This window comes from Geosporobacter ferrireducens, from assembly GCF_001750685.1.
Taxonomy (GTDB): Bacteria; Bacillota; Clostridia; order Peptostreptococcales; family Thermotaleaceae; genus Geosporobacter; species Geosporobacter ferrireducens.
The window spans coordinates 4,727,704-4,785,374 of sequence record NZ_CP017269.1 but is presented as its reverse complement, the minus strand read 5'-3'; the positions used below and the strand labels follow the sequence as shown (position 1 = coordinate 4,785,374).

At 40.5% G+C, this 57,671-nt stretch carries 51 protein-coding genes (3 of these 51 cut by a window edge); 9 read left to right on the top strand and 42 right to left on the bottom strand.

All coding sequences use genetic code 11. The features are described 5' to 3' along the window. The 22 genes from Gferi_RS22315 to ppsA form a co-directional block, all read right to left on the bottom strand. Positions 1–665, bottom strand: partial view of an RraA family protein gene (locus tag Gferi_RS22315; protein ID WP_069980342.1) — the 5' portion only. 1 nt of this gene lie to the left of the window's left edge; the window shows 665 of its 666 coding nt (coding positions 1–665); the start codon lies at positions 663–665; its stop codon straddles the left edge of the window (only 2 of its three bases are visible, at positions 1–2). A gap of 312 nt (positions 666–977) precedes the next feature. Continuing rightward, positions 978–1,478 (bottom strand): type 2 periplasmic-binding domain-containing protein, encoded by a 501-nt coding sequence (locus Gferi_RS22310; RefSeq protein ID WP_069980341.1) that lies wholly within the window; start codon positions 1,476–1,478, stop codon positions 978–980. Positions 1,479–1,492: 14 nt separating this feature from the next. Continuing rightward, entirely contained in the window at positions 1,493–3,790 is a 2,298-nt protein-coding gene (locus Gferi_RS22305) for a helix-turn-helix domain-containing protein (protein ID WP_069980340.1), read from the bottom strand. A gap of 460 nt (positions 3,791–4,250) precedes the next feature. Then, on the bottom strand, positions 4,251–4,940 hold the full coding sequence (locus Gferi_RS22300; RefSeq protein WP_069980339.1) for a hypothetical protein: 690 nt from the start codon (positions 4,938–4,940) through the stop codon (positions 4,251–4,253). A gap of 115 nt (positions 4,941–5,055) precedes the next feature. After that, the gene (rpsD, locus tag Gferi_RS22295) at positions 5,056–5,655 is read right to left on the bottom strand and encodes a 30S ribosomal protein S4 (RefSeq protein WP_069980338.1); all 600 of its coding nucleotides are present in this window, start codon (positions 5,653–5,655) and stop codon (positions 5,056–5,058) included. A gap of 190 nt (positions 5,656–5,845) precedes the next feature. Further along, entirely contained in the window at positions 5,846–6,403 is a 558-nt protein-coding gene (locus Gferi_RS22290) for a class I SAM-dependent methyltransferase (protein ID WP_069980337.1), read from the bottom strand. 267 nt (positions 6,404–6,670) lie between these two features. Further along, complete coding sequence (locus Gferi_RS29615; protein ID WP_330389475.1) at positions 6,671–7,501, bottom strand: ABC transporter ATP-binding protein; 831 nt, start codon at positions 7,499–7,501, stop codon at positions 6,671–6,673. After that, complete coding sequence (locus tag Gferi_RS29610; protein ID WP_330389474.1) at positions 7,473–8,219, bottom strand: ABC transporter transmembrane domain-containing protein; 747 nt, start codon at positions 8,217–8,219, stop codon at positions 7,473–7,475. The genes Gferi_RS29615 and Gferi_RS29610 overlap by 29 nt, the downstream gene beginning before the upstream one ends. Further along, positions 8,212–10,029 (bottom strand): ABC transporter ATP-binding protein, encoded by a 1,818-nt coding sequence (locus Gferi_RS22280; protein WP_069980336.1) that lies wholly within the window; start codon positions 10,027–10,029, stop codon positions 8,212–8,214. The genes Gferi_RS29610 and Gferi_RS22280 overlap by 8 nt, the downstream gene beginning before the upstream one ends. A gap of 139 nt (positions 10,030–10,168) precedes the next feature. Beyond that, the gene (locus tag Gferi_RS22275; RefSeq protein ID WP_069980335.1) at positions 10,169–11,671 is read right to left on the bottom strand and encodes an ABC transporter ATP-binding protein; all 1,503 of its coding nucleotides are present in this window, start codon (positions 11,669–11,671) and stop codon (positions 10,169–10,171) included. A 19-nt stretch (positions 11,672–11,690) separates the two neighbouring features. Beyond that, on the bottom strand, positions 11,691–12,416 hold the full coding sequence (locus Gferi_RS22270) for an energy-coupling factor transporter transmembrane component T (RefSeq protein ID WP_236932647.1): 726 nt from the start codon (positions 12,414–12,416) through the stop codon (positions 11,691–11,693). Then, on the bottom strand, positions 12,413–12,994 hold the full coding sequence (locus Gferi_RS22265; RefSeq protein ID WP_069980334.1) for an MptD family putative ECF transporter S component: 582 nt from the start codon (positions 12,992–12,994) through the stop codon (positions 12,413–12,415). The genes Gferi_RS22270 and Gferi_RS22265 overlap by 4 nt, the downstream gene beginning before the upstream one ends. A 155-nt stretch (positions 12,995–13,149) precedes the next feature. Next, on the bottom strand, positions 13,150–14,109 hold the full coding sequence (locus Gferi_RS22260; RefSeq protein ID WP_069980333.1) for a helix-turn-helix domain-containing protein: 960 nt from the start codon (positions 14,107–14,109) through the stop codon (positions 13,150–13,152). A 39-nt stretch (positions 14,110–14,148) separates the two neighbouring features. After that, positions 14,149–15,537 carry an MATE family efflux transporter gene (locus Gferi_RS22255; protein WP_207645773.1) on the bottom strand — a complete coding sequence of 463 codons (1,389 nt, stop codon included), beginning with the start codon at positions 15,535–15,537 and terminating at the stop codon, positions 14,149–14,151. A gap of 186 nt (positions 15,538–15,723) precedes the next feature. Beyond that, the gene (locus Gferi_RS22250) at positions 15,724–17,466 is read right to left on the bottom strand and encodes an ABC transporter ATP-binding protein (RefSeq protein ID WP_069980332.1); all 1,743 of its coding nucleotides are present in this window, start codon (positions 17,464–17,466) and stop codon (positions 15,724–15,726) included. Next, positions 17,463–19,301: an ABC transporter ATP-binding protein gene (locus Gferi_RS22245; RefSeq protein ID WP_236932646.1), complete on the bottom strand. Its 1,839-nt coding sequence runs from the start codon at positions 19,299–19,301 to the stop codon at positions 17,463–17,465. Before Gferi_RS22245 ends, Gferi_RS22250 begins: the two co-directional genes overlap by 4 nt. 164 nt (positions 19,302–19,465) lie before the next feature. Next, a complete protein-coding gene (locus tag Gferi_RS22240; RefSeq protein ID WP_069981565.1) occupies positions 19,466–20,458 on the bottom strand; it encodes a helix-turn-helix domain-containing protein in 993 nt (330 codons plus the stop codon). A gap of 246 nt (positions 20,459–20,704) precedes the next feature. Beyond that, positions 20,705–21,472, bottom strand: a complete 768-nt coding sequence (locus Gferi_RS22235; protein WP_069980330.1) for a YfjL-like protein — start codon at positions 21,470–21,472, stop codon at positions 20,705–20,707. A gap of 4 nt (positions 21,473–21,476) precedes the next feature. Beyond that, complete coding sequence (locus tag Gferi_RS22230) at positions 21,477–22,001, bottom strand: zf-HC2 domain-containing protein (protein ID WP_069980329.1); 525 nt, start codon at positions 21,999–22,001, stop codon at positions 21,477–21,479. Continuing rightward, positions 21,998–22,486: an RNA polymerase sigma factor gene (locus tag Gferi_RS22225; RefSeq protein ID WP_083273715.1), complete on the bottom strand. Its 489-nt coding sequence runs from the start codon at positions 22,484–22,486 to the stop codon at positions 21,998–22,000. The genes Gferi_RS22230 and Gferi_RS22225 overlap by 4 nt, the downstream gene beginning before the upstream one ends. 88 nt (positions 22,487–22,574) lie before the next feature. Beyond that, positions 22,575–23,894 carry an MFS transporter gene (locus tag Gferi_RS22220; RefSeq protein WP_083273714.1) on the bottom strand — a complete coding sequence of 440 codons (1,320 nt, stop codon included), beginning with the start codon at positions 23,892–23,894 and terminating at the stop codon, positions 22,575–22,577. An 85-nt stretch (positions 23,895–23,979) separates the two neighbouring features. Next, positions 23,980–26,601: a phosphoenolpyruvate synthase gene (gene ppsA / locus Gferi_RS22215; protein WP_069980328.1), complete on the bottom strand. Its 2,622-nt coding sequence runs from the start codon at positions 26,599–26,601 to the stop codon at positions 23,980–23,982. A gap of 148 nt (positions 26,602–26,749) precedes the next feature. Between ppsA and Gferi_RS22210 the strand changes: the two genes are divergently transcribed. The 5 genes from Gferi_RS22210 to Gferi_RS22190 all read left to right on the top strand — a co-directional run bounded on the left by Gferi_RS22210 (position 26,750) and on the right by Gferi_RS22190 (position 31,843). Continuing rightward, positions 26,750–27,346, top strand: a complete 597-nt coding sequence (locus Gferi_RS22210; protein WP_069980327.1) for a TetR/AcrR family transcriptional regulator — start codon at positions 26,750–26,752, stop codon at positions 27,344–27,346. 649 nt (positions 27,347–27,995) lie between these two features. Next, the gene (locus tag Gferi_RS22205; protein WP_069980326.1) at positions 27,996–29,735 is read left to right on the top strand and encodes an aldehyde ferredoxin oxidoreductase family protein; all 1,740 of its coding nucleotides are present in this window, start codon (positions 27,996–27,998) and stop codon (positions 29,733–29,735) included. 201 nt (positions 29,736–29,936) lie between these two features. Further along, positions 29,937–30,266 (top strand): MoaD/ThiS family protein, encoded by a 330-nt coding sequence (locus Gferi_RS22200; protein ID WP_083273713.1) that lies wholly within the window; start codon positions 29,937–29,939, stop codon positions 30,264–30,266. Between the two features lie 26 nt (positions 30,267–30,292). Beyond that, entirely contained in the window at positions 30,293–31,492 is a 1,200-nt protein-coding gene (locus Gferi_RS22195; RefSeq protein WP_069980325.1) for a tungsten cofactor oxidoreductase radical SAM maturase, read from the top strand. A 123-nt stretch (positions 31,493–31,615) separates the two neighbouring features. Continuing rightward, positions 31,616–31,843 carry a MoaD/ThiS family protein gene (locus tag Gferi_RS22190; protein ID WP_236932645.1) on the top strand — a complete coding sequence of 76 codons (228 nt, stop codon included), beginning with the start codon at positions 31,616–31,618 and terminating at the stop codon, positions 31,841–31,843. Positions 31,844–31,975: 132 nt separating this feature from the next. Here Gferi_RS22190 and Gferi_RS22185 read toward each other — a convergent pair whose 3' ends face one another. The 20 genes from Gferi_RS22185 to Gferi_RS22090 form a co-directional block, all read right to left on the bottom strand. Beyond that, positions 31,976–32,740 (bottom strand): hypothetical protein, encoded by a 765-nt coding sequence (locus tag Gferi_RS22185; protein ID WP_069980324.1) that lies wholly within the window; start codon positions 32,738–32,740, stop codon positions 31,976–31,978. Between the two features lie 236 nt (positions 32,741–32,976). After that, positions 32,977–33,618 (bottom strand): peptidylprolyl isomerase, encoded by a 642-nt coding sequence (locus Gferi_RS22180; RefSeq protein WP_156782465.1) that lies wholly within the window; start codon positions 33,616–33,618, stop codon positions 32,977–32,979. A 192-nt stretch (positions 33,619–33,810) separates the two neighbouring features. Next, positions 33,811–35,277: a M56 family metallopeptidase gene (locus Gferi_RS22175; protein ID WP_069980322.1), complete on the bottom strand. Its 1,467-nt coding sequence runs from the start codon at positions 35,275–35,277 to the stop codon at positions 33,811–33,813. A gap of 10 nt (positions 35,278–35,287) precedes the next feature. Continuing rightward, complete coding sequence (locus tag Gferi_RS22170) at positions 35,288–35,647, bottom strand: BlaI/MecI/CopY family transcriptional regulator (protein ID WP_069980321.1); 360 nt, start codon at positions 35,645–35,647, stop codon at positions 35,288–35,290. Between the two features lie 283 nt (positions 35,648–35,930). After that, entirely contained in the window at positions 35,931–36,632 is a 702-nt protein-coding gene (locus Gferi_RS22165; protein ID WP_069980320.1) for a copper amine oxidase N-terminal domain-containing protein, read from the bottom strand. 154 nt (positions 36,633–36,786) lie between these two features. Beyond that, positions 36,787–37,422 (bottom strand): hypothetical protein, encoded by a 636-nt coding sequence (locus Gferi_RS22160; protein ID WP_069980319.1) that lies wholly within the window; start codon positions 37,420–37,422, stop codon positions 36,787–36,789. Positions 37,423–37,724: 302 nt separating this feature from the next. Next, positions 37,725–38,546 carry a DUF624 domain-containing protein gene (locus Gferi_RS22155; RefSeq protein ID WP_069980318.1) on the bottom strand — a complete coding sequence of 274 codons (822 nt, stop codon included), beginning with the start codon at positions 38,544–38,546 and terminating at the stop codon, positions 37,725–37,727. Positions 38,547–38,637: 91 nt separating this feature from the next. Next, positions 38,638–39,750, bottom strand: coding sequence for an ABC transporter ATP-binding protein (locus Gferi_RS22150; RefSeq protein ID WP_069980317.1), 1,113 nt, complete (start codon positions 39,748–39,750; stop codon positions 38,638–38,640). 223 nt (positions 39,751–39,973) lie between these two features. Next, positions 39,974–42,355, bottom strand: coding sequence for an extracellular solute-binding protein (locus tag Gferi_RS22145; RefSeq protein WP_069980316.1), 2,382 nt, complete (start codon positions 42,353–42,355; stop codon positions 39,974–39,976). Continuing rightward, on the bottom strand, positions 42,348–43,751 hold the full coding sequence (locus Gferi_RS22140) for an ABC transporter permease (RefSeq protein WP_069980315.1): 1,404 nt from the start codon (positions 43,749–43,751) through the stop codon (positions 42,348–42,350). The genes Gferi_RS22145 and Gferi_RS22140 overlap by 8 nt, the downstream gene beginning before the upstream one ends. A gap of 13 nt (positions 43,752–43,764) precedes the next feature. Further along, a complete protein-coding gene (locus tag Gferi_RS22135) occupies positions 43,765–45,081 on the bottom strand; it encodes an HlyD family secretion protein (protein WP_069980314.1) in 1,317 nt (438 codons plus the stop codon). Between the two features lie 66 nt (positions 45,082–45,147). Beyond that, a complete protein-coding gene (locus tag Gferi_RS22130; RefSeq protein WP_083273711.1) occupies positions 45,148–46,044 on the bottom strand; it encodes a carbohydrate ABC transporter permease in 897 nt (298 codons plus the stop codon). A gap of 8 nt (positions 46,045–46,052) precedes the next feature. After that, positions 46,053–46,934, bottom strand: coding sequence for a carbohydrate ABC transporter permease (locus tag Gferi_RS22125; protein WP_069980312.1), 882 nt, complete (start codon positions 46,932–46,934; stop codon positions 46,053–46,055). Positions 46,935–47,184: 250 nt separating this feature from the next. Then, positions 47,185–47,856, bottom strand: coding sequence for an ABC transporter ATP-binding protein (locus Gferi_RS22120; protein ID WP_330389470.1), 672 nt, complete (start codon positions 47,854–47,856; stop codon positions 47,185–47,187). A 10-nt stretch (positions 47,857–47,866) separates the two neighbouring features. Next, positions 47,867–49,315, bottom strand: coding sequence for an ABC transporter permease (locus tag Gferi_RS22115; protein ID WP_069980310.1), 1,449 nt, complete (start codon positions 49,313–49,315; stop codon positions 47,867–47,869). Further along, positions 49,302–49,553 (bottom strand): hypothetical protein, encoded by a 252-nt coding sequence (locus Gferi_RS22110; RefSeq protein WP_069980309.1) that lies wholly within the window; start codon positions 49,551–49,553, stop codon positions 49,302–49,304. Before Gferi_RS22110 ends, Gferi_RS22115 begins: the two co-directional genes overlap by 14 nt. Before the next feature lie 145 nt (positions 49,554–49,698). Next, positions 49,699–50,991, bottom strand: coding sequence for a sensor histidine kinase (locus Gferi_RS22105; RefSeq protein WP_069980308.1), 1,293 nt, complete (start codon positions 50,989–50,991; stop codon positions 49,699–49,701). Between the two features lies 1 nt (position 50,992). After that, positions 50,993–51,679: a response regulator transcription factor gene (locus Gferi_RS22100; protein ID WP_069980307.1), complete on the bottom strand. Its 687-nt coding sequence runs from the start codon at positions 51,677–51,679 to the stop codon at positions 50,993–50,995. 129 nt (positions 51,680–51,808) lie between these two features. Then, positions 51,809–52,540 (bottom strand): sialidase family protein, encoded by a 732-nt coding sequence (locus Gferi_RS22095; RefSeq protein ID WP_069980306.1) that lies wholly within the window; start codon positions 52,538–52,540, stop codon positions 51,809–51,811. A gap of 268 nt (positions 52,541–52,808) precedes the next feature. Next, positions 52,809–53,705: a DMT family transporter gene (locus tag Gferi_RS22090; protein ID WP_069980305.1), complete on the bottom strand. Its 897-nt coding sequence runs from the start codon at positions 53,703–53,705 to the stop codon at positions 52,809–52,811. Positions 53,706–54,138: 433 nt separating this feature from the next. Between Gferi_RS22090 and Gferi_RS22085 the strand changes: the two genes are divergently transcribed. Further along, positions 54,139–54,774: a FadR/GntR family transcriptional regulator gene (locus tag Gferi_RS22085; protein ID WP_236932644.1), complete on the top strand. Its 636-nt coding sequence runs from the start codon at positions 54,139–54,141 to the stop codon at positions 54,772–54,774. A 212-nt stretch (positions 54,775–54,986) separates the two neighbouring features. Next, positions 54,987–56,438 carry an NAD(P)/FAD-dependent oxidoreductase gene (locus Gferi_RS22080; RefSeq protein WP_069980303.1) on the top strand — a complete coding sequence of 484 codons (1,452 nt, stop codon included), beginning with the start codon at positions 54,987–54,989 and terminating at the stop codon, positions 56,436–56,438. Next, a protein-coding gene (locus tag Gferi_RS22075) for an NAD(P)/FAD-dependent oxidoreductase (protein WP_069980302.1) crosses the window boundary here: on the top strand, positions 56,435–57,671 show its 5' portion. The gene runs 5 nt beyond the window's last position; 1,237 of the gene's 1,242 nt are visible here — the first part of the coding sequence; the start codon lies at positions 56,435–56,437; its stop codon lies off the right edge, out of view. Before Gferi_RS22080 ends, Gferi_RS22075 begins: the two co-directional genes overlap by 4 nt. Then, a protein-coding gene (locus Gferi_RS22070; RefSeq protein WP_069980301.1) for a DUF1667 domain-containing protein crosses the window boundary here: on the top strand, positions 57,670–57,671 show a 2-nt sliver of it. It continues 361 nt past the right edge of the window; just 2 of its 363 coding nucleotides fall inside the window; only part of the start codon is in view: it crosses the right edge, with 2 bases visible at positions 57,670–57,671; its stop codon lies off the right edge, out of view. Before Gferi_RS22075 ends, Gferi_RS22070 begins: the two co-directional genes overlap by 7 nt.

The following is a 57,671-nucleotide window of genomic DNA, read 5'->3' as shown; positions in this document are numbered from 1 at the left end:
TACAAGATTCCGTATTTTTTAAATGCCTCAGTGCTGGACATGCCATTTTCAATTTCTTTTCTTACCAGCTTTTCGCCTCTCACCTTTTCTAACGCCAATGTAATGACCTCTTCTTCCAATTCCTTTGGAATCACAAGTACCCCATCTAAATCACCGAAAACGATATCTCCAGGATATATCCATACATTTCCTATTTCAATGGGGCATCTATAATTTATAACCTGCGTCCTTACAGAGGAATCCTGCGCGTATCTTCCTATTGAAAAAACCGGCCAGCCTTGTTCTAAAACCATGGGTGTATCCCTATGAAACCCATTAATAACTGCACCTGTCGCTCCTCTCTTTTTTGCAGTAGCAGTTAAAATTTCTCCCCAGTAAGCACAGCGCATTGTTCCACCAGACGCTACATAAATTTCTCCTGGCTGAAGTTGATCTAATGCTTCTGTCAATAACCCAAAAGGTTTCTCTTGTTCACCATACACATCCACCATTAAGGCAGGCATTGCCCTCCCAACAACTACCATATTTTCCTGTATGGGCTGAATCGGTTGAGGCAAAAACCTGTGATATAGCCCCTTCCGATCTAATATATCTCCTACTACCGGTGTATACAGTTCACGCTTCATTAATTCAAAAAGGTCTCTCTCATTTTTCCATTCAATCACTGCTAAACATCCCCTCCTTTAATAATAATCAAACAATTTCTAAATTTTCAAGAGCTGTTATCCTTTTAAAAAGCCGTTTGAAGGATATTAATGCTTTGCAAGAAACACAAGAAATGTTGGCGTGCAGTACTGCAAATCTTGATTCCGTTTACAACACTATACACAAAACTCAAATTGCAGTAAATTAACAATTTTTAACTTAAATTTATTTTAATTTTTTATTAATTTACATAAAAAAAGTGATGAAATAACCGGTTTTATATGTATAAGTTATTTCATCACTTTTTCACCTTTTTATTGCTGCTAATGAAATTAATATATCACCTTACTAATTTCATCCATTATAATTTTTTTATATTCTTCTTGTATACTATCCCAAAACCCTTCATTAATAAGAAGTGTTGTATCCCCCAAAATAACATGTGTTACATCTGCATCGTCGGTGCTTGTTTTTAACAATCCCATTTCTATTGTACCTTTTTCGATTCCCTGTATACAGGTTAAATCTCCTCCTAATTTTTCACTCTCAAATACTTCTACTCTTATAGTCCACTTACTTTTTTTCTCTACTTGAGGTATGAACTTATTTGTTAATCGCATATAGATGTCATCTACTCTAGATGCTGAAACAGCTATTTTCAAGACCAGAGGTTGATTTACCGTTATTTCCTGCCTATCAGTAACATATTTTGTACTGCCAGGCTCAAATTTGCTATTTTTATTGCTTTCAAAATTTATGATTGCAAAACTTGTGATTACAATTACACATAATCCCACTAAATGAATCAGTATCTTATATTTCTTTTCTTCCATAATTTATCATTCCTCTATGCATTTTTATCTCTATACTGTGTAGGCGTTAAATTATTAAATTTCTTAAATGTTCTAAAGAAGCTTTGCATATTATTATAGCCAACTCTAAAACCAATTTCTTTCACAGTCAGTTCTGTATTATCTAACAATTCTCTTGCTTTATCTATCCTTAGTTTATTAATATAGTCTACGTAGCCTACTTTAGTATATTCTTTAAAAATTCTGCTTACATAAGCAAAAGATAAATCCATATAATCAGCTAAGTCATTTAATGAAATGTCTTTGTGAAAATTCTCTTCAATGTATTTTAACATCTGCTCCATCCGTTTTTGTTGTTTTTCAGCTACCCCACTTAAATTATATACTATAATATTATTACATATCTTGGTAACAAGCTGAACCAAATACCGTTTACCTTCCTTTTTTAACAACCTATTTACATCAACAGATTCAAATCCTCCCTCAACCACTTGTGCTGGATCCATTTCACTCTCGATGGCGGTCTGTTCCAGTTCTGTAAAGAGCTTTATAAACATAGGAGCTACTTCTTCATCCTCATATTCATCTTTATTAAAATTTGCCTCTAGTACTTGCAGTAATGTATTAACCTTATTTTGTTCATTGTTGTTTACTTCTTCAATAATTTTGTCAATAATGGAAAGCTCAAACAAATATAATGATTCTTTATTTTCCACCTTATGTTCTCTATCTTTTTCGTAAACCTTACGCTTTAGAGACTTTTTAGCATCTTTATACGACTCTTTAACATCAATAATATTTTTATAGATATTTCCAACGCCTATTGCTATTTTAAACTCAAATTCGGTTAACCCATATTTTATGATATACTCGCAAATATTAATAATATTCTCATTAAACTTCGTTTCTGCTACCAGATGTTCGATACTAATGATAAGGGTATAGGTATCTTCAGCAACCTCAATACACACATTTTGATATCCTAAATTATAGAGTATCTTTTCATTACATTTTATAAATTTATCTTTTATGATATTTTTATCATGCTCCTGTAGTTTATCAAAGTCATCTTTTTTTTCCAAAACAGATAATATAATAACTCCATATGCCTCCTTATAAAAGTCAAGTCCAATTAATTGCAAATTCTCTTTAATCTCTTTTTCAGTATTAATTTTTCCATTTAAAAGACTTAAAAAAAGACTTTCTTTGATAAGCGGTTTTTGCCTTTCCAATGTATCTGTGATGTAGCTATTTTCTTCCATTAGGGCGTCGTAAATTTCATTAAGAAGTTTATAATCATCTTTTTCATATTGTCTATCCCTATCACCGCTAGTCCTTTGTAAAACCATATTTATAAGCTCTTTGATCGGCTTATAGATATGGTTAGTTATAAAAATAGCTATTATAAAACTTATACTTATGCCTAGCAATGTGACAATAATAATGTTATCTCCCAATACAAAATTACTTTGCATAAAACTTTTAAGTGGAATTACCCATACATAATGCCAGTTGTTATATATGGATTTTTTATAAATATATTTTTGATTTCCTCCTTTGTAGCTTTCTGTCAGCGTTCCTTTCCCTCCTTTTAGTATGGTTTCTATAATTGTCTCATTTCCAATAGGTTTATATAAATCATTTCTATTTCCTAAAATAATTGTTCCTTTATTATCTATTACATAAAGTCTGCCGGTTTTATCATTATGTAATTTGCTTACCTTTTCATATAATTTATTCGCATCTATATTGACGATTAATCTTCCTAGATTACTCCAAGATCCATATAGTAAATTGTTCATAAGCGTAATACTATTTGCTTGATTATTGTAACCGTCCCTGACAAAGCGTGTTTCTAGAATCCTTGTTCCTAATAAGATACCCTGACTCTTATCCAGCCAGCTTTTATCATAAAAATCCTCTAAATTGTAAACTCCCCCTACCGACGTAATGACCTTATTTATATGTGTATTATAAATGTAAATAGAAGTAATATGCCCCCTTGATTCCGCAATTGCCTTGAGTTCATTAATAATATCAAAGATATGGTTTTCATTTTTTGTATCAGGATTGATTATCCATTCCACAACCAGCTTATTTGTTGAAAGTTGTTTCATAATTTCCTTTGTATCCTGCAAAATTAAATTATTAATATAGTCTGACTGATTAATCATATTCTCAATCACTTCTGCATTTTGTTTATCATTAATTTGTGTGTATCTATAATATATAAAGTAATTTGCCATTACCATTGGAATTATTGCAAGTGCTGTTATCATTAAGAAAATACGGAAAAATTTTTTGCCAAATCTTTTTTTAAATTTATCTCTCATCCTAAGCATCTTTACTCCTCTCTTCTGCTTCCGTTTCCTTTACATTTGGCTGCTCTACACGAATATTTAAAAACGTTTTCCCATTCTTTAAACGCTTCATTTTAATAAGGTTAGCAGCATGTTATTTTAAGGAATATGTATCCTGCTGTACTCCCTCTCATTTTAACTTTTTGATTTAACCTGTGATTCATCATCTAAAAATATCGCCTCTATATAGATTCAATAATTTCAGAAAATTTCCTTCTTCTGTTCATGTTTTATGAGTTTTCCGTCACCACAAAGATGAGTAGGAGGACAAAGATATTTATGTAATTCTCCTTTTTTTCTCTCGTAAAAAAATCCTCGGCCTTAATAGACTGAGGACTTTGCCATCATTCTTCAATGATTACCCTTTTCCAGAGTGTCAACAAGCTGATTTTATAACAAAACTTACAAGTTTGCTGCATTGTTGAGAATTTTATTAAAACCATATTGGAATTCTGGTATTTAACAGCTCAATAATGTTTTTATTGATAAAAGACTCATCATAGGCATTTTTACATATAAACCTCAGCTGTTCAATAGACATCTCAATTTCTTCTTCAATAACTTCTTCCAATTCGTCTACAGTATTTTCCAAAATAAACGCAACAATTTCCTCACTTTTTTCAAACACTTTAACAAATAATTTTTTCTCAGGTTCCTGATCCCAGGCAGAATTGAACCCATTGCAAAAGGCTTTCAATTTCAGCATTTTTTCAGTCTCATTATATTTCCACATGCTATTTAAATCTTGATAGGCTATCTCCATTTTTATAGCATCACTCTCAATATTCTTGATCTCTTCTTTTTCCATAGATTTTAAGACTTCATCTTTAAGTATATGAAAGGGCGAGAGCGGAATATAAAATCCATCGCTTTCCCGATCGATCCATGTATAGAAGACGGTCGGTAAAAACACATGCTGCAAGAACCCCAGTGCTGTATTTACATCTCCATGGCTGCTCCATCCCGAGCGCAGAAGACCTTTTGGGGTATCCAATATCCCTAGATAGATAATCACAGATTTTCTTGTCAGTCTCTTTTTATCTAAGTTTCCAAACAAAACATCATCTGCATTTCTAATTTTTCTCTCCCAAAAATAGAAATTATTTTTATATTGCCCTTGCATTTTGATCTCCTTAAAAATAACGAATAGTCTAAGTGTTTACAAAGACTATTCGTATAGTTTATTTATTTGACAGCAATCCTTTTTTAAAGATTAGCATCTGCTGCAGCATGCTCCATTATATAACTTTTGAATAGAACTCCACAACAAGGTGGTCGTCTATTTGTATTGGAATCTCTTCTCGATTCGGCAGTCTTTCCAACTTACCTGAAAATTCGGCTTCATTCTTGCTTAGATAAGGCAATGAAGCTGTTGAATTGCTAAGAAAGTTATCTCTAAACATTTCATTATTTCTGGATTTTTCTCTCAGTGAAAGTACATCCCCTACAGAAACCGCATAGGAAGGTATGTCTATTTTCTTTCCATTTACCAAAATATGTCCGTGTACTACCATTTGCCGGGCCTGCCTGATTGAATTGGCAAAGTTTAATCGGTATACCAGATTATCCAGCCTGCATTCAAGCCTGTTAATCAGCGCAGTACCTGTCATTTCATGATCATTGATAGCAGCCTTTACATATCTTCTGAATTGTCTTTCCATCACTTCATAGTAGGCTCTGAGCCTCTGCTTTTCTAAAAGTTGTCTGCCATAAGAAGAAAGCTTTCTTGCCGCTCTTGATTGCCCGCTTCCTTCCCGTTTCATAGCATTAGGATGTCCGCACACGTTCAATCCTAATCTCCTGCATTTCTTAAACCTGGGCCCTCTGATTCTAGCCACGCAAATCATCTCCATAACATAAATTTTTGCCGCGGCAATTTATGCCATTTACATATACTCATTGTACCAGAAATATTTTCAATTGTAAATGATTATCATTATCTTAATGCTGTTAATTTTTCTTCCTCTTTCTTCATCCTTATATCATGAAGCAGAGATATTGTATATGAACTTCTCTATACCTCCTAGTCTACTGTCTTATTAGAAGTACAGAATAACTTCTTCCAATATTAGGCCATTTAGCAATACTAAAGCCTGTTCTTTGTGCTAACATCACCGTATCGCGGAAATCTTTTTCAGTGACATGTCCCTTTGGCTCCGCAATCATCAGTTTGCCTCCAGGCTTCAATACGCCAATGATCTCCGTGAAAAGCCGCTCCTTATCTTTTACCTCGTGAATAACTGCAAAGGCCAGTGCAAAATCCACTGCTCCTTTCATGTCATCTATCCCTAGTGAATCAGGACTACAGGTGCGTGCTTCTATCCTATGATACACGCCTGACTTCTTTGCCTTTTTTACCAAGTTCTCAATCATTCTATCCTGTAAATCTACACAAATCACCCTACCTTGATCGCCTACAAGTCTAGCCATCGGTAAACTGAAAAAGCCCATTGCACATCCAATATCCAGAACCTTCATATTCTGCGATACATACGCATTCAATATTTTATCAGGATCTTGGGTTATCTTCCTAAGGGGGTTCGCCAGCATATATCCCATCCACCATGGGCAAAGCTTATTACTCATTTTTCTTCACCTCCAATCAATCATTCAATATGTTCCTTATACTCAGTGTTATATATTCAATCAATATTTTTTATAGAAAGAAAGCTCAGTCACATATCTATAGTGTACTGGATAATTTTAAAAACTCTTTAAAAGATTTTTAAAAATTATATAAAATTTCACTAATACAAATACAATCTTATGTAATACACCTGGATAAAACAACAGGGAATCTCATAAATAAATATTGGAAACATACCGGCGTCTTGACTTACCCTATCAACCATCTCATAGGCTCCATCCTTCAGCATTTTCCCGGATACTCAAAAATCTCTTATAAAGGCCATCCTGCTTTATTAATTCCTCATGATATCCTCGCTGTACAATACGCCCCCGGTCTACTACAAGGATCTGATCCGCATTCTGAATCGTAGCGAGACGGTGTGCAACGATGATGATCGTTTTTCCATGGACCAAAGCGCTGATGGCCTGCTGTATTGCATGCTCATTTTCCGGATCTACGCTGGCAGTGGCTTCATCCAAAAGGACTACGGGAGCATTTTTCAGCATGGCTCTTGCTATGGATATACGCTGTTTTTCACCGCCGGAAAGGGTGGACCCGCCATCTCCGATCACCGTTTCGTATCCATCGGGGAGACCCATAATAAAATCATGGCAGCAGGCTTTCTTTGCTGCTTCTACCACCTCTTCAAAGCTGGCATCCGGCTTTCCGAACCGGATATTATTAAGAACCGTATCATGGAACAAATACACCTTTTGGAATACCATGCTGATATTTTTCAGAAGGCTGTCGCAGGTCAACGCTTTTACATTGACACCTCCTACGGATACACTGCCCTTATCTGCATCATAGAATCTTGCAATCAGACTGCATATGGTGGATTTGCCGCTCCCCGAAGGGCCAACGATTGCGGTGGTCGTATGCTCAGGAATCGTAAAGGAGACGTTGCTCAATACATTCCTTTTTTCATAGGCAAAGGTAACATCCTTAAACTGGATATCATAAGTGGAAATTTCCATATTCTTACCGTCTTTATCAATGAATTCTGCCTTTTCTATATCCTCTAATTTATCCATGGTGGCATCGATGATTTTCAAAACATGGGTTGCACCATTTTTTATATGCCCTGCGGATTCCCTCTATGGAAACACCCTCCTGCTTAAAGGCCTTCACCACAGGCATTCCCCTTATATACTCAATAGTAGCTGCGATCATGCTATCCTGCGCCTTCTGGTGTACCGGTGCATTTTCCTTGCTCTTGCTGCCCAGCAATTTCAGGGATAAGACAGAGAATAGGATACCTGCCGCTGCAATGAGGGCAACCGGACCATTATAAAAGGCCAGACAAAGCACCATGGTAAATGCACTGATATATCCGTTTACCACCACATCGACCATCTTCATTCCAAACATCTCAATAAAGGACAGGTCTGTGGTTACTGCCGAGGCAATCTCTCCGGCATTCCTCTTGCTAAAAAAGCCTAAGGGCACCCGTTTTAGGATGTCTCCCATCATAATTCTTTGTTCCGCCGTTACTTCATAGCCAATGCTTTCCTGGGCAGTGGCGCGAAGATAAGCAAACAAGAACCTGCCTGCCACCGTAAAAACCATAAATCCTAACATATAAAATACCCAATCCATGGTTAGGGTGATATTTCCCTTCATATCCTCCAGGATAAGATTCAGTCCATATGCAGCTCCCATAATGGGCATTGCAGCAAACATGGTGTGGAAGAAAGAATATGCAAAGCCTATATACAACCGCTTTCTCCTCTCTCCCGACCACTGAATGATCCTCTTTATGGTTCTAAGCATATTGCTTCACCGCTCCTTTCTCGCTGCCGGCCGCCCATTGTTTTGCTCCAATATGGGCCTCCCACATATCTTTATAAAGACTGCACCCCTTAAGCAGCTCTTTATGGGTACCTGTCTTTGCAATACGTCCTTTTTCCATCACGATAATCCGGTCCGCATTTTTGATGGTTGACAGCCTGTGGGCAATCACCAATAGAGTCTTTCCTTTCGTGAGGGAGGCAATGGATTTTTGAAGCTTATCTTCATTTTCCGGATCCGTAAAAGCCGTTGCTTCATCCAGTATGACAATAGGCGCGTTTTTCAAAATCGCCCTTGCAATGGCAATCCTTTGCTTTTCTCCTCCCGATAATTTTCCTCCGGCTTCTCCGGCGGTGGTGTTGTAGCCGTTGTCAAGATTTCTGATGAATTCGTCACAACAAGCTGCTTTTGCTGCTTTTATCACTTCTTCATCAGAGGCCTTTGGATTGCCAAGCCGGATATTTTCCATCAATGAGCAGTTAAACAGGAAATTATCCTGGGTTACGAAGCTCACCATATCGGCAAGCTGTGCCAGGGGCAGCTTTTTAATATTGACTCCGCCGATTTTGATTTTTCCCCTGCCTACATCCCAAAACCGTGCAATCAGCCTTGCCACCGTGGATTTGCCGCTTCCCGAGGGGCCAACCAGGGCTGCAAAGGTCCCTTGGGAAAGCTTTAGATTAACATCACACAATGCGCTGTTTTCTTTGTAATTAGGACTATCAGCTTTATCAGCATCATAGGAAAAGGATACATTATCAAATTCAATATCAAATCGATGCAAAGTTATCTGTTCTGATTGGTTTTCAAGCTCTTTCAGATTTAGAAAATCGTCTGCATCCTTTACTGCATATTCTATAGCCTTAACATCATTCACAAATACCGTGAAGCTGGTTAGCGGTGCTACGATCCCTAAGGACAATATCAAACACATGGTAAGCTCTGCCACACTTAAGGATCCGTTTATATACAGAACCATGCCCATAGGCATCGTGCCAAGCAAGGTTGACGGTAAAACCGCCCCGTTGAAGTTCATGAGTTTCCAGGTGCTTCTAAACCAATGTAGGGTATAATCTTTAAAGGACGCTATAGCTTTTTGAAATTTCTCATAAGAGGTGGTGGACTGGTTAAATGCCTTGATAACTTCAATTCCCTCTACGTACTCCACAATCACGCTGTTTACATAGTTGCTGGACTCCATATATTCTGCATATTTCTTGTTGAAGGTCCTCATTCCAAACGCCATCATAACTGCGGATACCGGTACCGTAACCACTGCCGCCAGGGCCATGCGCCAGTCGATGAACATGAGATAAGCAAATACACCTATGGGCAAAAGCAGGTTTGAGATGCCCTCGGGGATCAGATGGGCCAGTGGAAGTTCAATGGTTTCCACCCGGTCTACAATCACGCTTTTCAGCTTTCCTACCGGCTGGTCCAGCACGGTGCCAAGGGGAGCCTTCATGAGTCTGTCGGCCATCCTGTTCCTCATATTTTCCAATATGCTGTATGCGGAAAAATGGGCCAGCATCGTGGATATGGCATAAAAGACGAGCTTCGTTATATACCCGGCAAGGCATATGAAAGCCCAAAATAATATGGAAGCCCGGAATACTATGCCGTTTGTCATCGGCTTTCCATCAAGAAACAAAATGATCACCTGATACACGCCTATATAGGGCACGATTCCACCTGCAACACTGATCATGGCACATATTACTGAAAGGATCATTTTCATCCTGCACTCCGATGCGAAGGAAAGGACTGTTCTCAACCATTTTTTTTCTTTCATACTGTTCTTTCTCCTCTCTCCAGTCTTTTAGAACAATGATAGGGATGGGTTAGCATCATCTAACCCATCCCTATTTTAATCCTTCTGAAATATCCCTGCTACTCCGTAAGGGTCGAACCTGCTCCGATTAGACATCCAATTAAATGCATTGGACATCATAATGATTTGCCTGTTCTTGATGGTTCCTGATAAAAAATGACAGGAGCTTCTTTTCCCCTTTGTCATTCAGGGGATAATTGTCTATCACACTGCCTTTTTCAAAATGTAAAACATGTGTGCAGCTGGCCAGTATCAGTTCAAGGTCATGAGAAATGACAAATAAAGTTTTCCCCATTTGCTGAAGCTGTTCCAGATTATGGGCTACTTCTCTCATATGCCGTAAATCAAGACCGCTGGTGGGTTCGTCGAATAATATGATTTCTTTCTCCGAGGCTATGGCACTTGCAATTGCCACCCGCTGCTTTTGCCCGCCGGATAAGGACATGGGATGCAGGTCTTTCAAAGGTAAAAGGTCAAGGCTGTTCAAAATGCTTTCTGCCTTTGCCGGGTCGCCTTCATCCATGCTTAGTAAAATTTCATCCAGAACGCTTTCGGTAAACAGCTGGTGATTGACATCCTGCATGACCATACAGCATCGCTTCAGGCGTTCCCTTCCCTTATATGTCACGTCCCCAAAGGACAAGGTCCCCGTGCAGTTCTTTTCCAAACCGCAGAGACATCTGGCAAAAGTTGATTTTCCGGCTCCATTGTGTCCAATAACAGCAACAATACTACCCTTCGGCGCTGTCAACGAATCTATCCTGATAGCCGAAGATTTATGCTTATAGGAAAACACAAAATCAGACAGCCACAAATCTTCCGGCTTCAGCGGGATCGTTTTTGGATCCCTTTTCAGTCCTTCCAAAAACAGCGGCCTCAGACCCATGGTTGACAGCTTTGCTAAATTCATGGCTTTTATCTGTTCCGAATGAAATTCTTTTTCTATTTTACCGTTTTTCATATACAAAACGCGATCCACAAGCTCACGCATAAAATACAGCCGGTGTTCCGCAATGATAATGGTTTTTCCTTTGCTTTTCCACAGCCCCATAAGTCGTCGCAGCTCCTCAATCGATGCTGTATCCAGGTTGGAGGACGGCTCGTCAAGAACAAAGATATCCGGGTGGGTTGTTGAAACAGAAGCACAAGCAATTTTTTGCTTTTCTCCACCGGAAAGCTGAAAAATACTTCTCCCCATAAGTCCTTCCATCTTAAAATCAGAGACCGCTTCTCCTATCCGTTCCCTTATTTCTTCTTCGGGCAGCCCCCTGTTCTCACAGCCAAATGCCAGTTCACTTGTGGTATCCACATTAAAAAACTGTGATCGGGGATTTTGAAAAACAGAGCCTACCATTTTTGCCGTCTCGTAGAGGGGCAGTTTATTGACCGGTCGGCCGTTGATCCGCACCTCACCTGCAAGGGAACCTTCATAATAGTTAGGTATCAGCCCGTTTATCAACCGTGTCAAGGTGGTCTTCCCGCAGCCGGATTCTCCGCATAGCAGGACAACCTCACCCCGTTGAATTGTTACGTTTATATCGTAGAGTCCATTCTCTTTCTGACCCTGGGAATATGAAAAAGAGACGTTTTTCAGTTCAATCATTGGTATCAGCCCCTCCTTTTCAATGTAATAAAAACCCTATGAACGCAGCAACAGCGGCGGTTGACAAGACGATATCCTGAATGCCGAATCCGATTTTGCATATGTTCGTTCTCTTAACAGGACTGCCTAAGCCCCGAGTTAATGCAGCAGCCGAAAGCTCCTCTCCAATTTTAACCGTTGACATCAGCAGGGGAACCAAGCGGTATTCAAGCATCGCCATTGGATTTTTGAAAAAGCTGCCTGAGCCAAAGCTGACTCTCCGCATCCGCATGGCATCATTGATAGCCCGGGCCTCTTCTCCAATGGTGGGAAAAAAACGAAACATCACCGACATGGGAATGATAATTTTCTGCGACACATGCATCCGCTCCATTGACGCTACGAATTCACTGACCGTTGTGGTGGTTACCAGGTAATACCCCATGATAATTCCCGGCATGATCCGGTACAGCATGCCGGACAACATGACAACGAAAATATTCAGAATCCCATGGGTAACAGGAATAAGAAACTCATGGGATAAGGCAGCGATTGTATAGGCAAGAGCACAATATAAAGCCGGCTTTGTTTTTTTGCTTGCCAATAAAAGAAACAGGGGAATCGCCGCCATCGTCAGCATGATATGCACCGCACTGCCGCCAAAAATCGTAGCATTGATCATTATCATAAGCAGTAGTTTTGTCCTTGGATCCAGTTTAAAGTATGTATTGGCTCCGGCACTTTTCAAAAGCTCCCTTTGCATCATAGGATTCCCGCCCGCTGAAAATGTTTTTTTAAGACCGCTTTTCCAAAGAAAGCTCCCACGATACCAGCAGCAAAGGCTGCACCTATCACTACAAATGCAACCCAGTCCGGAGTCAGGGCAAGCACTGCATTTGTGTATTCATCACCCATACTATTCCGAATATAGGCAATATAACTATCCCGCATGATCCATAGGGGAAGCATTGCTCCCATTATCCAAATGCTGAATATTCCATATCCGATTACCGAATGCTTAAGGCTTTGGTATTTCCCTGCTTTGAAAATCAAATCCGCTAAAATCCCACATATGGCCCCTGTCATGATCGGCACCCAGGTGTGACCGGTTGCAAACATGATCAAGCCTAAAAGCAAAGACATTATGGTTACCATGCCGAATTTTTTCACCTTGGTTAAGAAGAGCATAAACGGGATTCCGGTGATAATGGGCATATACAATGGAATCAGGATAAACAGAACCGGAATATAGCCAAGCATTGCGCCTGCAAACATAATAACGTAATAAAGTGCCGTAAAGATACCAACGTTAATCAAATCTTTAGCCTGTAATTTATTATCCATAATTGCTCCCCCTGAAAATATAATGGATTTAACACTCTAGTTTAACTGTCTAACAAATATGCTTTTCGGCTTCTTATCCATGCCAATGATTTCAACTTGCATTATAGCAAAAATAATGGGTACCTTCCGCTCCATCCAGCCCAACTATGCTCCCTTCAGACAGAATACTTCTGATATTTTGCAGGAGGCATGCCCATTATTTTTTTGAAGGCAGCGGCAAATTTACTTGGATTATTATAGCCTACCTTCCCGGCAACGGTGATAATATTCTCGTTGGTTTTCCGCAGCATAGAGGCAGCTGCATGCATACGATAGGAGCGCATGTACGCATAGATGGATGTACCATAGACACCTTTGAAACAAAGCTTCAATGAGGTAAGGGGTATATCAAACCTCGACGATAATTCGTTCAAGGTGATGTGCCTATCTATGTTTTCCGTTATATATTCCATGACTGCCTTTACCGCTTCAACCTGCTTCTTAGGGAAGTACGACCATGCTTCGCCATTTATAGGGACATCCGCTGCACTTAAAAATAAAAGCATCTCTAAAACCTTAATCTTAAAATAGTTTTTTCTAATCTTACGGGGTACCGTATAGAGTTCGGAAAAGATATACTGTATCGAATCCTCTGCCCTCATGATAAAAGGGCTTTTACCTGTACAGAATTTTTCCCGGATGCCATGCAGGTCAATGGAAAACCCATCCAATATAGTGGATAACGTGTTTAGGGCTTCCTCAATATACACGGCAACAGTGATCCCATGATAATGACGTAGTGGAAATCCAAATCCATTGGTATGGTGCTCTTTCGTATCGATCTGCAGGTCTCCCTCTTTCAAGTACATATAGGTGCCGTTCTTAAGCTCCCATTCAATGCGCCCCTCCCGGCAATAATCGATCCCAATCATATCAACCTTTGGCCGGAACTCGGAAAAACAGCTTTGCATGTGAAAATCATTGTACAACAGATCAATACCGGGAAACACATTATAGCAGGTCATGGTACCCTCTCCGGTCACATCCTTCATTTTATATACGGTACAGTCCTCATCTCTTCTTATCACAGTGATCTTGTTGCCGTAAAACACCTTCTCTTCCAATGTACCTTTCATTTTCCCTCACCCCCTGGATGCCGGATGAAATATCTCATTTCATTGTACAGCAAGGTTCTTAGCCTCTCTTTCCTGCCTAAGAATGCGAAACTCTTTTTTCATCAGTAGAAAAACCCAAATGGTTATGAGTACATCAATGAAGAAGGTGCCATAATAGACCCATTGGATACCAAACAGCTTTGGAAGTATCAGCATTACCGGTACATAAAAAATTAATTGTCGTGCAATCCCTATCACCGCTGCCGGTTTTCCTTTATTAATAGCAGGATAAAATGTCATTGCCATAAAGATAATGGGTAAAATCGGCAAAAGTGCCATATAGATTCTAAAGTACAATAAGCTGGCAGCATCAAATATTCGATCGGGAAACATTAAGCCTAATGCAGCATCAGGCATAACCATGATCACCAGCCAAAAAGGCAGCATCATGAGGGTACTGGCTGCTGCAAATATTTTAAAGCTGCTAATGACACGAAGGTTGTTTTTTGCACCGTAATTAATACCGATAACAGGCTGCAGTGCCCTCATCAGTCCAAATATAGGTGTCAGCAGTAAAGTGAAGAGTCTGTATATGGCGCCGTAAAGGGCCAAATCATAAGTGGTTCCATATCTGGATAAAGCGTTGAAGACCACGATCGCCTGCACAAGACTCATAATGGTCATGATCAACGATGGCATCCCCATGGAAAAGATATCCCTTATAATTTTTTTATCTCTGCGAATCTTAAAAGGATGTGCTTCGAAGGACGCCATTCCTTTTGCAAAATACACGAGACCTGCAACAGTATAAACAAGCATACCCAGATTCGTTCCCCAAGCCGCTCCTGCTACCCCCATATCCATCCCTACGATCAAGATATAATTGGCAATTATATTCACCACCAGTCCAAGGCCCATCATAACCGCCGCTGATTTCATTTTCCCCTCGGCACGAACGATCATATTTCCAGCTAGACCATAGATCCAGAACAATGAGCCTATAACCGTTATTTGAAAATATATCCTGCCTATTTCCAATGTATCTCCTGTACCTCCCATTACTTTCACCAGCGGTTCTGCCAATAACCATGCAAGTATGGTGTAGACAATCGTCATAAGGATGGTCAGATAATTGACATTTCCCAATATTTTTTTCTGCCTCTCCCGGTCTTTCGAACCCAAGGCAATACTAAGGGCAGATCCTGCGCCAACGCCCACTAGAGAACCTAACCCAAGGGTTATTTGAGACAAGGGATAGGCTAGGGAAACTCCTGCCAATGCAGTTTCTCCGACAAATAATCCTACAAAAATCGCATCAAATACCGAATTCAGCCCATATAGCACCATGGCAACTACAGCCGGCCATGAAATGCTAACCATGACCTTCCATAAATTTTCTGTAAGAATCATCTGCTTCTGTTTGTCTTTTTCACTTAGTTTTGTTTCCAATGGTATCACTCCCCGTTATTAAAGAAATCAATTGGTAATAGATTCATCTCCTTTGAAAATTCATACCAGCTTAAAATAGGTGCTATGTCAAAAATATTTAAGGAACAGAGGAACATGCCTTCACCGTTCCTTAAATAAATCGTGTTCTTCCGGAATATGAGAAATATGCTATTTCCCTGATCCTATTTATGATGCTTTCATGCTCCAGCCTGACGATTGCTGCTGCAGGCTCCATAGATGCTGATACAGGCCTTCCTTTGCCAACAGCTCTTCATGAACCCCTTGCTCTACCACTTTTCCATTCTCTAAAACGATAATCTTGTCTGCTCCCTTTATGGTCTTTAGACGGTGTGCAATGATCACCACGGTCTTATTGCTGACCAAGGCATTAATGGCGCGCTGTACCTGGATTTCATTTTCCGGGTCAAGGGATGCAGTGGCTTCGTCAAGGAGCACAATAGGCGCATCCTTTAAAAGTGCCCGGGCAATGGATAACCGCTGCTTTTCGCCGCCTGAAAGGGTGCAGCCCCCTTCCCCCACAGGTGTGTCATAGCCCTGGGGCAGCTTCATGATAAAGTTATGGCAGCAGGCTTTCTTCGCCGCCCACTGGATTTCCTCCTGGGAAGCGTTCATTTTTCCAACCCTGATGTTGTTGCCGATGGTATCCTTAAAAAGGTACACATCCTGAAAGACCATGGAAACGCGGGACAGCAGCTTTTCCGGGTCCATATCTTTTATGTCTCTGCCGTCAATCAGTATCCTGCCCCCCTGCACATCCCAAAACCTTGCCATAAGCCGTGTTATTGTGCTCTTGCCGCTGCCGGAGGGTCCTACCAGGGCAGTGATGCTTTTGGGCGAGATAGAAAAAGATACATTTTTCAGCACGTTAGTGTTCTCATAGGCAAAGGTAACATTCTGGAATTCAATATGGTTTCCCGCTGGAGCATCATCTTTACCGGGCAATGGTCTTTCATGGCGGATTTCCATGATACGCTCCGCACTCAGAACGGAATAACGAATTTCCGCATAGTTGACAAGCACCATAGTCATGGGATCAAATACACGGGTACCCAGCAGTAAGAATGCAAGGAAAACAGGAAGGGTCAGCTGGCCCCCCATCAGGAGAAAGGTCCCCGCATAAACCATCAGTGTAAGTCCCGACCGCATCAGTGCAATAGCCACCATCATTACGGGACCGATCAACCCTTCTATCCGGATGGACTCTCTCATCAGGCGGGCAAAAGCTTCCTGAAGTCTTTGAAAACGCTGACCGCTCAGATTATGGGATTTAATTTCCCGCATACCCAGCAGGTATTCCTGCAAACGGCTGGCGCTGTCCACCTTTGCTTTCACATGGCTTTTACCGAGACGCAATTGAAGTCCGTTTGAAAGCCAAACGATGATAAGGGAAAAGGGCAGCGCCACAAACATGGCGGCGGCCATTTGCCAATTGATAAATATCAAAGCAATAAATATAATGATTGGAAAGGCCGTTGCACTAACCAATTGCGGAACATAGTGGGAGATGGTTGTTTCTACAGAAGCATAGTCACTCAACATCATGGTGGTCAGGTCCCCCGGGTCACGGCTGCCCAAAAATCCTAAGGACAGCTTGCGCAGGTGCTCGGCAAGGGCGGTTCGGCCATTGGCAGAGGCATCATAAGCTGCTGTAAAGGTTTTGCTGTAAGCAAAGCCGGAGGTCAGGTACTGTACAATCATCCACCCTATGAGCATGGCCCATGTTCTCCATAATCTTCCGGTGTTTAACGGTATTCCTGGGTTTGCAAAGGATAAATAAACCGTATTGAATACATCAAAGACGAGAGCTGCAGGAACAATTTTGCAAATACCCTCTAAAAAGGAAGCAACGCATGGCATAACAAGGGTCTTGGGATTGCCGCTTGAGATATTGTAGAAGAAATTTTTCATGATGCATTCACCACCTTTGTTTTTTGATCTTTAGAAAGAGCCCATGCTCCTGCATCCATATGGGCCTCCCACATGCGGTGGTACAACCCCTTTTGTTTGACCAAATCCTCGCACTTGCCGGTTTCCACAATCTGCCCGCCATCCACCACGAGGATTTGGTCAGCCTCACGGATGGTAGAAAGCCTGTGAGCAATAATGATGACTGTCTTTCCTCTGATGAGAGTTCTTAGCCCTTCTTGTATCTTTGCTTCATTTTCCGGATCGGCAAAGGCAGTAGCTTCATCCAGCACCAATATGGGGGAATTTTTGAGAATCGCCCTTGCAATGGCAACACGCTGTGCTTCTCCTCCCGAAAGATAGGTGCCGCCTTCTCCGATTTTCGTTTGATACCCCTGGGGCAGCCGCTCAATAAATTCATGGCAGCAGGCCGCTTTTGCCGCCTCAATGACCTGGGCAGCGGTAGCATCTCTACGGCCCATGCGGATATTTTCCTCAATGGTGTCATAGAACAGATGCACATCCTGAAACACAAAAGATACAATCTCCATCAGCTTCTCCGTACCCATCTCCCGAATATCCACTCCGCCGATGCGGATGCTGCCTGATGTAACATCCCAAAACCGCGGGATCAGATTGGCTATGGTGGATTTCCCACTGCCGGAGGGTCCCACCAAGGCGGTCATTTCCTTCTCTTTTGCGGAAAAAGCTACACAGGTCAGCGCTTCGCTGCGGGTGGCAGCATCCTGGTTGTCATAGGAAAAACTTACATGATCAAATTCTATGCTATAACTTTTTGGTGTTTTAGGGACTTCCGGTTCAACAACGGGTTTTTGAGCGAATATATTGTCGATCCGTTCCACACCCTCAGAAATAAGCCGCATATTTCCTCCTAAATACATTAACTTCATCATAGGGACGGATAAACCGGGTGCCAGTACGAGAAAAAGCATGAATGTTAAAGCAAATGCCTGGTTGTCCGGCTGCCTGCTCAACAGCAGGATCCCCACGGGAAGAATAAAGGACAAAATAGATGTCAGGATGGTCATAAAGATGATATAAGGTCGTTTGCAAAATTTTGTATATTCTACTGCCCAATCCCGAAAATCGGTAATGGCGTGGTGAAAGCTCAAAAATGTTTTTGCCGTAAGGCCAAATACCTTCACCGCAGGCATCCCCCGCACATACTCGACCCCAGCGGCATTCATCTGTTCCAGCGCGTCATGGTGCTGCTTCATGGCTGCCTTTCCTTTCTCACCATAAAAGACGATGGATTGCAGCAAATACGCAGCAATGATAGGAACAGCGCAAGCCAGCGCCATGGACCTGTCAAGGGTAAACATGGTACCCAGCATAATCACCGGCAGTGCCACAGCTCCTATAAGGTCAGGCAACTGATGGGCAATAAAGCCTTCGATTTTCTCCACGCTCAACTCCAGCGTTTTCTTTATGGCTCCCGAAGACTGCCGCGTATGATAGCCCATGGGCAGCTTAGCCAAGTGCTGGGCTAAGCGTATTCTAAGACTGTACAGGATACGAAAGGCTGCGATATGGGAGGCCATGGTGCCGCCGTATAAAAATATAAGGGAGCCTAAGAGAGAGAGGATCGCCCATAGCCCCCATTGACGAATAAGGGCCATATCGCTTAATGCCGGATTGGCTGCATTTTTTAACAACTCCGCCACAATAAAGTATACAGCCGCAAAGGGAACAAACATCAGTATCGTGCTTATAACGGACAGTATCCCTGAAAGGATCAGCAATCCCCGTTTTTCCCCTGCAATCTCCAGCAGACGGGAAATACCTGTCTTTTTCTTTGTTTCAGCAGTGTTGTTCAATATTTTCACCTTCTTCATAGATATTGATTTTCATTATCATTTAATATATCAATAATACCTCACTTTTATCTCTTTCTTCTACGCCAAATGGGATAAGTTTTATGCCAAAAAGTATTTCAGGAACAGCGAAGTCCTTTCTTCGCTGTTCCTGAAAAGTAGTATTTCTATAGGTTTTTCGTGTATTCTGACGGATTAATGCCATATTTTTTTCTGAACTTTTCAGCAAAATGACTGGCATCACTGTAGCCTACCAGCAGGGCCGCTTCCGTCACCCTCAGCTTTTTGTCCTCCATTAAAAACCGTGCCCGCTCCAGCCTTTTATCAATAATATAGGCATGGACAGGCATTCCAAACAATTCCTTGAAGCCTGCTTTAAGCTTATATTCATTTAAACATACCATCCTTGCAAGTTTCCCTATGGTTGGTGGGGAAGCCATATTTTCATCAACAACCTTTCGGGCTTTATGAAGTGACAGGACATCTGCTGAAGAAAGCTTCACAGAAGAATACAGTGCTCCATTTTCACAAATGATTTCGTCTATATAAACAGCAACCAGTTCCAATATTTTCCCTTCCAGATATATTCTTTTTACATGATCCCCATAGCGGCAGTTCATCATATCATTTAGAATCAACTTAATGGCAGGTGAAAATTTTCTCTTATAAAAAAGACTGTTTCCATAGGATAGCCCATGGCAAAAGTGCTCTTTTCCCATATGATGAACAAAATTTGCTATGGTTTCAGCGTCCAACTGTACACTAACTCCCCAAAAACGCTGTCCCGGATTATAGCTGCATATACTGTTTCCTTGGTTTCCATCGAATATATAGCTCTCCCCACATTCCAGAACATATTCCTTTTTATTCTCTTCAACACTCCACTGAAGTGCTTCTCCCAAACAAAAAGCAAGACAATATTGAGGATTTCTCAGACTTTCCTTCATTGTTATCCTTTCATAAAAAGTCACATCAGAGATATTGATTTCCATTGATGGCTTGACAATAGTTCTCCGGCAATAGCCTTTCCCAGCTTCTTCAGGTATATCCATCTCTTTTTGAAAAGAATCTGAGCCGTAAATACTGTTGAACACCGCGCATACAGAACAATTTCTATTTTGGGGATTAAATATCCTATATTTTTGAACTTCTTTTTTCATTACAAACAACAACCTTCCAGCACTGATGATCATTATTGAAATATAAATACAATCAAATTACACTTCCTAATTAAGGAAAATTTATAAAGTGTTTGATTTTAATTCTCATTCTCAATTAAATATTACCAATTCTATTTACAGGCTGTCAAGTCAATATATCCCTTTTTCCTTTGATTTGTCTTTATCAAATTCCCATAAATTTCTTTTAATTTGCTTATGATGACCCTTTTTCCGTTCCCTATTAAGTTATTTCTTTTGTTCTTTAATAAAAACACCTATTCCGCTTGCACTGTCATTTGCCTTTGCCGCTTCAAGCAGTCCTGCCAGCTCACCACTTTCAATATCAGCGGGTGTAACACCGCTTATCATGATAAGCATCCCGTCATTTTCTGCATACAGCCCATACTGATCGAAATAACAATCATTTTCTGCAAAAGCTTTATGGGCATCCGTTAACACTTTTGCAATACCTTCTATGGAATGATCGGCTAAATCAAGCTGAAGTGTGACTTCTGCACGGATCGGCAGGGTCTTATCAAACTTCATATCTAATTCTACAATATCACCTGGATTTTCGTAGATTTCCTTATGAACCATCACCATGGTCTTATTGTTTAGATATCCTAATTCTTTTGCTATGATATTTTTCGCAACAGCAGAATATTCCTCCGAAAACCGCTGCAGTGTATTAAACATTCCTAGAACATAGCTTTCGTAATCATCCCGCTGAACCTTGCCATCCCGATAATACACAGCAAATTTCGTATCAATGCTTGTCTTGGACTTTACCCTGGCCATATAGGCACCATCTTTAAAATTATAACTTGCTTTTTCTATTTCTAAATCCAACGAGGAATAGTTCTGATCCACATATTGCTTTATAACCTTGTTTGCCAGCATTGCCGATATTGGATTGCCGACAAAGGAATTGGTAATAAAAAGCATACCGGCAATAAGTACTGCGGCTGCAAATCCTGCAAGTATTCTTAATATAGGCTTTTTTCTATTTTCCATTTTTTCAACCTTCTTTCTTAAATGCAAATCTCAAAAGCATCGCAATGACGAGCCCAATGCCAACCAAGACGGTATAGATAATGCTGTAATATAATCCACTATACAGGACAATCCAGCTGAATTCACCTGACAAAATTCCCTCTACAGCTTGCCATAGATAGGTGAGCATAAAAATTACAAGCGGAGCCAAATACCATTTCCCTTTAAGTACGAAGAGTGAAACACCGCCAATGGCTGGCATAATCATAAAGTTATAAAACATGCCCATAGAATTTGAGAGGGCAACGCCGATAATAGCACCTGCCATAAGAATAATCAATTGGGTTATTAAAATACTCCGCTTAATTGCAAAGATTATCTTTTCATCTTTCACACGGATGGGGTCTATAGGCATAAAGGTTTTAAATGCCTCTCTACAACTTTCACAATTTTGGATATGCGCATTAACGATAGCGGCGCTGTCTTCACTTGCAACACCGTCTTTTACCAGTGGTATCAAGTCAGATACTACATCGCAAGATATATTCAACGCAATCCCTCCTTTTCCAAGATTTCCTTCATCCACTTTTTCGCCCGGAAATCTATAACCCTTGCCGAACTTTCCGACATATTTACCTCATGCGCAATTTCAGCAAAACTGTAACCCGCTATACGCATGCTTATGATTTTCTGCGTACGTTCGTCTTTTCCCAATATTAAACCTGCGATTCTTTCCGCGGTTTCTTTTGTGATCAGCCTTTCATCCATACTGTCTGATACATACAATTCTAAAAGATCATTATATTCAACTGTATATTTTTCTTTTCTCATTCTTTGAAGCCACAGATTTCTGGCAATAGAAAAGAGCCATGTTTTCACGGAGGACTGTCCTTTAAAATTCCCAATAGCAGATATGGCATTGACAAAGGTTTCTGATAATAGATCTTCTGAAAGGCTGGAATTATGTGTCAAAGAAAGCAAATACATATAAACATCCTTTTTATAAAGTATATATAACTGCTCTATTTGCTTCACTAAAATCCCCCTTTCATATAATTAGTCGCATTTTTTGCTAAAACGTTACACATCTTTGAAAAAAATATTGTCTGTGCAATTAAGTATATCAATCTTTGACCTTGGGAAACAAGGCATTCAAAAGGTCCTTCGCCTCCGTTTTACTCTCCTCAGGATTATGTTTCAGCAAAGATGTTACAAAACCGACAGATATGAATAACATCAATAAAGCAACAGCTAGAACGGTCCAATGCATCTCAACCCTTTCCAGGACAATTCCATATACCAATGCACCCAGAGGTATTCCTCCCCGGGAGATCATGCTCACCAATGAAAAAACCCGCGACATATATTCGTTGGGCGTTTCCCGCTGAATATATGTCTGTACCGGAACGGAGATAAATATATTTGCAGCACTGAACAGACTAAGAACGCCTGCCAATAAAGCAAAATATAGGATCGTATCATTTCCTAACAGCAATAAGCTTCTGGGAAATATCAAAACCGAAAATGCCAGCATGGTGCTTAAGAGCAAAGTGCTGCCAACTACAAGAGACTTTGAGACTTTCCCCTCTTTTCCAAACAAAAATCCCACCGAAACGCTTCCTAGTAAAGCCCCTAATATAATAATCGTTTGCAAATAACCATAATATACATCGGAATATTGTAAATGGGTCTTAAAAAACAGCGGGATAATCACGCTAAAAATTGGTTGTATTATAAAGTAAATGACTAAAAAGAAATAGCATAGATTACGAATAATATTGTTTGTCAAAATAAATTTAATACCCTCCAATAAATCATTGAAAATTCCTGATATACCCCCTGCTGCTTGACGTTTTACATGAGTATATCTGATCATCATCTCACTCGTTCCCGACAACAAGAATGAAATCCCATTAACAAAGAATACCATCGTAATTCCAAAGCCAGCATATAAGGCTGCACTAATAACCGGACCTAACAGAAGCGCCGCAGTCCTTGTTGAGGAGACAATGGAGTTACTGCGTGCCAACGCATCTTTATCCACAAGTTGAGGCAGCATTCCCCTTGTAGCTGGTTCAAACAAACCGTTTAACAAGGATATGATTACCTGAACGATTAACAATAAGGAAATCCTCATCATACCCAAATATGAAAGGATGCCTAAGGCTACAATTACACCAGCACTCATAAAATCCGTTATCACCATTATCGTTTTTCTGTTCAACCGATCCCCTAGAACCCCTGCAAAAGGGTAGACCAGCAGGGCTGGCAGTAGAGAAAAGAAAGAATACACTCCAATTGTTGCAGCGGAACCGCCAGCATCTATAATATATAATGGCATAATCATCATTTGAATACTCGTCCCTGTGTCAGATACTACCCTGCCAAGCAAAAACAATATAAAATTTGTATTGAATGTCCTCTCTTCTCTTTTCATATTCATTGCTAATCCCCCTGTGTTTAAGGGACCCAACAGGGTCCCTATTTCTGCACTTTTTATTCTGCTTTTTATCCTGTTAAATCAAGTGTTACAATATTTCCACATATCCTTCTGTACCATTTACCCGGATTCTCTGCCCATCCCGGATTAGCTTTGTTGCATTTTCTACACCTACCACTCCAGGTATGCCATATTCCCGGGTAATAACAGCCCCATGGGTCATGAGACCGCCGACTTCAGTTACTAAGCCTTTCACAGATACAAATAGTGGAGTCCAGCTAGGGTCCGTAAATGTTGTTACCAATATATCTCCCTCTTCAATTATGGCATCCTCCGCCTTCAAAACTACCCTTGCCCTGCCTTCTATAACCCCTGATGAAACCGGCACACCCGCTAAAGCACCCTCTGGAACATTACCGGTATTGTATTCACCTGATATGATTTCACCCTCTGAGGTCATCACTCTAGGTGGTGTTAATTTTTCATAGAAGGCATAATCCTCTTTCCTTTTTGTTATGATGCTGTAATCCAGCTTTTTTGTTCTAACAACATCGTGAAGTTCCTCATAGTACAAATAAAAGATATCCTCTTTTTCCTTGATGATACCTTTTTGTACGAGAAGATCAGCTTCCTTTAAAAGAGCATTTTTATAAATTTGGAAGCGTTTAATAAAGGAATATTTAGGGTATTCTCTAAAACCAATTACATTTCGTAGAATACTGATCATCCGCTTCGCCTTTTTTGCTTTCCGCTTTCCGCCGGGCAGCTCCTCTAACCGCTTCAAAAACTCCCTTTCCTTCTCCTCTGCTTCCAATCTGCCCTGTTCAAATTTAGCACTGCTTGAGTTCCTTTCAGCACTTTTGATATTGCTGAGAATAATCGGGATGAGTGCTGTAGGCTTTTCAATCCAACGAGGTTTTGTAATGTCAATTTCACCGGGGCAGCGCATTCCATATTTTTCTAAAAAACTTTCCATCGCCTCCCATACCTCATTACCGCCTTTTAGCTTGTTTAAATCACTTATAAAGGTTTCATGATTAGCATGGCTAAAATATTCTACCACTGCCGGATACTTACGTACTATATTCGCTACATCGAGAAGTTCAAGACCCATCTCTGATGTGATATTATTTAATACTGACTTCGAAAGGATGTCTACAGCACCCTTTTCACCCAACCACTTTTCCATTTTTTTATTAACCCAGTTGCTTGCATAGCCTCCTACCACCATCAAGCTCATATTTTGCGGTCCAGTTAGGATTGATTTTAATTCCCCAGTATCCTTTACAATAAACGCCAACAGCTCCTCGCCCGATAATTTTTCTATTCTTTGTTCCATATCTTTTATCTGATCTTCATTAAAGTCAATGACCTTTTCAATACCCCTTATATCATTTTTTCGATATACTTTATAAGCTGGAATGATCCATCCTAAGGCTCCTGAACTGGCATTGATGGACCCCTTCCCTTTAGGTAAGCTCTTTACAAAATTCTTGCGGGTCATTAAATTTAATATAGCATTCTTCATTAAAATGTCGGCATGGCCTGTACTGGTGAGTAAGATCTTCCTTCCTATAGGTGAGGCAAGATCATAGCTTCCATCTATAAAGAGTCTGCCGCCGGCCGGTGTTAGATTTTGACCAAACCAAAATGATAGCATTTGGCAGAAGGACATCCCTAGAGGCTTTATATCATCGGTCATCATCTGTAGATGCCCTAAGGATACATATACACGGTTTTTTCCGTCGTTTTCCGGTATAGGGTATAAGGTGGTAATAGGGCGGCTTTGAACGATATAAAATCTTCCCTCAAACAGGCACCATTCTATATCTTGGGGTCTTGAGAAGTATGCCTCAATCCTCCTGCCTATATCTGCAAGCTGTAGAATCTGCTCATCTGTCAGCGTTTGCACATTTTGCTTTTGCTTGTCGACTTCCCGTTCTTCAGTCCCACCATTTTTCAGTCCATAGATGGCCATTGCTTTTGTCGTGATCTTTTTTTCAAGTATCCTTCCATCACGGACTTTATAGATGTCAGCATTTACTAAACCAGAGACCAAGGCCTCCCCCAATCCGAAGCTGGCATCGATAGATAACACCTTTCTGTTTGCGGTGACAGGATCAGCCGTAAACATTATCCCAGAAGCTTGAGGAAAGATCATTCTCTGAACGACAACTGACAAATATACCTTTCGGTGGTCAAAATTATTTTGAATACGATAAGTGACAGCACGATCGGTAAATAAGGATACCCAACATTTTCTTACATGCTGAAGGATTGCATCCTTACCCACTACATTCAAGTAGGTATCCTGTTGGCCCGCGAAGGAGGCTGTGGGCAAGTCTTCGGCAGTGGCACTGGAACGCACTGCATAAGCATGTTTTTCACCTAGCTTTAATATATTTTTGCTAATAGATTCCTCTATTTCCTTTGCAATCTCTGTTTCCTCGATGTTCTTACGAATCTTTTTGCTCAATTCTCCAATTTTTTCTCTATCTTGCACCTTTAGATGGGATAATTGTTCTAAAAGTGACTTATAGGCTTCGTTATCCTCTATTGTTCTTTTGTAGGCCTCTGTGGTGACACAAAAGCCCTCCGGTACCTGCAACCCATCGATCTTAGATAACTCTCCTAAATTAGCACCTTTACCTCCCACTTCCGGGAGCTTCCTATTGTCAATCTCATTAAATAATAATACATATTCACTCATATCAAATCACCTCTTTGTATATTTTGAACTAAAATAATTTATTAATTTCATAATACACCATATTGAATAGCCTCGCAATAATATTTTGAAATTATTTTATTGATATTATTCAAAAAATATAGTAATCTATTAATGAGGTGAATTTACAATGGATGGCTTTGAAAAACGCACAGAAAGAAAAAAAGAAAATATCCGTCAAGCGGCCTTTGAATTGTTTTCTGCCCATGGTGTACAAAGAGTTAGTGTTGCTGAAATAGCCAAGAAAGCCAAAGTGTCCCAGGTTACAATCTACAACTACTTTGGTAGTAAGGACGAGCTTTTAAGAGATGTAATTTTATCACTTCTAAATAAACGGCTGTATGAGGATATGGAAGTGATTGAAAGCAATCTGCCATTCCCTGAAAAAATTGAAACATATGTCTCGGAAAGAACCAGTGAATTATCAGCGATGGACCCTGATTTTCTTAAATCGCTGAAGTCAGAAGATCCTGTTATTAGACAGATTGCTGAAGATTTTACTAAGAATAAATATATTCCCTTAATGTTAAGATTAATTGAAAAGGGCCGAAAAGAAGGTTATATTCAACACAGTATTTCTAACGAAGCTATTTTGATATATATTAATATGTTTAGAGAAGGCAAACGCTCCGATGCATTGCTTAATTTTGAAGAAAGCAGAAAATATTTTAAAGAGTTGGTTACATTGTTTTTCTATGGTATTTTAGGTAAACCTCTGGATAAATAATAAAAGTATATTATAAAATGTACTTCATAGAGTAGACAATAAAAAATCTACCCTATGAGATACATTTTATAATCCGCATATCCTTCCAGTTCGTTCAATATGGCTTGTTTGATAATATCTAGTTCCTACTTCTTCATACGGAGTTCCCCTTTCTATTTCATCATAAATTTGATATCTTCTTATTTACTATTTAATAGCTTCTAACCACCTTGCCTAAAAACTTCATTAAGTTTTAAATATAATGACCTCCTTGAAATAAAGGCGGCCAGGTTTTAGTAATCAATCTGAAATTAAATCAATTTTATAACGAATGTTTTCAATTACAGCATTTATATCTGCATATTATAATTGTATAACATAAATACCTGAAATATTTAATTACTCTCATAGACTGGAATCTTCCTGTCATTGTATCGAAACAGAACACTGTATCATTTTAGAACAGCTATTTTCTTGGTTTGTGTTCCGTTTTAGAACGTATCCTGCAGTGCTTTCCATAACTACTAGATTTTACAGAAGGAAAACGTTATATTTTAACTCTTTTATTTTATAAGAATCCTCTATAATAATTGGCATAATATTTGCTTCGTGTATCAGTATACAGAAATTTCTAATAAAAGAATAAAAATTATTTAGAGGAGGTAATTTTGTGAACAAATTTATAAGAGTAGATATGACGACAAAACAAGTTACGGTTGATGAAGTTCCAGCTAAATATGCAGGATTGGGTGGACGCGCCCTCACTTCCAATTTTGTTGCCGATGAAGTAAAGCCTACCTGTCATGCTTTAGGCAAAAACAACAAAATCATCTTTGCTCCCGGTTTACTCAGCGGTACAACAGCACCTAATTCCGGACGTATTTCTGTTGGTGCAAAGAGTCCCTTAACCGGTACGATCAAAGAAAGTAATTCCGGCGGCTCCTTTTCACAAAAAATGGCTAAAGCTGGTATCAAAGCTTTAGTAATTGAAGGAATGCCTACTGACGATAAGTTTTATGTAATAAAAATGGATATAAATGGCGTAACAATCGACGAAGCTCCGGCTGAAATCCTTGGGGGATGTGGAAATTATAAGGCTATCGAAATATTAAGTGCAAAATACGGCGAGAAAGTCGGTATCGCTTTAGCTGGTCCAGCTGGCGAACATCGTCTCCCTTCTGCAAATATTTCTTTCAAAGATCCTGAGGGCAACATGCGTAGTGCAGGCCGTGGTGGTTTAGGTGCAGTATTGGGCTCTAAAAAGGTAAAAGCTGTGATTATCGATGATACAGGTGCTGGTGCAGTTCCAATTGCAGATCCTGAAAAATTCAGGGCAGCCTCAAAAGTATTTGCTAAAGCCCTCTTAGACCACCCTGTAGCAGGTCAGGGTTTAGCAGCTTACGGTACTGACGTATTGGTTAACATCTTAAATGAAGCAGGCGGTCTTCCAGCCAAAAACTTTACAGCTGGCCGCATTGACCATAACGATAACATTTCTGGTGAAACATTAAATGCTACTATCACAGAACGCGGCGGCGAGGGAAAAGTATCTCATGGCTGTCATCCTGGTTGTATCATCAGATGTTCCCAGTGGTATCCGGATAAAGATGGAAAATACATCACCAGCGGTTTTGAATATGAAACCATTTGGGGCCTTGGCGCAGATGCCGGAATCCAAGATTTAGATGACATTGCCTATATTGACCGTGAAATGGACGATATAGGCATAGATAGTATCGAAACTGCCGTTGCAGTAGCTACTGCGATGGAAGGTGGTTTATTACCTTGGGGTGATGGTAAAGCTGTATTAGATGCTGTCAAGCAAATCGCCGTTCCAACGCCGTTAGGAAGAATTCTGGGCGGCGGTACAGCTGTTGTAGGTAAGGTCTGCGGTCTTTTCAGAACGCCGGTAGTAAAAGATCAAGCAATACCAGCTTACGATCCGCGTCCTATCAAAGGTATCGGCTTAACTTATGCGACTACGCCTATGGGTGCTGACCACACTGCCGGATATTGTATCTCCGGTAATATCTTAAAGGTAGGGGCAGATATTGACCCGCTGAAGAAGGAGGGTCAAATCGAATATGCCCGTGCAATGCAAATCGGAACTGCCGCTGTAGATAGTACCGGCATGTGTCTATTCGTATATTTCGGTATTGCTGACAATCCTGGCGGATATCAGGCACTGATCGATATGATTAACGCACAATACGGTATAGAATTAACTGCTGCTGACGTTGACAAACTAGGTGAATCTGTCCTTAAGGTTGAACGTGCCTTTAATAAGGCAGCCGGTTTCACCAACGCCCACGATCGTCTTCCTGAATTCTTCGAGTATGAGCCATGTTCTCCGCACAATGTAGTTTGGGACTTTTCGCCTGAAGAAATCGACGAAGTTTACAACTTCTAATTGAATTTCCACTCTTGGCCATCTTGGCTTTAGGGAGAAAAAATATTCTAGAAAAAATAAGCCGGACTTTGTTCCGGCTTCAATTTTAATATTTATCCAAAACCTTTCATTAGCTGTTTTAAGACAGCATATTCATATGATGAACGATCGAAAGAATATTTCAAGCATATGAAATTAAAGCATTTGGAGGGAGTAGGTACTATGTCAGAGCAAAGCAAACAAATGATCGAGGTGAGGGGTTTTCTGCATTTGGATGCGGCTTTTCGAAAAAAATACGGTAAAATTCCTGTAATCATGAACCTCGACAAACCTATAACAGGTGCTGAATTAGCTGAAGAGTTTGAAATTCCGTTGGATGAAATTGAAGTAATTTTCGTAAATGGCTTTGTCCAAGCTTTAGATTATGTGATCCATCCAGGAGATCGTGTGGCTTTTCTGCCTCCTGGCTGTCCCGGTCCATATCGGATAGCTCTAGGGTTTTATGGTAAAAACCAAGATAATGAAGCAAACTTTAAAATTAAAAAGAAGTAAGAATTAACGTTATTGGAGGAACGTGGATGAAAAGACTAAATAATGAACTGGGAACAGGACTCTTCGCTGTTGGTAAAAAAATTGTAATTGCCAAAGATGGGAAAATACAACTCCCAATGTCTCTGGAGAAAGAGCAGGAAGTTATATTTGTTTCAACAGAGGGCGGATATCGATTGATCCCCCTGCTGCCTGATGTGAAACGGATCTATATAGAAGTCACTACAGAATGCAATTTCTCCTGTATAACCTGTATCCGCAGTTCATGGCAGGATAAGTTACTCCATATGGATTGGGAAACCTTTGAAAATATAATAAAGAACCTTAAAGAGCTACCTAATCTGAAATCTGTCCATTTTGGCGGCTTTGGAGAGCCTATGACCCATCCAAGGATTTTTGATATGCTGGGTGCCGTAAAGAATCTTGGCCTAAAGGTCGAAATGATTACAAATGGTTCCTTCTTGCAAAAGGAAAACATTCAAAAACTGATCGACTTAGAGTTGGATGTACTCTTCACCTCTCTAGATAGTCCAGATGAGGATGAATACAATGAAATTCGTCAAGGCGCAGACTTTCAAAGCGTCACACAAAATGTTGTTAACTTGCAGGCTGCGAAGCAGGAAAGAAAGACTAAAAAACCGGAGCTGGGAATAGAGTTTGTAGCTATGAAGAAGAATTATGCCAATCTGCCGAAGCTGATCCGTTTGGCATGCGATCTCAAAGCCAGTCAGATCATTATCAGTAATTTATTGCCCTATCACGAATCCATGAAGGATGAAATTGTATATGATATCGATGATACAGGGCGTATGTTCGGTAAAGAATCCTTACGAACTACTATTTTTGCCCAGATGTCCAATATGAAATTACGTACTGAGCGCAGTTGTAAGTTTGTGAAGGATAAGTCCCTATCCATTAACTATCAAGGCAACATCAGCCCTTGTTATGCACTCATGCATACCTACCAGTGCTATATCTATGGTAGAAAGAAACAAATGTATCCCTGTTACTTGGGGAATGTCAATGAAAAAAGCCTTCTGGATATTTGGATGGATTCTGGATATGTCAACTTTAGACGTGTTGTTGATGAAAATCTTTTTCCTTCCTGTACCGATTGCAAATCTCAGGATGGCTGCAATTATACAGAAAGCAATGAGATGGATTGCTGGGGCAACAGTCCATCCTGTGCCGAGTGTCTTTGGTCTAGAAGAATTATTGCTTGCCCATAGAAGTTTTTAATAAAGCGATTTTAAGAACGAGTCATATTCATACGAATCATCACCACTGAATTTACAGCATGCACCCCTTGGTAGTTCATTCTATTTACAGTATAATGAAGACGGGAGGTGAGGATGGTGCAGATAAAAGTAAAGCTATTTGCAACCCTTAGAAATAATCGCGAGAAAGAAATGATGATGGATTTAGCAGAAGGCGCTACTCCTAAAGATATCATTGAACGTCTGAATATCTCAGAAGAAGAAGCAACTATTATCATGATTAACGGAAGAGGTGCTAAACTTGATACAGCCATAGCTGACAATGATACAGTATCTATCTTTCCACCCGTAGGGGGAGGTTAAAAAGTTTCCTCTGCATCACCCATAGACATAGATTTTTTTGTGATCATTCACTACAAATAGAAAGCTGATAGGAATAGCAAAATCCTGTCAGCTTTGCTTCATTTCTCTTATTTCGTTACCGCTGACGCTGCTTTAGTTATTTTCCAGCGGTTCATCAGTATAAACTGTACTTTGAAAACTATCGGCCGCTGTAGAAATCCTCAAATCCTTCTCACTGACAATTACGGCCAAAATCGTCCACCCTAGAATATATGCAGCCCAGACGATACTTTTAGGCCAACACATATAGCTACCAGCATAAAGGGGATGAAATAAAGAAAATGCCACACCCATATCACAGATAAACATGAGACTGCCCGAAAGCGCAATTAACGAAGCTATTCGGGGATTAAAATAGCCTCTAAAAATCGTACAAACCGCCGTCCAAGTCATATAGCATAATACCACTCCGAAAATTAATGTTTCTATAAACATGAACCCTTTGACATAGGGTCGAAGCGATACAAATACATATAAAAAGATGCTCGCAACAGGTATAACCGTGATGGCTTCCGCCTTACCTACCTTGAAATTTTTATGATAAGCAGCAATCAGGCTGAGGTATGCAAAAAGAAAACCTGCTATTCCAAAAAGTGAAAAATCTGCCTTGATCCCATTTACAGTGGTGGAAAAAACCAGAAAGAAGTCGGCAATTACCATGAAAAGAAAGGACAGCGCCATAAGCTTTTGTTCCCAGAATTTTTTTCGCACGACAGTGACAGAAAAACAAAGGGTAATCATAATGGTATATTTTAGATGCTGAACCATGGCCTCATTAGAGTAAATATTATCAAAAATGACTATTAGAAGCGTAATAGGAATATAAATTGCAAATAAAGTTCTTTGTGTATTATTCATCTCTATCTCCTATTTTATTTGATATTTACAAATAGTTTTCCATAATAAGCCTGAAATATCCCCATCCTATTCTACTGAATATAAAAAGCCTAAGATTCACAACCTTAGGCTTTTTATTGTATACAATAAAAGCTGTTAGGAAGAATCTTCCCGGCAGCTTTATCGTATTTAACTACACTGTTATAAATTTTACTGAATCACACCCTATGTCATGGTATATTTTTACCACATAGGTCTTATTTTTTATTATCACCTAAAACAGTTACTTTTTTAATCACTACATCCTCCTTTGGAACAGATACTTCTCCAGAATAAGGATTAAGACTTACAGGCATAGCTGCTATATCCTCTAGGGTATCTTCTCCTTCTATGAGCTTACCAAAAGCTGCATATTTTCCATCCAGGAAATTTGCATCTTCATGTACGATGAAAAACTGACTGCTTGCAGAGTCAGGATCATTGCTTCTGGCCATAGAGATTGTTCCTTTCACATGTTTCAAAGTATTCTGCGAAAACCCGTTTTCAGCAAATTCACCTTTGATATTCTTTCCAGATCCTCCTGTTCCATCGCCTTGCGGGTCGCCCCCCTGGATCATAAAGCCTTGAACAATTCTATGAAAGGTTAATCCATCGTAAAATCCAGACCCAGAAAGACGGATAAAGTTTTCTACGGTTTCAGGTGCAAATTCAGGATATAGTTCCAATACCATTTTACCACCATCTTCCATCTCTATCTCCACCCGCGGATTTTCTCCATTACGAATATCTTGAGGATTTTCACTTGTGTTTTTACCATTGCAGCCGGTAAATAATATAGCCATTGCAAATACAATCATCACAACCGCGGCAGCTCTTTTTCTATGAATAGTTATCATCATTCTCCCTCCGTTTTCCTTATGCAAGTAAAGCACAGCCCAGCTTGTGCACCCGTTCTAAAAAGTCTTCAGCCATTCTACTTATTCCAACATCACAACCATACTAAGGCAAATAATATACAGCATAAATATTTAGATATATTTATCGATATTTCTATTTTTTACAGATATTGCTTATTTATTGCAATCTCTTTATTAATCATTCTCGAAAAGTCCAGTATTTTTATTACTCATACCATCAAGGTTAACAATCAGTTTCATTACCTTTCCGCCATTGACCGTTGCATTGCCAATAGCTACTCCATTATCATCCGTCAGAATTGCCTTACCATTCTTATCTGCGGTTCCCGTAGCAATCGCGATGCCTTCAGCATCCTTTACAGTGACAACTCCTTTTCCAACAACTTCTGTAATGTATTTTACCATCCTGGCACCTTTGCTTATTCCAATTCTAACACCCGGTTCTGCTTTTTCAGCTAATATTTCTGTGGTATACACCCTAACCCCTTTCCCTTGAAACTCTTTAGGTATATTCAGTTGCAGTGTCCTGATAATCTCTCCACTGCCATCCGTCAGAATAGCATTCCCATCACTGTCTATGGTAGTCGTGCTAACGATATTCCCACCTTCATCTTTTACTGTAATCATTCCCTTTTCATCAAGGATGAAATTAAACTTACCGCTGTCTGTTTGAATCACTCCATATATGTGGAGGGCTTTGGTCACAGTACCTTCGGCAAATACAAGGGTTGCCCCCACAACAAATATAAGGGCTAGCACCAAACTAAACAAGGAGGTTTTTTTAAACTTCATAATGGATACAATTCTTTCTTCAGTAGCATTTTTACTAAAGCTGCTGTAAAAAGGAGTCAGCCTTGACCTGCATTCCGCCATTTGGATTAAAGACAAAGCATACTGTGATTTTGTGTCCTCACCCAATACTTTGATTACTTTTTCATCACAGGCAATCTCCAAATCTCTGTTCATGAACACATACAGTATCCATACCATCGGGTTAAACCAATGGAGGCACAGGGCAGTTACCAGCAGGAGTTTCCACAGGGCATCAAGCCGTTTGATATGTATCAATTCATGGGTGAGAATATATCTTAGTTGTATTTCATTACTACAATCCATGACCTTTGGCAGTATGATCTTGGGCTTTATTATGCCGCAAGTTAATGGCGTTGTGACTTGATCCGATACTAAAATACTTATCGGCCGGTTTACCTTTTGTTCACGCAGCCAATTTTCAATTAAAGCATTTCCTTTCATTGGCAGTGCTGTTCTAATTTCGCTGTAGCTTTTATAAAAGGATCCTGCAAAGAATACCGTAAGAAAAACTGCTCCCGCAATCCAAAGTATCATCATAGCTTCTATCTGTAACGGCTTATATGCCGCTTCCATATGATAAATCAAAACCCTGGCTTCATTACTATTTGCAGCTCCGGCTTTTCGTACAAGTTGTTCACCCATACGGTTGATTAAATGATAGATACTAAATTTTGAAGGAATGGAAAAAGGAATGATCAGCCGAAATAAAGCAATTCCCCAAAGCACAATAAAGGTTGTTTTAGGCAGTTTGTTCATGGCCAGCATTCTTATAATAACAATGACAAAAATGAGGATGCCGGCTGAAACACTCATTTGAAGCACGTTCATTACAGCCACCTCACTTCAGCTTATCAACAATCTGTTTGAGTTTGTCAATTTGTTTTTTCGTCAGGTTCTTTTCATTAATATAGGTTGCAAAGAACCTTTCAGGCGAACCTTCAAACATCTTGTTAATGAGTTCCGTAGTTTCCTGCTCCTGAACTTCTTCCTTAGAAATTAAAGCCTTACAGATAAAATTCGGTTCTAAGCGTTCAATGGCCCCTTTGTCAATGCACTTTTTGATAACCGTATAGGTGGTGTTCCTGTTCCAACCGGTTTCCTCTTTTAAAATAAGGGCAAGCTGACCTGCCGTCAAATTCCCTTCTCTCCATAGTACTTCCATCACCTTCAGCTCGGAGTCGAATAGTTTAATTTTCATACGCATCTCTCCTTACGTGACTATTTCAATAGTTAATTACAAATTTATACTATCGCAACAGGCATGATCTGTCAATGAGTATTTTTAATCGTTAAGTATATCATTTCCTATACGCTATAAAAAAGAAACTGAGAAGAGACTGGATTTTATGACCAGACTTTCTTCAGTTCCTTTTTTCAACGCTCTATAACGATGGCCGTATGTAGTTTCTATTCCCAAAAGTACTTATCTTCTGATAAGATCATCCATGTCATTAATATTTATTGATTTGTCTTCATGTTCGTTACCTGCCGCCTATTTTAACTGCTTTCATAACAGCCTCAGCCTGCTCCTGTGTAATTACTCCCTGTTCCACCAAAGCATTTAACGCATTTGGGGTAAGCATGATCCCTGAAGGCCCGCTAAAAGCATCAAATATTTTTTCTGCCTGTTCCTGGGTTATGGTGCCATTATCTACAAAACTCTGGATTTTATTCTTCAGTCCCTCTCTCTGCTGCTCAGGGGTTCGAGTGTTTGCTCCCTCAGGCGGTACAGACATCTTGCCGCTATCCTGTCCTGTACTTATCACCACTGTTCTTGTACTACCCTCCCAACTGACCTCAGCTCCCATAGCTTCACTCACAAATCTCAAAGGCACCATTGTCCGGCCATTTAGTATTTGCGCCGGCACGTCTAATATAATGTCCTTACCGTTTACCTTTGCGGTATCATCACCAATTTTGATAACAATTTTAATATCTTCTTTTACAGCAGTTACAGTACTTGTAGTTCCATCCCAATCAATAGTCACCCCTAGTGTTTCAAATATTTTCCTCATGGGCACCAAGGTTCTGCCGTCAATAATTATTGGATCCTGGTCTTCAAATACAAGACTAATGTTATCTACTTTTACATTGATTTTATCGTAAGCATCAACAGGCATAATAAAACCCATTAAACTTAGAAGACTAACCATAAAAAATGAAATAAGTTTTTTACCAAACATATACATCCTCCTCATTATGATTGTTTTACAAGTTATAAAACCGTTTTAGTCAAATACGAATTGCTTGAATTCCCTATGTAATAAGCCTAATCTTCTTCATATGTTATGTACTGTCTCAAATAAACGATCAGTTCTATTGAAAAGGTATTACACTCTATTGTTTTTTCGAATTTGACATGGCATTCATAACAGCATCAGCCTGCTCCTGTGTAATAACTCCCTGTTCAACCAAAGCAGCAAACGGACTTTGCGTAAATCTCATGCCTGAACCCTCCTGTCTCCCTGCAGAAAAGATGGCATCAACAATTTTTTCCGCCTGTTCTTTAGTTATGGTGCCATTATCTACCAAACCCTGGAGGGTATTGTTCATCCCTTCCCTCATTTGTTCAGGGGTTCGAGTGTTTGCTCCCTCAGGCGGTATAACTGTTTTATCGCCTTCTTCTGTACTACTACTTGGTTTGTCCTTCGATACCTCAGCGGCATTATTTGCTTTTACAGGAGTATTTGTATTGCTATTGTTATTTTGAACTGGAGCCGTTTGCTGCGGTGCAGTTTTTGGGCTTTGTCCAACTACTACCGGTGCTGAAGCAGCATTCTCATCTTGCACGGCTTCTTCAGATGCCGGACTCGAACTTTCTTCTGTCTCTATGTTATTTACGGCATTATTTTCTATACTATCCTGTTGATCCTTTTCAACTGCCTTTTGCTGTCCGCATCCTACAAATAGAAGCAATATAACAATCATTGCAAGGATGCCTAGAATATTTTTTTTGTGTGTGCGGCAATTCATTAAAAAAACACCTCTTTCATTTATTTTCTTTACTTGATAAGCCTTATTGCAGTTATCCATTAGAATATATTACGGCGGAATGAATTTTTTCATCCAGAAAATCACTATTCCCATACGCAAAGGGGGCATCGCAGGGGAATGAGGGCCTATACCATCCATATTATATTGAATCATATTTTTTATAGACACTCCCCTGCATTCATCATTTATTAAAAAATTAATCATAAAACTCCCCTCTATCAAAACCAAAGTCTTCTTGAATATAAATAGCCCCTCAACAGGCATAACCTGCCTACAGCTGTTTATATTTTAGCTATCATGTATTTTTTAAGTACAGGATAAACGTAAAAGTTCGTAATCAAACCCGTCATACTCATTGTTATAAGAAAAAATAACAAAATTCCCCCTGTCGGGAATAGCAATAAGGGTAAACTCGTCAATATAAAACACAGAGAGAATATTCCTAGATTCGGAAAAAATTTAATAATAGAAAATATGAAAGCATTTTTATAGATTTGTTTGACTGAAAGCCTAAATGTAATCATCATCGGATAAATATACATATGCATCATCATATAAAGAAGAAAGGACATTATAATAAAAGCAGTTATCCCAGTAGAAAATATATTTTTATCATTTATTTTCAAATAAAAGTTAATATCCAGTCCAACGGTTACTGTAACAAACAGATCGATCAAACATACAAAGATGCTCTGTCTAGCGTTACTGAAAGCCTGCTCCTTAAAATCTTCCCAAAGAAAAGCGTGCTCTTCTCCGGCAAAATTCCTCAGCACATAAGTGAATCCAGCCTGTGCAGGGCCTACCGTTAAAACAGGTATACATACCAAAACAGCACCGGCGGCAAAGTAAAATTCCAGTTCATAGATACTATTTGAAATAGGTCCACTGTTAATCACCCGCTGTAAAAAAAGATGAGAAATAAAAGACATTACAACAATCGCCGGCAGATTAAAGACAAGAAACAACAGGTTTAGTTTAACAAGGTGCCAGAATTTTCGGAAGAATATTTCAAAGAAAACGATGCTACGGGGTTTTGGCGGAGGGTTTTTGGGGATGCCCGGTCCCGGTTTTGTGTAGTCAAACAAGCCGAAAATACCTGCCATAAGAGATTCATTCCTTTCCAGTTGGACTCAGCGTTACATCCGCTTAATAATTACAGACTTATTTCTGCATCCGGCTATGATAAATAATCAGTTAATTTGTTATTGTCTTTTCTGTTTCCTTATCAAAAATATGGACTTTATCAGCATCCAAAGCCAGTTTAATGACATCTCCAGCCTTCACCTGTTTTTTTGGATTCACTCTTGCAACAAAGTCAGTACCCTCAATCTTTACATGCAGCAGCGTTTCCGAGCCAAGCATTTCAACAACTTCTACTCCTGCTTCTACAACACAAGCTGTATGGGGATCAGGGCAAGTCTGCCCGTCCAATATGTTTTCAGGCCGGATTCCCACGACTACTTCCTTTCCCATATAACCCAGCGCCTCTAGTTTCCTTGCCTTTTCACAGGGTAACTTTATACTGTTTTTGCCGAATTTTAGGTATACTTCCTCTCCGAATTTATCTACCGATACTTCCCTGAAGTTCATCTGGGGACTTCCAATGAATCCGGCCACAAACAAATTATCCGGCTTTTCATAAAGGGTCTGGGGAGTGTCCACCTGTTGGATATACCCGTCCTTCATGACAACAATCCTCGTTCCCATTGTCATGGCCTCTATCTGGTCATGGGTAACATAGATAAAGGTGGTTTGCAGATCCTGGTGAAGCTTGATGATTTTGGTCCTCATCTGGCCCCTTAATTTTGCATCCAGGTTTGACAACGGTTCATCCATGAGAAATACCTTAGGTTGCCGTACCATCGCCCGGCCAAGTGCCACCCTCTGCCGCTGGCCTCCTGATAACGCCTTCGGTTTTCTGTCGAGAAGATACTCGATCTCTAACATTTTAGCAGCTTCATACACGCTTGCTTTTATTTCATTTTTAGGGATTTTCTTTAACTTCAAGCTGTAGGCCATATTTTCAAAAACTGTCATATGAGGGTACAAAGCATAATTTTGAAAAACCATGGCGATATCTCTGTCTTTAGGCTGTACATCATTCACCAGCCTTCCATCTATGTATATTTCTCCTTCCGTTATCTCTTCCAGCCCCGCAATCATCCTGAGGGTAGTGGTCTTTCCGCAGCCGGAGGGCCCGACAAAAATGATGAATTCCTTATCTTCTATATCCAGATTAAAGTCCGCCACAGCAACAACTTTGCCCTCATATTTTTTGGTCACATGCTTTAAATTTACGCCTGCCACAATCATCGCTCCTATCTTGCTTCTGTTAATCACCCATACCGGGAACTTAAGCCCATCAGGCTGTTGAAAACCGCATATTTTCAGATAAACTCCTCATAAACTTCCTAACCGCAAAAGGCTTTGACGAGGTCACCTTTTTCAACTGTATTATTCAGTAAAGGTGACCTTGTCACGAAGCCGTGAGGATCTTATGAGGGGTTTATCAACAATCTCTCAAGGATTCCTACTCTTTCAGATAGGTATTTACCCTATCTTGTATTAGCTTTGTTGTCTCTTCCACGGATTTACTTCCGGAGAAAAAGTTTCTTGTTTCATCCTGTACAATGCTGCTGATATTTGCATCTTCATTGGCGTAGGTATTCAAACCTGCTATAAATTTATTAATACCGTCGATATCCGCTTGGGACATTGGTGCAGAGCTTAGGGTTATACTGCTGTTCCCACTTTTCATCATTATTCTCATAGCCCCGCTTTGAGATGCATCTATCGCTTGTTGCGCCTTCATCTGTTGTGCCGTCTTGTTAATTGAAAAACCTCCCAGCGCTTTCATAGACTGACCCTGCACAGCTCCTCCCTGCATGCTTTGGGATTGAATTTCATCCGATAATAGGATTTTTAAGAATTCCCAGCTTTGATCCTTGTATTTAGAATTCCTATTGATTGCATACATTGAATTTGACGTAAAGGTTCCGCCGTTACCTCCTGATGAAGGCATATTGTAAAGGGCTAGTTGTTCTTTAAAGGCAGATTTCATAAAACCGTACATGTTATAGTCCGTAATGCTAAGAGGATAAAATACGATTGCCTCTCTGCCTGCTGCCTCCAGTACAGAAGCCATGTCGTTTTTGACATTGCTGTCGGTAAGGTTGCCTTCACCAAAGGCTTTAACCGTATTCAACAGGTCGGTGAAGCCTTGTGAAATAAAGTCAGCCTTTTTCAAACCGGCATCAATATAATTACTGTAGCTGTCGTTGGTAAAGAGACTCAGAAGATCCATCGGGCTGACAGAAGGCATAGCCGCCCTATTTCCTTTACTTACTTTCTCCGCAACTGATTTAAAGTCATTCCATGACCATTTGCCGTCATCTATCGTTATCGATTCCTGATCAAGGATCTCCTGATTTGCCATTAAAATATTGAAGGTGAAGTTTGTGGGCATTACATAGAGCTTGTCGTTATATTTCAAAGCATCCAGAATATTGGTGTAGTAGTTGTTTATGTCAAAGCGATTGTCCTTGGCCATCATTTCGCTTAGATCTGCCAGGATATTCTTTGAAATATAGTTTTCATAGGGCAGCCCGGCAACGGATATGATATCCGGACCCTTTCCAGACAATATCTGGGTATTCAGATTTTTAACATAGGTTTCATAATCCTGGCTCGGATATTCCTGTATCTCTATTCTATATCCCGGGTTATCTTTTTGGAACTTACTTGCTGCTACTTCAATGGCCCTGTTAGATGCCGGAACGGAAACCGTGATCACTTCCTGTTTTTGAGCTGTTGTATCTCCGCTTTGCATTGAGTATTTATACAGTTCATACTTAATAAATTCAGAAGGCGAAGCTGCGTCAGCACCAGGAGCTCCTTTTATCACCGGCTCTGACGGGCTATTGCTGTCTGGCGTTTTTGCACCGCTTCCTTCAGATGCCGGCTTGCTATTCACCGCTCCTGCAGGTACTGATGTAGTGGAAACATAAATGTTGCCTTCAGCATCTATAGCCATCTCGGAAATATTGTACCCACTGGCCAGAATTCCATAGGATTTAAAGTCAATAATGGTTCCGATCAGCTTTCCAGTGGAATCATATTTCGTGATATTCTGGGTGGTCATATGGTAAATACTTTTATCTGCTTTAGAATACCTAACGCTGTTTGCCCCCATCATATTCACTGTACCTGAACCTTGTGCCGTTATATCCGTGGCCCAGATGCTTTTTCCTGTTGAAGTATCAAGCTTTTCAACAACTCTCTTCCCCATCGTGGAATTTACTGCAATAAGGTTATCCTCGGCATCGATATCGATACTTACATACCCTTGAGAACCGAGGGTTGCTATCTGCTGTCCTTCCTTATCCAGCACCTGGATATTCTTAGAAGGACTTGTGATATATATATTTCCTTTAGAATCTACGGCAATATCCGCAACACCCATATCCACTAATCCAGTATTTGCGGTACCTGAAAAAGTGCCAAGATCCACAGTCTTTAAGACTTCTCCTTGAGGATTGACGACTGAAAGTTTTTGGGAATTATTGGATTCTGCAGTCACCACATAGATATTGTCTGCTTCATCAAGGGTAAATGCTTTAACATTTCCTGCAAAGTCCACCTTTGACCCTCCAACCGGTATGCCATCCTGATTCAAAGTTACAAATCCTGAATCTGCTCCATAACCCCTATCGAAAACCACAAGCTGGTTTTTGGAATTCACCCGGCTGTCCCCGGGCCATTTAAGTCCCGAATGGATTCCGATCTCAGTTTCTATGTAAGCGATAGTGCCCGCCTCTTGCTGCTGAGAAGCATTTTTATTACCGCCGCCGCAGGCTGAAAGACTCACCATAAGCATCACTGCCAATAATAGACTAATTATTTTTTTAAACATTTTGAATATCACTTTCCTTTCCTTTGGTAATAGATAAGATATTTAAGAATATAAAAACCCACGCGATTAGAATGCCTTTTAAATCCAACACGAAGGGCAGTTTTATCATATAAGCTGCCGCAGCCACAATAGCCAGAGAGAGAACAAAGAAGATGCCAAATGTTCGTGTAAGTTTGTTTGAATCCATGTTTAATGCTTTCATCTCACGAAAGCCTGTGTATAAAAGCAGGAATCCCAAAACAACGGCAGTATAGAAAAGTAGATACAAAAGCATATTGGCGACATTAACAATTAACTCAGCTTGGTCTGGGATATAGCCCATATTTCTTATACTGCCTTGAATCCCATTTTTGATGATGTCTAAGTAATAGGAGATATTGATGATCTCATCGGGAATATACCTTGGCGGAATATAAGGTCTGAAGCTTATTTCCCTCCAGATCAGCAGGATTCCTAAAGCTGCCAGAACGATTTCAAGAATATGGATTCCTATTACTGCCTTGTTGTCTTTCATCACATTTGAAAAATAATCTGTCTTGCACCCATTCCTGATTAAAAAATAGGCTGTTTTTATACGTTTTTTTGCATACGTCAGCAATATCATCATGGATACTGCTCCAAGGATGAATACAAATAGCAGCGGCCACTGTTTCATGAATGCATATTTCAAATTATAATCAATAATATTGTAATTTGAAGGATCTTTGCCGATTTGCCTCAAAGCGTTGGATACATTGTTTTTATTCTGATCCAATGTACCGGCATCGACTGTCTTTATCTGCAGGGCCGTAACACCTGCCGTAGTATCCATTTCCATCATTACTTCAGCAGGTATATATACCTTTGGCAGACCATCATCGGTTAATTTCCCAATAAGTGAATTGTCTTTTTTTACAATTCCTGTGATCTGGAAAGTCTTATCGAAGATATCGATTGTTTTACCGGTTGCGTGCACTGTTCTAAATAGTTCCCAGGCAAGTTCCTCGTCAATTACTGCAACCATCGCCCCCTCTTCTTCCTGTTTTTGTGTAATAAAGCTCCCATCCTTCAGCATCAGGCTGTTGAAAACCGGATAGGTATGATCTACACCGGTCAATCTGGCCGGTAACGCTGTACCGGCGCTGGAAACCGAGATATTCACTAGACCAGATTGAGCAGTATAGCTTATTGCCTCTGTTGAAAGCTCTTTTTTAAGTCTCTCTATATCCTCCATTGAAAAAGAATTTTTCCCCTGCCGGTCTATCTGATTTTTAACGGACACCAGCACCTTTTGCATGGAATAGTCACCATTCAGCCTGTTGCATTCTTCAACCAGTGCGTTGCCGAGGATGAGGAATGAAAGCATCAGTAAAATTCCTGAAAACGTTACAATCCATACTGCTTTTCCTTTATTCATGCTATCCCACTCCTCAATTGGCCAGCATTACGCGGGATCCGTCGGATAAGGGCTTATCGCTGTCTGAAACCACCTTATCATTCGTACTTATTCCGCTTAAAACTGCGGTTTTTAAGTTATCAGAATCACCGGTGCTGACAGATACTTTTTCCACATAGAATTCATTTCCCAGAGGGCCTTTTCTATCCTTAAGTACATACACAAAGTATCCGGAGCCGTCCTGCCCCACTGCAGAATTGGATACCAGCACATTATAGGAACCGATATTCTTTTTGATATTGGCTGTACCAACTTCTCCACCAACCAGCCCATCCGTAGGTATCTCAATGATGACATCCTTTTTCACACCAATCTGCTGCGGATTGTCTTTGATTTGATTTACTTTCCCCTGTATTGCCCTGCCATTTAGTGCACTTATGGATATTTCAGCTGGATCGCCTAATTCTAGATATTCGGCTGCAGTTATATTAACCGTAGCTACAAACTGGAATCCTCCACCGGTGTCGGCAATTTTGTATAGCGGTTGAGCGGTATTGGCTGTCATGCCTGCTGAATAATACAAATCCGTTACAATCCCATCACAGGGAGCTGTCACTGTCTTCATGTTCAGTTCTTTGGTTAATTCTGCGATCTTTCTCTCTGCCATAGCTATGTCGAGTTTTGTGCTTTCTATATCCCTTATATTGTTTTCAATCTCCCGGCTATTGTCTCTTGCTGCTTTATCCCTGTTATTCCTCGCAATCTCATAATCCATCTCGGCGCTGTCAAGATTCATTTTTGCATCAGCCAAGGCATTTGCAGATATTCCGCCTACTTCATAAAGTACTTTACTGCTGTCATAATTTCTCTGGGCTTTATCCAAATTCTGTTGAGCTGTTTGAACCGTTTTGTCCAGGCTCAGCAGATTTTCCGGCGAATTGGCTTCTTTCAGCTTTTCACCCGCTTGTTTCAATTTTTCAAGATACAGTTTTCTTTGGGCCACCTTATCCTGCTCATCTTTCAATTGATTTTCTATATCGGTTATGTCGAGGGTTAACAGCGCCTGTCCCTGCTTTACCGGGTCTCCTACCTCTACCATGACGCCTGTCACTTTCATACTGGTACGGACATACAGGTCATGGACCGCCTTTGCCTGTACATTTCCGGTACCTGTGGCTTCTTTGATTAATGCACCGTTGGCAGGCCTTTCATATGTTATCTTCGGTAATGTAAAGTTGTTTATGGTTTTTGAAAAAAAGGTTAAAAAAAGCATTACTGCAAGGAATATTACCGTTGCCTTTCCTGTTATCCTGTTTCGACTAATCATTGCACCCTCATCTAATGCCTTCATCGTCTTTGTCCTACCTCCCATTCTATTTTCAATCCTCTTCATCCGATGTCTAAGAAACAACCGATATCAACCTTTAAGTCCTGAGAGCTGAATACCCTGCACCAGATAATTCTCTCCATAAAGGAAAACCAACAGCATCGGCAGCATATAGATCGTCGATGCTGCAAAAGCGATCCCCATCTCTCCTTTGTTAATGCTTGACAGGTAAATAGACAACGGGTGCATATTCACATCCTGAAGGAATATTAATGGCTGCTCCACCATATTCCAGTTATCTATAAAAACCAGAATGGAAAGTGCAGCAAGTGCTGTTTTTGCCATGGGCAGAATAATGCCGAAAAAAATTCTAAGTTGTCCGGCCCCATCTACCTTTGCAGATTCTACATATGCGTCCGGAATATAGATCATAAACTGTCTCATTAAAAAAACGCCAAAGGTGCCGAATATGCCGGGCAGTATAATGGATGAATAGCTTCCTACCAGTCCAAGCCTGCTGGCCATGATATAATTCGGTACCAGTGTGACCTGAAAAGGCATCATCATGATAATGATATATGCGAAGAACAGCTTATCCCGAAAAATAAAGTTTATTTTCGCAAAGGCGTATGCTGCCATCGACGATACAATAATCTGTCCGAATATAATCGGGATAACGATGATCGCCGAATTCCAAAATTTTACAAGGAACTGTGTCCTTTTAATCAGTGCCGTATAGTACTGTTTGATGGTCACCCTATCCGGTATTAGTTTTATTCCGGCATATTTGCCGTAGAAAGCATTGTTTTGTTGCTCTGAATTGTCTGAGGTTACCATACTGTAGCTGTTTTCTATCTCCTGCTCACTCATAAAGGAATTTGCAATGGTGAAGATGAGGGGAAACAGGAATATTCCAGCCATGGCGAAGAGCATAACTGTAAGTACTGCCCTTCCTAATTTTTTCTTTATATGTTGGCTCATCTGCATAAACTTTATCATCCTCCGATCGTACTGCCGACTTTTCTTTGAATTTTAAATAAAAACAGTACAAGAATGTAAATGAAAACAGCCATGATAAAAGCGGCAGCGGTTAACATCTGGTAGTCTAGGGATGCGAACTTGTTGTTCATATAATGCTGCAGCATGTAGATACTGTCATGGGGATATGCACCGGAAATCAAATATACCTCTCTGAATACCTTGAAAGAATTTATTATGGACATTATAAATACAAAGAAAGTAGTAGGGGTAAGATAAACCAACGTGATGTTGGTAAATTTATGCCAATTGCCTGCTCCGTCGATATCGGCAGCTTCATAATATTCCGGAGGTATATTCTGAAGGCCTGCCAGGAATAGCACCATATTGTATCCAATGTTCTTCCACAGGTAGACGATTACAACCACAATTCTGGCATATTCTGTTTTCATCCAGTCTATGGGCGAGAATCCTATGGTTGATAGAATTGCATTGATGGAACCATTCATGTCAAATAATATCTGCCATACCAAAACCACCGATGCCACCGGCACCGCCAGAGGTATAATAAACCCCATGCGCATAATATTCCTTCCGTAAATCTTCCTATTTAGCAAAAGGGCAAGACCAAGGGAAAGCAGCATGTTGAGCGGAACACAAATCCCTGTAAAAATCAGGGTATTATATGCTGCTTTTTGAAAAACGGGATTCCTCATAAGCTCTATATAGTTTGCCAGTCCAACGAACCTGCCACCGACCGGACTGTCTACAAATGAATAATAAAGTCCACCCATAAAAGGTATGAAGAAGAAAATCAAAAAACCGATCAGGCTTGGTGCGAGAAAGAATAGTGCCGTTTTGTTGTCATATTTTTTTCCTGCCTTGAATAATACTGACATTATCCACCCTCCTGTGGTATCATTCACCTTGAAGTCATATACCTTATTTTTTAGCAGTGCATATGTACGTTTCTTTATATGACTATTCAAATAGTCATGTCGTAGATAATACTATCAGAATAGTCACCACTTGTCAATGACTATTCTGATAGTTAATGAAAATTAATCATTCCTTCCTGTATGGCATCCCTTTCATTTATAGTTGCCCTTGTCGCCATTTCTGTCAGTCATGGACACTACGATTAAGGTTTCACTGTTTCATCAAAATCAGGTTTCCATCATAGATTCCCCAGACCTCATCCGCAATGGATGTGACCTTCTTGGAGTGAGTGACGATAATGACGCATTTACCCTCATCTTGAGCAAGGGAGGTTAAAATCTTTAGAACATCAGCTTCCGTATCCCTGTCCAAATTCCCTGTCGGTTCGTCGGCAATGATAACATCCGGATCATGGGACAATGCACGGGCGATACCCACGCGCTGCTGTTCCCCGCCGGAAAGCTTCAATATTTTTCGATCTGCAGTCTCCCTGTCTATGCCCACCCGCTCTAAAAGTGCATAAGCACGGGCCTTTTTATCCTTTTCTTTGCTTCCGCTGATATTCATGGATAGAACTATATTTTCTACCGCAGTCGCGTTTGTAAGCAAATTAAAACTTTGAAAAATAACGCCTATGCTTTTCGCCCTGTAATCGTCACGATCGAGGTTTTTAAGGCTGGCGCCGTCATACAATATCTCTCCATTTGCACAGATGTCGAGTCCGGAGATCAGAGACAGCAAGGTAGATTTTCCCGCGCCGGATTTTCCGATAATGGTATACACTTTTCCCCTTTCAAACGCCGCACTTACGTCTTTCAAAACAGATTTTTTTGTTCCTTCATATCGATACGATACGTTATTTAATATTAAAACACTCATCATCAGTACCTCCTTAGTTTCTTTCCATCAGTATTTTGATAGGCTCATATTTGGTGATTTTACTGATCGACACAAGACCTGCAAGGGACGCAAGCAGCAGTGCAATACCTATAATTTGGAGCATGGTGTTAATACCGAGGGTAATATTTATATTTGCAAGGGGCTGTGCATCAGAATCAGCTGAAAATGCATTATTGCCGCCCATCCCCATCATCATGCCTCCAGAATAGGACGGCTGAGAAGGCGCTGCTTCTGCTGCCTCAATCTGATAGTCGAGCAATAAGTTGGTTACAGGCTGCGCAGCCAATGTACCAACTGCAATACCGATCACCAGACACAAGCATGTAATAATCAGAATTTCAGCCCATAACCCAAAGGCTACTTTATGCTTTTTCATGCCCATGGCACGCAGCACGCCGATTTCATATTTACGCTCCCGGATGGCAATGGAAGAAAGCAGGGCGATGATAACTCCGCCAAAGATGAGAACAATAATCATAAAGGTGACGGATATGCTTTTCAATCCTTCTACCGGGCCAATAATCTTGTTATAGCTGGCTTCATCGGTTTTGACGTCGAATATGGGGTCAAGTCCTTTTGCGTACACTTCTTCCGCAAAGGCGTCAAGGAATTCGGGAGCTTGCAAATAGTAGGTGGCCGATATCGTTATTCCGCTGTAATCCGGCACGAATGGGGCAACCACTGTGTCGTATCCTGTCAGTAGCTCGTTGCGGCGGTTGGTGTAGGCATTTTGCCGCCCGCCTTCCGCGTATTCGCCGGTCACGTCGTAGTAAATACCCACCACCGTCAGCTCATACTGAGTTTCCATCGTTTCAGCGTCCGCAAATGTGCTGCCCTTTTTTGTAATTTCGGATGTACCGGACAGGATGTCGCCTACCGAAATGCTGTTCTGTTCCGCAAGGTCACTGCTGATGATACACTCGTTCAGGCTCTCCGGCATACGCCCCTCGGCGAGGTCGCGGTAGCCCGTCTCGAAATCCTCAAACTTGTTGCCTTGCAAACTGAAATAGAAGCTGGTCGGTTCAGACACCTCCCCGCCCGTATACATGGTTCCCTGCAAGGCTTGGCCTCCGCGTTCGGCGTCAATTGCCGTCAAGTCCTCAAAATTTATAGCAGTGGAAGCCGTATAAACCGCGTCATAGAGGTACTCCGAATTTCCAAACTCCACATACTGCTCGGCGGGGATAACAGGGGGAGCAATCCTCATGCGGCCGCCATTGCTGTTTTTCATAGCTTCTTCCCGCAACCTGTCCATGTTGGCCGACAAAATAACCTCAGCCCCAAAACGGCTTTTATAATCATCTATAATGCCGCTTGCCGTGTTGCTAATCATGAGCGCTACTACAGAGGCTATGATGATCACAAAAATGATTGCTCCAATCAGAATATTACGGCCTCGGTTACGCAGGATATTCCGAAATGCGTTTTCAACGATATACATACATGTCCTCTCCTTTGTCTTTTGATTTTAAAGCTTCTGCATTCATAAAGTATAACAAAGCAAGCTTTAGCGAACCTTTAATGGGTTTTCTCCGGTATTTGGCAATAAATACAATATGAATCTGTGGCTCAAAAGTCCTCCTGAAAATATAGCCGGCAGACACAAGGCCTGCCCCTACGAAAATCGGGTATCTCGGACGGCCCCGTGTCGTCCCGGTAAAATCAAATTTCTTAGTCACACCTCCATATAGTACATGTAATATCATAGTATTTCAAAGGGATTGAAGTATTCATAGGATGAACCGAATAAAAGAAGCGATCGCAGTTAAGCTGCGATCGCTTCTTTTATTCTATATATAATCGACTAATCATGATACGGGTTCATTACAAGCCAAGCGTAAAACTAAAAGTCGTGTATTCATTTTCTACACTGGCAACATGTATCTCGCCGCCCAACCCATCTATAATTGTTTTCGCAATAGATAACCCTAGACCATAACCGCCGTTTTCATGTGTTCTAGAGGGGTCTGCTCTATAAAACCGGTCAAAAACCTTCGGCAAATCTTGTTTTGCAATTCCTTTTCCACTATTTTTTATAGAATATATAACTTGCCGCTTTGATTTTATTAAGGATATATCAATTTGTCCATTTTCATTTGAATATTTTATAGCATTATCGAATAAAATCGTGATAACCTGTTTAACTTTTTCCAAGTCGCTTTTAACAATGATGTCCGCCTCTATCGAATGGGAGAGCTGAATGCCTTTTTCAATCGCTACGGCTTCCATAGACGATAACACATCATGAACAGCATTGCTGATATTAAACGGCATTTTTTGCATCTCAAAGTTTACATCCTCTATCTTAGCCAAAGACAAAAGGTCGTTTATAAGCTTTGTCATTCTATCAGTTCCGATTTTTATATAGTCAAGCCATTTTAACTGACTTTTAATGGTTTCTTCCTGGTTTGCCAACAGTGCATCGTAATTGGCATTTATAATTGAAAGCGGTGTTTTCAGTTCATGGGAAGCATCGGCAATAAATTGCTTCTGTTTTTCCCATGTTTCGGCGATTGGTTTAATCGACCGGTTGGCAAAGTAAAGGCTGATGATAAAAATAACAAAAAGCATAATCAATCCTACAAAAAGTAATGTAATTAACAGTTCAAACAGTGTTCTATTGGATTCTGTAATATCTAAAAATGTAATCTGATACTTGTTGTCCATAAGGGAGTATTGTTGTCCATTCTTCAGAATAACGCGCCTGCCCATTTGAGTGATAAGATATTGCCATTGTTTGCCTTCTAAGGTTATTGTAGAATTATTTCTTTTACTGCTCCAAGCAGCCGCTACAGCTTTATAATATACTTCCTCAGGCATATCAATGAAAGAATAAATTTTTAAAATCCTGCCATTCGGGTCTACCTCTACATTAAAAGAAAGAAGATCCTCCAAAGAAAATCTTCGGACAATGGATACTCCTTTTTCCATATCATCAAGCAGATTGATTCCTGCTGTTCTTATTTGCGTTTCGGACCGTGCTTTCAATTTATTTTGAATTTCCGAATGTATGTTGCTGTAGGTAATGAAATAAATGACAGCAAACGCAGTAATCATCACCATTGAAGTAATTGACATATTAAGAATGAGAAATTTGTTGCGCAGCTTTGTAAACATTTTATTCCCCATCCTTTGCCGTTTTTAAAATATATCCCGCACCCCGTATCGTATGAATGGAAACGTCAGATGCCAAACTATTTAATTTTTTTCGTAAAAGGGATACATGTATTTCTACACGGTTATCTTCGGCATCGCTATCATAACCCCATAGTTTTTCAATAATGATCTCTTTTGAAATAATCATGCTGTTTCTTTTTATTAATAATTCCAATAATTGGGATTCTTTCAAAGTCAGTTTTATCTCCTTGTTTCCGCAGCGAAGCATAAGTGCCAGCGGGTTCAACGCGATATCACCGTATTTAAGAATGCCGTCATTAATCAATTCCGTTTTTCTGCGCCCTAATGCACGCAAACGGGCTAACAGTTCGTCAGTGTGAAATGGTTTTGCCAGATAATCATCAGCGCCGCTGTCAAGACCCCGCACCTTGTCTTCTGTTTCACCTCTTGCCGTTAACAGAATAACAGGTGTTTCAATGCCGTTTCTGCGCAGTTCCCTCAATATGTCTATCCCATTCATCTTAGGAAGCATGATGTCGAGAATTATAATATCATAAATACCGGAAAGTCCGAAATCCAGTCCCTCTTCTCCATTATCCACCAAATCAACGCTATAGTTATTTTTCTTTAGGACCTGAACGATGGCCTCAGCCATATACTTTTCATCTTCAACCATCAAAACTCTCATCTGCATGCCCCCTCATCCTTTTTGCTATACCATAAAAGTATCCCCAAAAAAGAAGCTTTTAACAGCTCCTTTATTGTGGATACCTTTTTCTTAATGGACTTCACAACCATTACAACTTTGGAAGAATATTTATTTTTTCTTTATGTTCATACCCCCTGGGACATTCTCGTTCCAGCCGTCGGGAGCATCCTCGCTCCACGTTTCTCCTCCGTCTGTGGAATAGAGCTTGATTCCATTCTCTACCTTCACCATATAACCTGCACCACCGTCAGGTCCCATACCTCTCATTCTCATTACGTTTCCTTCTTTGCCATTGAATTCCGGCATACCCTCCGGAACATCCTCACTCCATGTTTCTCCTCCGTCTGCGGAGTAAAGCTTGGTTCCATTCTCTACCTTCACCATATAACCTGCACCACCGTCAGGTCCCATACCTCTCATTCTCATTACGTTTCCTTCTTTGCCATTGAATTCCGACATACCCTCCGGAACATCCTCACTCCATGTTTCTCCTCCGTCTGTGGAGTAGAGCTTGGTTCCATTTTCTATCTTCACCATATAACCTGCACCGTCTTTGGTCTTAACCATATAACCTGCCCCATTGGTTTCCATGCCTCTCATGACAGTTCCTTCTCTGCCATTGAACACCGGCATATCCGCGGGTACATTCTCACTCCATGTCTGACCGCCATCTGTAGAATAGGCTCTAACACCATTTTCAATTTTACTTAGGATGGAAGTTTCGGGATTTGCTGCAAAAGCTGTTCCGGCACCGATTGTAGCCACAAGGGCTCCGCAAAGAAGTGCAGCACCCGCTTTCTTTTTTGTAGTGTTCATCGTTGATAAAATTTTGTTCTTCATGTTCACAATACCTCCAAATTTTTTTTGTAAGCAGCTGTCTTACATTTACTATCATAAACACTCTACCTTTAGTGAACCTTTAATAAAAAATAAAATAAAAAAATTTTTGAGGCAAACAGGGCAGTAATTCATATATTTATTATTGTAAAGTCTAGAAAATCCAGCCTTTAGAAAAATCTTGACTGGATTAAAATAATATTTTATATGGGTATTGTCTTCTTCAAAACAAACAGATCAATATTTTATCGTATACCTTATCATTGTCTCTTTATTTTTCCTGCTCTTCTACAAGCTGCTCACTTTGCTCTCTTAGGATAAATAAAGCAAATATAACGATCAGTATTCCACTTATTTTAAATATCGTAATAGGTTCGCTGAATACGGTTATACCGATCACCGTTGCAACAATGGGTTCCAATGTAGCAATAATCGAAGCCTTGCTTGTTTCAAGATAGGATAAGCCTTTTGTATATAATAAAAAAGGCAATACGGTAGCAAATAAGCCCAATGAGATGGCATAATACAGGGCAGCTGTATTTGAAAATAAGCTAATCATGCCCCTTATGTTACTTATCGCAATGAGTCCAATACTTGCAAATACAAAAGTATATAAAGTAACCGTTATGGAATCATATTTTTTCAACGCATATCTTCCGAAAATGCTGTAAAGTGCATATCCTAGCCCCGCACCCAATCCTGCTAAAATACCGGTTAATGAAATATTTTGGCCTGCATTTCCGGCAAAAGCTGTGACAAGAATACACCCAATAAAAGTTAAAAATAAAGAAACCAGTTTTCTCTTTGTCATCTTTTCCTTGAATAATATTGCCGAAAAAATCATTACCATCGTAGGAGCCGTATATAAAAGAATCGCAGCAACAGACAAGGAAGTTTTATTTATGGCAATAAAATAACACCAATTAAAAAACACAAAACTGAATATTCCAGTGCCGACAAAGTATAGAGAATCACGAAAGTCAATTTTAAAAAGTTCTTTATTTTTAAACAATAAAAATATACTTATAGCAATTGAAGCAATAATAGCTCTGATGGATACAATTTGAAGGGTATCAAATCCAAAGGCACTTAACTTTTTTGCAAAAATTCCAATGGTTCCCCATAATACTGCTGCCATAATAACGAAAAGATATGCTGTTTTTTTCATTCATCGTTCCTCTCTGTCCCATAATTTAATTAAGTTTGTCATAACAGCTGTTGCCATCCACCCTATAACACAAATAGTTATCATAAATACAGAAAAACAGAAACCTATCATTATCCCACTAAACAACAGGCTAAAATTTTCCTTTTCCCTTTCATGTCTAGGTATATTCCCCACCTCTCAACATCATTTTATTTCATAGTTTCTATCCTGTCAATTGCAGCAGACAAAGCCCGTTCCGGCTTGCCGATTGAAAAAAAAAGTGTTATATTATACAATTGAATTAAAAATTCCCCTTGTTGCAGCAAAGCTGCTGACAGCTGGTACATAGATCTTTTATCAAAATCCGGATATGACGATAGAAATGAATAACTGAAAGGAGTCAATGTTACAGATGGAAAACAGAACACTTGGTGATAGAGCGGCAGACGAATTAATGCGCCTAATTCGAGAGCGTGGATATCGTGCAGGAGAAAAGCTGCCAAATGAATATGAACTTTCGGCGCAGCTCGGCGTAAGCCGGAATACCGTACGTGAGGCCCTGCGTGCACTTGCTTCACGAAACATTCTATATATCCGTCAAGGCGCGGGTACCTTTATTTCAGAGAAAAAAGGGGTTGCAGACGACCCACTTGGATTTTCTCTTATGGAGGATCGCCAGAAGCTGGCGGAGGATCTGCTGCAGATTCGATACATCGTTGAACCGCAGATTGCGGCACTGGCGGCACAAAATGCAACACCGGAGGATATTGCGATCTTGGGCGATCTATGCGATGAAGTGGAAGCACTCATTCATAAACGCCAGGATTTTACACAAAAAGATGTGGACTTTCATACTCAGCTTGCCGCCTGCAGTAAAAATATGGTAATGTCTAACCTGATTCCCGTCATCTGCGAAGGTATCACCGTATTTGCCGCTATGGTAGTGGAGCAGGAATTTGACCAAACGGTAAAGTCCCATCGGGAAATTTTCGAATCCGTGCGTGACGGGCGCGCAGCAGACGCACAACAGGCTATGCTGTTTCATTTGCTTTACAACCGCAATCGGTTTATTGAAGGAAAAGACCTTTGACTGTAAAACAGATAACCCATATACCCTAAATTCAACAAGGGATATGGGTTTTATTTTAGAAAATTCGTAGGATGATTATCTGCATTTCATTTCATATTTTTTCTGTTTTTAAGGGAAAATATCTAATTTATAGCATAAAACTATTGTTGCATTTGAAGTTTGGTGTTATAATCTTGATATAATCATTGGATGATTTCAAGGAGGAAAAGCATATGAAACAAGTATACGACGTGCTGATTGTCGGTGCGGGCGTGGTTGGTAGCGCGGTTGCCCGTGAGATGGCAAGATATGAGCTGAAAATCGGCGTTTTAGAAAAAAACCGCGATGTCTGTTTCGAAACAAGCGGTAGAAACTCCGCTGTAATCCATGGCGGTTTTGCCTACGATATTGGTACCCGCAAAGCAGAATGTTGTGTAGAAGGATGTTTAGAGTTTGATCAGGTTGCCAAAGAACTGGATATTCCTTTCAAACGCACCGGTAAGGTTCTGGTAGGAAATACTCCGGAAGATTATGAAAGCCTTCTAAAGACAATTGAAATTGGTAAAATTAATGGCAGCGTGGGTCTTGAAATAATAGATGAAGAACGGCTGCATGCGTTAGTACCCGCCGCAGTTGGCAAATTTGCTATGTTTTCTCCCCTCAGCGGTATCGTAGACCCATTCCATTATACGATTGCACTGGCAGAAAACGCCAAGATGAATGGAGTTGATTTCCATTTTGACCATGAGGTAATCGGTATCCACCGTGATGGGAAAGGTATCTACACGGTTAAAACCGTACAGGGTAATTTTAATACCCGCTGGATCGTCAATTGTGCCGGACTGGGCAGTGTCAAAATCTCAGAAATGTTAGGCATCCACGGTTACCGTTTCGCCGGCACCAAAGGAGATTATCTCATTTTGGACAAAAGGGTGGGTCCTTTACTTCCTATGCCCGTCTATCCTGTTCCTAGCACTACCTATATGGGCATCCATGTAACACCCACTGTCGATGGCAATGTAACTGTTGGTCCGAATGCCGATTATGTAGAAGACTTTACCAATTACGGCGTACCACAGAAGAATATGGATTACCTTGCAGAGGACGCCTCAAATCTATGGCCTCATATTCATAAGTCCGATTATATCCGTAACTACTCCGGTATCCAGCCAAAATGGCTGGATGGTGAAGGTGCTGTAAAAGATTTTGTCATTGAAGCGCGGGAAGAAGCTCCAAACACCGTCAACCTTATCGGTATTGAATCGCCGGGACTGACCTCTGCACTTCCGATTGCACGTCGTGCGGTCAAACTGTTGGTAGAACGCGAAATGCCTAGCCTCAATAAAACCTTTAACCCGAATCGCAAAGGTATCGTCCGCTTTTCTGAACAGAGCGATGAGGAAAAAGCCCGCTTAATTGCAGAAAACTCTGATTACGGCGAAATTATCTGCCGCTGCGAAACCGTTACCAAAGCCGAAATCCTGCAGGCGATACACAACCCGCTAGGAGTTGACACCATGGTTGGAATCAAATACCGTACCCGGTCAATGATGGGGCGCTGCCAGGGCGGCTACTGCCAGATGCGCATTGCCCAAATGATCCAGGAAGAGCTTGATAAGGATGTCACGAATGTGCTTTATGCGCGCAACGGCTCCAATATGTTTACAGGGAAGGTGAGAGAATGAATATCGTAAATAAAGATGTAATCATTATTGGCGGCGGACCTGCGGGACTTGCCGCAGCTGTGTCGCTTCATAAAAAAGGCATTCGGGATATTCTCATTATTGAACGGGAAAAAACTTTGGGCGGCATCCTGCGCCAGTGTATCCACGACGGTTTTGGACTTACACGCTTCAAAGAGACACTGAGCGGTCCGGAATATGCACAACGGTTTATCGACGAGGCAGAAGAACTAAACATTGAATATGTTACGGATACTACCGTTTTGTCGGTCACAAAAGACAAAAAGATCACAGCAGCTTCTAAAAAAGGTCTGATGACTTGGCAAGCCAAGGCAGTCATTTTGACGATGGGCTGCCGCGAACGTACCCGTGGTGCATTAGCAATTCCTGGCGAACGTCCCACCGGTGTATTCACTGCAGGCGTGGCGCAGTCCTATATAAACCTTCAAAACACTATGGTAGGCAAGAACGTCATTATCCTTGGTTCCGGCGACATCGGGCTGATTATGGCACGCCGCATGACCTTGGAGGGAGCAAAGGTAAAAGCCGTATTTGAAATTCTCCCCTATCCAAGCGGTCTGCCACGTAATATCGAGCAATGTCTAAAGGACTATGACATTCCACTCTACCTCAGCCACACTGTTACAAATATCCACGGCGGCTCCAGGCTGACAGGTGTTACTGTATCTGCAGTAGATGAGCATCTCAAGCCTATACCCGGCACTGAAAAAGAGTATGCCTGTGACACCCTGATTCTTTCAGTAGGACTTATCCCCGAAAACGAGCTCTCACTTTCGGCTGGAGTCAAGTTAGACGGGCGTACAAAAGGTGCCATTGTTGATGAAAATTACCAGACATGTGTTGACGGCGTATTTGCTGCCGGAAATGTACTGCATGTGCACGATCTTGTAGATTTTGTTTCCCTTGAAGCAGAGCGTCTTGCGGAAGCAGTTACCGAATATGTGCAGGATCATAGCCTGTCACCGTGCGGCATCAAAATTTCTACCAGCCCGGAAATCGGCTACACAATTCCACAGCAGGTAAGCGGTACAAAAGATTTTAATCTTTCCATGCGCGTAAGAAAGCCTTTCCGAGACTGCCAAATTGAGGTGGTACAAGAAGGTTCAATAATAAAATCCGTTGCCTTTAAAAAAGTAATTCCGGCAGAGATGATTAATATACCAATCAGCCATAAACTGCTGCAATCCGATAAGGACTTGGAGGTGCGCGTAAAAT

Excerpts from the sequence above, each read along its gene's own strand:
- Gferi_RS22310 (WP_069980341.1), bottom strand. The coding sequence starts at position 1,478 with ATGGAAGAAAAGAAATATAAGATACTGATTCATTTAGTGGGATTATGT.
- Gferi_RS22305 (WP_069980340.1), bottom strand. The coding sequence starts at position 3,790 with ATGAGAGATAAATTTAAAAAAAGATTTGGCAAAAAATTTTTCCGTATT.
- Gferi_RS22300 (WP_069980339.1), bottom strand. The coding sequence starts at position 4,940 with ATGCAAGGGCAATATAAAAATAATTTCTATTTTTGGGAGAGAAAAATT.
- Gferi_RS22290 (WP_069980337.1), bottom strand. The coding sequence starts at position 6,403 with ATGAGTAATAAGCTTTGCCCATGGTGGATGGGATATATGCTGGCGAAC.
- Gferi_RS29610 (WP_330389474.1), bottom strand. The coding sequence starts at position 8,219 with ATGCTTAGAACCATAAAGAGGATCATTCAGTGGTCGGGAGAGAGGAGA.
- Gferi_RS22280 (WP_069980336.1), bottom strand. The coding sequence starts at position 10,029 with ATGAAAGAAAAAAAATGGTTGAGAACAGTCCTTTCCTTCGCATCGGAG.
- Gferi_RS22275 (WP_069980335.1), bottom strand. The coding sequence starts at position 11,671 with ATGATTGAACTGAAAAACGTCTCTTTTTCATATTCCCAGGGTCAGAAA.
- Gferi_RS22270 (WP_236932647.1), bottom strand. The coding sequence starts at position 12,416 with ATGATGCAAAGGGAGCTTTTGAAAAGTGCCGGAGCCAATACATACTTT.
- Gferi_RS22265 (WP_069980334.1), bottom strand. The coding sequence starts at position 12,994 with ATGGATAATAAATTACAGGCTAAAGATTTGATTAACGTTGGTATCTTT.
- Gferi_RS22260 (WP_069980333.1), bottom strand. The coding sequence starts at position 14,109 with ATGAAAGGTACATTGGAAGAGAAGGTGTTTTACGGCAACAAGATCACT.
- Gferi_RS22250 (WP_069980332.1), bottom strand. The coding sequence starts at position 17,466 with ATGAAAAATTTCTTCTACAATATCTCAAGCGGCAATCCCAAGACCCTT.
- Gferi_RS22240 (WP_069981565.1), bottom strand. The coding sequence starts at position 20,458 with ATGAAAAAAGAAGTTCAAAAATATAGGATATTTAATCCCCAAAATAGA.
- Gferi_RS22235 (WP_069980330.1), bottom strand. The coding sequence starts at position 21,472 with ATGGAAAATAGAAAAAAGCCTATATTAAGAATACTTGCAGGATTTGCA.
- Gferi_RS22220 (WP_083273714.1), bottom strand. The coding sequence starts at position 23,894 with ATGAATATGAAAAGAGAAGAGAGGACATTCAATACAAATTTTATATTG.
- ppsA (WP_069980328.1), bottom strand. The coding sequence starts at position 26,601 with ATGAGTGAATATGTATTATTATTTAATGAGATTGACAATAGGAAGCTC.
- Gferi_RS22210 (WP_069980327.1), top strand. The coding sequence starts at position 26,750 with ATGGATGGCTTTGAAAAACGCACAGAAAGAAAAAAAGAAAATATCCGT.
- Gferi_RS22200 (WP_083273713.1), top strand. The coding sequence starts at position 29,937 with ATGTCAGAGCAAAGCAAACAAATGATCGAGGTGAGGGGTTTTCTGCAT.
- Gferi_RS22195 (WP_069980325.1), top strand. The coding sequence starts at position 30,293 with ATGAAAAGACTAAATAATGAACTGGGAACAGGACTCTTCGCTGTTGGT.
- Gferi_RS22190 (WP_236932645.1), top strand. The coding sequence starts at position 31,616 with ATGGTGCAGATAAAAGTAAAGCTATTTGCAACCCTTAGAAATAATCGC.
- Gferi_RS22185 (WP_069980324.1), bottom strand. The coding sequence starts at position 32,740 with ATGAATAATACACAAAGAACTTTATTTGCAATTTATATTCCTATTACG.
- Gferi_RS22180 (WP_156782465.1), bottom strand. The coding sequence starts at position 33,618 with ATGATGATAACTATTCATAGAAAAAGAGCTGCCGCGGTTGTGATGATT.
- Gferi_RS22175 (WP_069980322.1), bottom strand. The coding sequence starts at position 35,277 with ATGAACGTGCTTCAAATGAGTGTTTCAGCCGGCATCCTCATTTTTGTC.
- Gferi_RS22170 (WP_069980321.1), bottom strand. The coding sequence starts at position 35,647 with ATGAAAATTAAACTATTCGACTCCGAGCTGAAGGTGATGGAAGTACTA.
- Gferi_RS22165 (WP_069980320.1), bottom strand. The coding sequence starts at position 36,632 with ATGTTTGGTAAAAAACTTATTTCATTTTTTATGGTTAGTCTTCTAAGT.
- Gferi_RS22160 (WP_069980319.1), bottom strand. The coding sequence starts at position 37,422 with ATGAATTGCCGCACACACAAAAAAAATATTCTAGGCATCCTTGCAATG.
- Gferi_RS22155 (WP_069980318.1), bottom strand. The coding sequence starts at position 38,546 with ATGGCAGGTATTTTCGGCTTGTTTGACTACACAAAACCGGGACCGGGC.
- Gferi_RS22145 (WP_069980316.1), bottom strand. The coding sequence starts at position 42,355 with ATGTTTAAAAAAATAATTAGTCTATTATTGGCAGTGATGCTTATGGTG.
- Gferi_RS22140 (WP_069980315.1), bottom strand. The coding sequence starts at position 43,751 with ATGAATAAAGGAAAAGCAGTATGGATTGTAACGTTTTCAGGAATTTTA.
- Gferi_RS22135 (WP_069980314.1), bottom strand. The coding sequence starts at position 45,081 with ATGAAGGCATTAGATGAGGGTGCAATGATTAGTCGAAACAGGATAACA.
- Gferi_RS22130 (WP_083273711.1), bottom strand. The coding sequence starts at position 46,044 with ATGCAGATGAGCCAACATATAAAGAAAAAATTAGGAAGGGCAGTACTT.
- Gferi_RS22125 (WP_069980312.1), bottom strand. The coding sequence starts at position 46,934 with ATGTCAGTATTATTCAAGGCAGGAAAAAAATATGACAACAAAACGGCA.
- Gferi_RS22120 (WP_330389470.1), bottom strand. The coding sequence starts at position 47,856 with ATGATGAGTGTTTTAATATTAAATAACGTATCGTATCGATATGAAGGA.
- Gferi_RS22115 (WP_069980310.1), bottom strand. The coding sequence starts at position 49,315 with ATGTATATCGTTGAAAACGCATTTCGGAATATCCTGCGTAACCGAGGC.
- Gferi_RS22105 (WP_069980308.1), bottom strand. The coding sequence starts at position 50,991 with ATGTTTACAAAGCTGCGCAACAAATTTCTCATTCTTAATATGTCAATT.
- Gferi_RS22100 (WP_069980307.1), bottom strand. The coding sequence starts at position 51,679 with ATGAGAGTTTTGATGGTTGAAGATGAAAAGTATATGGCTGAGGCCATC.
- Gferi_RS22095 (WP_069980306.1), bottom strand. The coding sequence starts at position 52,540 with ATGAAGAACAAAATTTTATCAACGATGAACACTACAAAAAAGAAAGCG.
- Gferi_RS22090 (WP_069980305.1), bottom strand. The coding sequence starts at position 53,705 with ATGAAAAAAACAGCATATCTTTTCGTTATTATGGCAGCAGTATTATGG.
- Gferi_RS22085 (WP_236932644.1), top strand. The coding sequence starts at position 54,139 with ATGCGCCTAATTCGAGAGCGTGGATATCGTGCAGGAGAAAAGCTGCCA.
- Gferi_RS22080 (WP_069980303.1), top strand. The coding sequence starts at position 54,987 with ATGAAACAAGTATACGACGTGCTGATTGTCGGTGCGGGCGTGGTTGGT.